This is a genomic window from Nocardia sp. NPDC051832, assembly GCF_040681285.1.
Taxonomy (GTDB): domain Bacteria; phylum Actinomycetota; class Actinomycetes; order Mycobacteriales; family Mycobacteriaceae; genus Nocardia.
The window spans coordinates 114,623-170,903 of sequence record NZ_JBFAYL010000001.1 but is presented as its reverse complement, the minus strand read 5'-3'; the positions used below and the strand labels follow the sequence as shown (position 1 = coordinate 170,903).

The following is a 56,281-nucleotide window of genomic DNA, read 5'->3' as shown; positions in this document are numbered from 1 at the left end:
GCACGCGATCTCGATGTGGTGCGCGCGGCGCTCGGCGACGAGAAGCTCACCTATTTCGGCGTCTCCTACGGCACCCGCCTGGGCTCCACCTATGCCGAGCTGTTCCCCACCCGGGTCCGTGCGATGGTGCTCGACGGCGGCATCGACCCGGCCCGCAATATCGACGACTCGGTCGTCGACGGCGCCGCGTTCCAGCGCGCCTTCGAGGCGTACAGCGCCGACTGCGCGAAGTCGCCGGACTGCCCGCTCGGCACCGATCCGGCGCGCGCCACCGAGGCGTTCCGCGCGCTGCTGAAGACGCTGCGCGAACCCGCGGTGCTGCTCGACCCCGACAAGCTGGGGTACTCCGACGTCCTGAGCATCACCATCAACGCGCTCTACCACCCGCGGTTCTGGCCCGAGCTGACCAAGGTGCTGGGGATCGTGCGGCGCGGCGAGTCGTTCCCGTTCGAGGAGGGCAGCTTCAGCCCGGGCGGCGAGAACGGCGACTACGTGCACAAAGCCGTGCTCTGCCTGGAGGACGCGCGCGTCACCGACCGCGCCGTCGCGACCGACCTGGAACGTCGCTACCGCGCCGCCGGGCCGATCTTCGATCCGGGCGAGCTGCCCGCGGAGATCCCGCTGGACGTCTGCGCCTTCTGGCCGGTACCGCCGAACACGCAGCCGCATCAGATCAGCGCGCCGGGGCTGCCGAAGACGGTGGTGGTGGCGACGACCGGCGATCCGGCGACGCACTATCAGGGCGGGGCGAATCTTGCCAAGGCCCTGGGCGCCGCGCTGCTCACCTACGAGGGCTTCCAGCACGGGGCGGTCTTCGACGGTGTGCCCTGTATCGACGAGCCGGTCATGAAGTACCTGAACGAGCTCGTCGCCCCACCGGACACCCGGTGCGTCAAACCGGGCTAGCCGTCGACCATGGCTCCCGAGTCCAGTGCCGGGAGCGGGCACAGTGCCGCCGAGGCGATGCGTTCCAGGTTGTGAAGTTGCCGCTCGTGCACCACGATTCGGCGCAGGGCCTCGTTCACGGTGGCGTTGGCCTCGGCGGTGCCCATGATGGCGGCCGCCGCGGCCAGCAGCTTCTGGTCGAGATCGATTCGAACGGTGTGCACTGGTGTCCTCCTTCAGCCACAGGACTTTCGCCATCTTGCGCTATGACCCCGCTCATATGCGGCAAATCGGTCGGTGAAGGTTGCGAAGACAAGTTGACCAGCTACCCTAGGGGGGTATAGTTCCCGGCATGGATCACGAGCACGGGACCCCTGCCGAGCCTGCCGCACACGCCGGACCCGGGCAGCACGGACACGCCGGATCGGACCATGCCGCGCACGCTACGCAGCATGGATCGGCGAGCTGGCAAATGGCGGCGCAAGCGACATTGCACTGTCTGACCGGCTGTGCCATCGGCGAGGTGCTCGGCATGGTGATCGGCACCGCGCTCCAGTGGAACAACGCCGCCACCATGGCCCTGGCCATCGTGCTGGCCTTCGTCTTCGGCTACGCGCTGACCATGCGCGGGGTCATGCAGGCCGGCGTCGCGTTCGGCGCGGCGCTGTCGATCGCGCTGGCCGCCGACACCGTCTCGATCACCGTCATGGAGATCGTCGACAACGCGATGCTGCTGATCATCCCCGGCGCGATGCACGCCGGTCTGGGCGATCTGCTGTTCTGGGGCGCGCTGGCGGTGGCCTTCGCGGTCGCGTTCGTCATCACCACGCCGGTCAACAAATGGCTGATCGGCCGCGGCAAGGGGCACGCGGTGGTGCACGCCTACCACTGACCACCACACGGACCATTTCCTAGGCAGTTTGCTCACCTGGACGGCCTTTCGTTGTCGCGGCGGCTGGGCGGTGCTTGCCTTGAGGCATGTTCACCGAAGCTCAGCTGTACTCCCCCGTAACCCGCAGCGGCGACGGCGATGTGACGGTGCACCTCAGCGACGAGCACCCCGGTGTCGGCGATCCCGACTACCGCACCCGTCGCAACGCCATCGCCGCGCTGGCGCTCGAGTACGCACCCGGAAAGCCGCTGCCCCGCATCGCCTACACCGAAGAAGAACAACAGGTGTGGCGGACGGTCTCCTACGAGCTCGCGCGCAAGCACGAGACCTACGCCTGTCAGGAGGTCCTCGACGCCGCCGCCCGGCTGGACCTGCCCGGCGATCACATCCCGCAACTGGACGAAGTCTCCGAGAAACTGTTCCCGCTCAGCGGTTTCCGCTATGTACCGGCCGCCGGCCTGGTGCCGCTGCGCGAGTTCTTCGGCTCCTTCGCCGACCGGATCTTCCACTCCACCCAGTACATCCGCCATCATTCCGCCCCGCTCTACACCCCGGAGCCGGACGCGATCCACGAGATCATCGGACACGCCAACCAAATCGCCAGCCCGCGCTTCGCGGCGATCTACCAAACCGTCGGCGAGGCCGTGAACCGGCTGGAAACCGACACCGCCCTCAAGTTCCTCGCCGACGTCTTCTGGTTCTCCATGGAATTCGGCGTGGTCCGCGAAGCCGGCGAAGTCCGCTGCTACGGCGCGGGCCTGCTCTCCTCCTTCGGCGAGATCACCGAATTCCGCGACGCCGACCTACGCCCCTTGGACGTGATCGAAATGGCCACCGCCACCTACGACATCACGCACTACCAGCCGATCCTGTACTGCGCGGAATCGATTTCGGAGATCGAGGACGTGGTCGGCGCGTTCTTCGCCACCATGGACGACGAAACCCCGCTGCGGGCGGCCCACGCCCGATCGAAAGTCGCGGGAGCACAATAGGCTCCGATGACGAAGGCCGCCACCATCTTTCGATGGTGGCGGCCTTCGTTTCCGGGACCGGGGGAGGTCAGCGCGTGAAGAGCAGGGCGCGCTTGACTTCCTGGATGGCCTTGGTGACCTCGATGCCGCGGGGGCAGGCGTCGGTGCAGTTGAAGGTGGTGCGGCAGCGCCAGACGCCCTCGACGTCGTTGAGGATGTCCAGGCGTTCGCGGGCGCCTTCGTCGCGGCTGTCGAAGATGAAGCGGTGCGCGTTGACGATCGCGGCCGGGCCGAAGTAGCTGCCGTCGCTCCAGTACACGGGGCAGGAGGTGGTGCAGCAGGCGCACAGGATGCACTTGGTGGTGTCGTCGAACCGGGCGCGGTCGGCCTGGCTCTGGATGCGCTCGCGGGTGGGCTCGTTACCCGAGGTCATCAGGTACGGCTTCACGGCGCGGAACGCGTCGAAGAACGGCTCCATGTTCACCACGAGGTCCTTCTCCACGGGCAGGCCGCGGATCGGCTCGACGGAGATGGTGAGCGGCTTGCCGTTCTTGGGCAGCATGTCCTTCATCAGGACCTTGCAGGCCAGCCGGTTCACACCGTTGATCCGCATCGCGTCGGAACCACAGACGCCGTGCGCGCAGGACCGGCGGAAGGTGAGCGTGCCGTCCAGGTAGGACTTGATGTAGATGAGCACGTTCAGGAAGCGGTCGGTCGACAGGACCGGCACCTGGAAGGACTCCCAGTGCGCGCCCTTGTCGTCCTCCGGGTTGAACCGAGCCACCTTGACGGTGACCATGACCGAGCCCTCGGGGACCGGAGCCGGCTTCTGCGGCGTCGACTTATCGAGTACGGCAGTCATCAGTACTTACGCTCCATCGGCTCGTAACGGGTCTGCACCACCGGCTTGTAGTCGAGGCGGATGTCGGAGATCAGCTCCGGACCGGTCTTGTAGGCCATGGTGTGGCGCATGTAGTTGGTGTCGTCGCGGTCCGGGTAGTCCTCGCGGGCGTGGCCGCCGCGCGACTCCTTGCGGTTGAGCGCGCCGACCACGGTGACCTCGGCCAGCTCCAGCAGGAAGCCCAGCTCCACGGCCTCCAGCAGATCGCTGTTGTAGCGCTTGCCCTTGTCCTGCACCGTGATCCGCGCGTAGCGCTCCTTGAGCGCGTGGATGTCGGTGAGCGCCTGCTTGAGGGTGTCCTCGGTGCGGAACACGGCGGCGTTCATGTCCATCGTGTACTGCAGCTCGGTGCGAATGTCGGCGACACGCTCGTTGCCGTGATCGGACAGGATCAGCGCCAGCCAGTCCTGCACCATCTGCGCCGGGTTCTCCGGCATGTCGACGAACTCGGTGCGCAGCGCGTACTCCGCGGCGGCGATGCCCGCGCGGCGGCCGAACACGTTGATGTCGAGCAGCGAGTTGGTGCCCAGGCGGTTCGAGCCGTGCACCGAGACGCACGCGCACTCGCCGGCGGCGTAGAGGCCGGGCACCACGTCGGTGTTGTTGCGCAGCACCTCGCCGCGGATGCGGGTCGGGATGCCGCCCATCACGTAGTGGCAGGTCGGCATGACCGGCACCAGCTCGTGCACCGGGTCCACGCCCAGGTAGGTGCGGGCGAACTCGGTGATATCGGGGAGCTTCTCCTCGAGCACGTCCTCGCCGAGGTGGGTCACGTCGATGTAGACGTAATCCTTGTTCGGACCGGCGCCCCGGCCTTCCAGCACCTCGAGCACCATCGAGCGGGCGACGATGTCGCGCGGCGCGAGGTCCTTGATGGTGGGGGCGTAGCGCTCCATGAAGCGCTCGCCGGAGGCGTTGCGCAGGATGCCGCCCTCGCCGCGGACCGCCTCGGAGATGAGGATGCCCAGGCCGGCGAGACCTGTCGGATGGAACTGGTGGAACTCCATGTCCTCCAGGGGCAGACCCTTGCGGAAGACGATGGCCATGCCGTCACCGGTGAGGGTGTGGGCATTGGAGGTGGTCTTGTACATGCGACCCGAGCCGCCGGTGGCGAACACGATCGACTTCGCGTGGAAGACGTGGATGTCGCCGGTGGCCAGCTCGTAGGCGACCACGCCGGTCGCGACGGGGCCCCGGTCGGAGTCGGTCATGACCAGGTCGAGCACGTAGAACTCGTTGTAGAACTCCACGTCGTGCTTGACGCAGTTCTGGTAGAGCGTCTGCAGGATCATGTGGCCGGTGCGGTCGGCGGCGTAACAGGCGCGGCGCACCGGAGCCTTACCGTGATCGCGAGTGTGACCACCGAAGCGACGCTGGTCGATCTTGCCTTCGGGGGTCCGGTTGAACGGCAGACCCATCTTCTCCAGGTCCATCACCGCGTCGATGGCCTCCTTGGCCATGATCTCCGCGGCATCCTGGTCGACCAGGTAGTCGCCACCCTTGACGGTGTCGAAGGTGTGCCATTCCCAGTTGTCTTCTTCGACGTTCGCCAGCGCGGCGCACATGCCGCCCTGGGCCGCGCCGGTGTGGCTGCGGGTCGGGTACAGCTTGGTCAGCACGGCAGTGCGCGCCCGGGGCCCGGCCTCGATCGCCGCGCGCATGCCGGCGCCACCGGCACCGACGATCACGACGTCGTAGCGATGCTCCTGAATCCGCGATTCACTCACGAGGGGTGCCTGTTCCTAACTGATGTTGGGGTCGAAGGTGAAGATGACGTAGGTGCCGACGCCCATGACCAGGATCATGGAGACGGCCAGCGCGGTCTTCAGCCAGAAGCGGGTGGAGTCCTTGCGCGAGTAATCGTCGATCACGGTGCGCAGGCCGTTGCCGCCGTGCAGCTGAGCCAGCCACAGCATGGTCAGATCCCAGATCTGCCAGAACGGGGAGGACCAGCGGCCCGCCACGAAGGCGAAGTTCAGGCGCTTCACGCCGCCGTCGAGCAGCAGCATGATCGTCATGTGGCCGAGCACGAGCACGATCAGCAACAGGCCGGAGAAGCGCATGAACAGCCACGCGTACTTCTCGAAGTTGTTGTTGGAGCGGGCGCGCGGCGAGCGCGGCAGATCCAGGGAGGCGGGCCGGTCGTAGGACTTACCGATAACTGGTGCGCTCATGATCAGTGCTCCGTGAAGAGGTAGAAGAACATGCGACCGATGGCGGGAATGCCCAGCAGGGCCACTACGCCGAGGACGACCCAGAGCATCACGGTCTGGTACTTCGGGCCCTTGGACCAGAAGTCGACCAGGATGACGCGAACGCCGTTGAACGCGTGGAACAGCACGCAGACAACGAGTCCCATCTCCATCAAGGCGACGATGGGGTTCTTGTAGGTCTCGATGGCCTGGTCATAGGTGTCGGGGCTGACCCGGACCAGCGCGGTGTCCAAGACGTGCACGAAGAGGAAGAAGAACAGCGTGACACCGGTGATCCGGTGCAGCGCCCACGACCACATACCCGGGTCGCCTCGATACAGCGTGAACTTCCGCTTCGGCGGGGCCGGAGCTTCTATCGTGGTCATAGAGTGCGGTGCCTCCAACGTCGTTGATGGACCCGGTCAAGGCCCTGTTTCCGACTGCGGGAGGGGGCTAATGCCCAGGTGGCCGCGCTTTGTTCCTGAAGCGCTGGCCCGCCGCCGGGAACCTGAACCGATCTGTTGTGGACTCTAATCCCCTGTTAATGCCGGAACTAATTCGGCGTGCCGTGCGTTGCGCTACATTGAGGCGAGTTAGGTTTACCTCATTCAATGCGTAAAGGGGTGCGCCGCAGCCTTCGCGCGGGCTCGCCCGGCTCGGTGAACGGAGGGTTTCCGATGCCGGAAATCGACTGGAATGTCCTGCGTGACAACGCAATTCAAGTCATGCGCAATGCCTATGCCCCGTACTCGCGGTTTCCGGTCGGAGCCGCTGCTCTCAGCTCCGATGGCCGAATTGTGAGCGGGTGCAATGTGGAAAATGTCTCATATGGATTGGGCCTCTGCGCCGAATGCGTACTCATCGGTAACTTGATTTCCGGCGGTGGGGGACGGTTGCTGGCTGTCTCCGTCACCGATTCCCGCGCCGAAATCCTGATGCCCTGCGGCCGCTGCCGCCAGCTGCTGTACGAGCACGGTGGCCCCGAACTCCTGATCGATCACAAAGCCGGGGCCAAGCCGCTACGCGAACTACTTCCTGATGCCTTCGGCCCGGATGACCTGGACGCGGGGCAGGTCTAGCTGATCAGCAGCCATCCTCGAGGGCGGCGTCGATCTCAGCCTCGGTCGCCAGGTGTACCTCGGGGATCGCGGCCGAGCGGACGCCGAGATGCTCCGCTATCAGCTGCAGGGTTTCGCCGACGCCATTCATGTGGGCGGTGGCGCGGGAGGCCCAGATCTCGAGCCCGGTGACTCGACGTGTCAGTTTGAGCTGGATCTCGCCGAAGCCTTCCTCGATTTCGGCAACACGAGTTTCGAGCTTGCCGACTCTGCTGTCCAGCTTTGCGTAGGTCATAACTCCCCCTATCTCCGAACCGAATGATGCAAGGAGGCTATCGAAGGGGGCCGACAAGAACCAGGGGTGCAGGCGCGGTTCGTGCCAGACTGGCGAATGTGACGGCACTGGACGCGGTTTCGATCATTACGACCAAGCGAGACGGCGGCGAGCTGTCGGACGCGCAGATCGATTGGGTGGTGGACGGGTTCACCAGGGGCGTCGTCGCCGACGAGCAGATGAGCGCGTTGGCGATGGCGATCGTGTGGCGGGGGATGACGCGGCGGGAGACGGCGCGGTGGACGGCCGCGATGATCGGTTCCGGGACCCGGATGGATTTCACCGATCTGCCGCGGCCGACGGTGGACAAGCATTCGACCGGTGGCGTGGGGGACAAGATCACGCTGCCGCTGGCGCCGCTGGTGGCGGCGTGCGGGGCCGCGGTGCCGCAGCTGTCGGGGCGCGGGCTCGGGCACACCGGGGGGACGCTGGACAAGCTGGAGTCGATTCCGGGCTGGCGGGCTGACGTTCCGGTCGCGCGGATGCGGGAGATCCTGGCGGATCCGGCGATCGGCGCGGTGGTGTGCGCGGCGGGGGCGGATCTGGCCCCGGCCGACAAGCGCCTCTACGCACTGCGGGATGTCACCGGGACCGTCGAGTCGATTCCGCTGATCGCCAGCTCGATCATGAGCAAGAAGATCGCCGAGGGCACCGCGGCGCTGGTGCTGGACGTGAAGGCCGGCACCGGCGCGTTCATGAAGTCGCCGGCGGACGCGCGCGAATTGGCTACCGCCATGGTCGAACTGGGCACCGACTCCGGCGTCCGGACCGTAGCCTTGCTGACCGCGATGGACACCCCGCTCGGCCGCACCGCGGGCAACGCCCTCGAGGTCGCCGAATCGGTGCAGGTGCTCGCGGGCGGCGGGCCCGCCGACATCGTCGAACTGACGATCGCGCTGGCCCGGGAGATGGTCGCGCTGGCCGGGCTGGACGTCGATCCCGCGGACGCCCTCGCCGACGGCCGCGCCATGGATCACTGGCGCGCGATGGTCCGCGCCCAGGGCGGCGACCCGGACGCGGCGCTGCCGACCGCCGCGCACACCGAAACCGTTCGCGCCGAACGCGCGGGCGTGCTCACCCGCCTGGACGCGATGGGCGTCGGCCTGGCCGCGTGGCGGCTGGGCGCGGGCCGCGCCCGGCAGGGCGACCCGGTCCAGTTCGGCGCGGGTATCGAAATGCATGCCAAGCCAGGCGATTCCGTCACCGCCGGGCAACCCTTGCTCACCCTGCACACCGACACCCCGGCTGCTTTCCCGGGCGCGCTGGCGGCGCTCGCCGGCGCGTACGACATCGGCTCGGCCGACGAGAAGCCCGCCACCCCGGTGCTGCTGGACCGGATCGCCCGCTGAGACGAGAGCACGATCACATGGCCCGATGATGTGACGACCTCCACGAACCAGGATGCCGGGAGCCCGGACTGGCGCTAGCGTGTGTACATGACAGGACCGATGCCTTTGACCCTTGCCTCGATCCGCCAAGCTCCCAAGGCGCTACTGCACGATCACCTCGACGGTGGTCTGCGGCCCGCGACCGTGCTGGAGCTCGCCGCCGATTGCGGATACGACCAACTACCCGCCGATGATGCCGTGGCCCTGGGCAATTGGTTCCGGGACGCCGCCGACAGCGGTTCGCTGGAACGGTATCTGGAAACCTTCGAGCACACCGTCGCGGTCATGCAGACGCCCGAGGGGCTGCGCCGCGTCGCCAGCGAATGCGCGCAGGACCTCGCCGCCGACGGTGTCGTCTACGCCGAAGTGCGCTTCGCCCCGGAACAGCATCTGGAGCAGGGCCTCTCGCTGGACGAGGTGGTCGAGCACACCCTCGCCGGTTTCCGCGAGGGCGAGAAGCTCGCCGCCGCCGACGGCCACCCGATCGTGGTGACCTGTCTGCTCACCGCCATGCGGCACGCGGCGCGCTCGCGCGAGATCGCCGAACTCACGGTGCGCTGGCGTGATCGCGGCGTCGGCGGTTTCGATATCGCCGGCGCGGAGGCCGGTTTTCCGCCCAGCCGGCACCTGGACGCCTTCGAGTACATGCGGGCCAACAGCGCCAACTTCACCATCCACGCAGGTGAGGCGTTCGGCCTGCCCTCGATCCACGAGGCGCTGGCGTTCTGCGGCTGCGACCGCCTGGGCCACGGCGTCCGGATCACCGACGACATCAAGGTGCCCGGCGCGATCGAGGACGCCCAGCTGGGCCTGGTCGCGAACTACGTGCGCAACAAGCGGATTCCGCTGGAGCTGTGCCCGTCGTCGAACGTGCAGACCGGCGCGGTGCCGTCGCTGGACAAGCACCCGTTCGACCTGCTGGCCCGGCTGCGCTTCCGCGTCACCGTGAACACCGACAACCGCCTGATGAGCGACACCAGTATGAGCCAGGAGATGCTGAAGCTGGTGGACACCTTCGGCTACGGCTGGTCGGATCTGGAGCGGTTCACCATCAACGCGATGAAGTCGGCGTTCATCCCGTTCCCGGAGCGTCTGCGGATCATCGACGACATCATCAAGCCGGGGTATGCGGTGCTGCTCGGTTAACGTCGCCGGGCCGCGGGGAGATTTTTCGCTGCGCTCGGATCGACGGCATTCGCGGTACCCACCCCCGTCATCGTGAGCGCGGCGAAGGATCTAGCGTGGATGAAATGACGGTGTTGCAGATTTCGCGTCGCTTCAACGGGCCGCCCGGCTCCGGAAACGGCGGCTACGTAGCCGGGCTGCTGGCCGAGCGGCACCCGGCCGCCATCGTCACCGTGCTGCTGCGGAACAAGCCGCCGTTGGAGACACCGCTGCACCTGCGGGACGGAAACCTGCTGGACGGCACGACCCTGATCGCGGAGTCGCGCGCCGGAGCGTTCGAACGCGATGTGCCGCAAGCGGTTTCCTTCGGCACGGCGGAGGCGGCGTCGAGCTCCTACCAGAGCAACGACATCTTCGCGGGCTGCTTCGTCTGCGGCAGCGGCCGGTCGGACGGGCTGCGGATCGAAGCCGGCGGGGTCGGTCCGGGACTGGTCGCCGCACCGTGGATTCCGGATGCCACGCTCCCGATCGGCAGCGCGCTGCTGTGGGCCGCCATGGACTGCCCCGGCGGCTGGTCCCTGGACGGCATGTTCGAACGCCCCGCCCTGCTCGGCTCGATGACCGCCACCGTGTTCGACCTACCCGCGGTCGGCGAGAAATGCGTCGTCGTCGGCCAGAACCACGGCGATCAGCGGCGCAAGTCCTTCGCCGCCACGGCCGTCTACGGCTCCGACGACCGCCTGCTCGGCCGTGCCGAACAGATCTGGATCCGCCTGAGCTGACGAAAAAGCCCGGCCCCGAATGTGATGGGGCCGGGCTCTTTCGGTTACGGACTACTTCTGCGGGTCGAGCCGCGACTCGAAGTTGCGCTCCAGCTCCCGCCAGGCCTTCGACTCCGCGCCGAACGGCGGATTCGGCGCCATCCGGGTCGGGTCCGGGTTGAGCAGGTAGGACACATACCAGCCCAGCGGCGTGGACACCGCGAGCGCCTGCTCGACCGCGTCGTCCTCGGCGTAGTCGGAGGCGTCGGTGAACAATTCCACCGCCAGCTCGAGCTGCTCGTAGTCCACCGCGTCCGGGCCCTCGGCCAGATCCTCGGTCAGGCCGGGCAGCACGTAGACGTTCTCGTCGGTCACCTCGACCTCCAGCGAACCGTCCACCGCCGCGGTCTGCACGTCGGTGTAGGTGCTGACCCGGGACAGATCGTGCTCGTGATCGTCGGCCAGGTAGCGGGCCAGGGCGCGCTCGGAACCGAACACCGAGATGGTGCCGTCCTTGCCGAGGAAGATCGGTTCGTCGTCGAGGTAGCAGCGCAGGGTGAAGAAGGTGCCCTCGGAGGTGACGATCTTGACCGGGTCGATGCCGACCTCGTGCCAGAACGAGTCGTCCTCGTCGTCTTCCTCGTCCTCGTCGTCCTTGGTCAGGTCGACGGTCTCGAACTCTTCTTCCTCTTCGCTGTCGGCCGCGTCGTCGGCGTCGACGACGTTCTCCTCGGCGGCCAGCAGCTCCGCCTCGGCGACCGCCACGGCGGCCTTGTCGACCTCGGGCACCGACACCACCGAGTCGACCGCGTCGAGGACGTTGTCCCAGTCCTTGACGATGGCGGCGCCGATCTGGTCCCAGATCTCCTCGCCCTCGCGGTCGGCGAAGAAGCTCGCACCGGCGGCCAGCGCGCCGAGCGCCGGATGCGAGCCGAAGAACTTGGTGACGACTTCCAGTTCGCACACCTCGCCGATGTTGCGCACCATCGACAGGGTGTCCTCGAGCTCGGCGACCGTGTCGACGTCGGGATCACCGGCGGCCAGCTCCGGCACCGCGACCAGATCGTAGGAGTGCGTGTCCTCGGGCTCCAGTTCGGCGGCTGACAGACCCGCGACGACCTTCCAGGCGGGATGGTCGACGAGGTCGTTGTCGGAGTCGGTCCGGATGAAGGCGGCCAGCTCCGCGACCGACTCGAATCCGTACAGCGAATCCTCGTGTCCGAGGAACGCCTCCCACTCGTCGTCACCGTCGCGCCAGCGCGGTGCCCACAGTGTGACGAGATCGCCGTCGGTCAGGCCGAGCTCGATCGGGACGATGTCTCCAGAAGCCATGAGCGGAAGCCTAACGACTCGCCGCGTCAGGCACTATCTCGACCGCCCCCAACGGCCTCCGCGGACCCCTCCGCGGCGGGTGCGAACGACTCGTTCAGTGCGGCAATGACGTTCGAGCGCTGCCCGCCCGCGTCCTCCGCGGCCTGCCGGCAGGCCCACACGATGAGCTGGCTGACGTCGGCCGGCGCCATCGAGGTGACCGTCTCCGACAACCGCAAGCCGATCAGCGCACCGTCACTGTCCACCTCGACGCTGACCGCGCCGTCCTCGGTGGTGAAGGCGCCGCGCACCTGCTTGAGGCCGTACAGCGCGGCCTCCAGGGCTTCCAGCTTCGCCGTCGCGTTGGCGACCAACGCGTCCATCTCAGCACTCATCAGACCGGCCTCATCCAGCTCGTCGGACCCGTGTCCTCGTCATCCATCCGGTCCAGTTCGTCGACCGCCTGCTGCCGGGTGGGCAAGCCGAGCTTGTCCAGTACCTCCGGCGACATGCCCGATTCGGCCAGCACCTCGCGGCGGCGGGCCCGGGCGGCGATCGCGGAGCGCTTCGTCAGGCGCAGGATCTCGGCCGCGAGAGCCTCTGCGCCATAACGGTATTCGCTGCGCTCGAACTTGATTTCGACCGGCATGCCCTGGTCGGTGGCGCGCACCGCGATGGTGCCGGACCGGTTCTGGCTGGCCGCCACGGTGACATTCGGAATCTGCTGCGGTTGACTCATTCGGTAGGCCTATAGAAGCCGTAGAACTCCATACCCACGTTCTCCGTTCGAATGGAACTGACTGCGACCGGGTTACCGGCCTCGACTAGTTGCCCGTTGCCGATGACCATGGCGACATGGCCGTCCCAAACGGCCAAGTCGCCAGGCTGCAGATCGCCGGGCGAGATCTGCTGTTTGCCGATGTGCTGCTCTTGGGCGAGGCGCGGCAACTCGACGCCGGCCTCGCTGTAGGCCCACTTGGTCAGGCCGGAGCAGTCGATGCCGTTCTTGGGGTCGTTGCCGCCCCACAGGTACGGCGTGCCGACCGCGGACAACGCCGAGGTGACCGCCTTGGCGGCCTTCTCGTTCGGCGCCTCCACCACGCTGCCGTCCGGCAGCGTGATCTTCACGCCGCCGTTTTCCGTCTTCTCGGTCTTCACCTCGCCGGTGTTCTGCTTGGCGGAGGAAGTGTTCGAGGCGCTCGGGGTCGAGGTCGCGGTCTTGCTGGTCGTGGCCTTGGTGGCGCTGGTCAGCAGGGAGGTGCCCGTGCTCAGCGCGCTGCTGGCCAGGCCGCTGGTGCCGCTGGTCAGGCTGTCCAGCGCGGACTTGGCGGTGCTGAGCAGGTTGGTGTTGGTGGACGCGGGCGAGGTGGACGGCGCCGGCGTCAGCTCCTTCATGCTCGCGGTCGAGGTGCTCAGCTCGGTCTGCGTCTTGTTGACCACCGAGATGCCCTGATTGAGGTGATCGATCGCGGTGCTCACCAGCGCCGTCAGGCCGACCGGGGTGGTAAGGGTGGGCAGCAGGCTGGTCGCGTTGCTGACGAAGGATTGGACGACGGTGTCGAGTTCTTTCTGCCCGGTCTCGACCTGTGCGGCAGCCTGATTGACCACCGTGGCCATCTCGGTCAGCAGGTCCGAGGTCTGGGCGGAGGAGGCCTGCACGCGCAGCGCCTTGGACGTCGCGGAGTCGGCGGTGGCGCCGTCCAGCGCGGTGTTCAGCTGGTTGATGCTGTTCTTGCCCAGTAGGTGCAGCTGCTCGAGTGCGGAGGAGGCGGAGGTCAGCGAATCGGACGCGCCACCGGACGGGATGACGCCGGAGCCGAAGCTGGTCAGCAGGCTGATCAGCGGCTGGGCCAGCAGATTGATGTCGATCACCGGATCATCCGTCCAGTTCGGCGGTCTTGAAACCGGCCGCGGCGCTGAGGTCCTGCTCGGTGAGGGCGGCGGCCGCGCTCCCGGTGGCGAGGCCCATGCTGGACAGCACGGCCGAGAGCTGCGCGATGGTGGCGACCTGCCCGGCGTGCGCCGCGGAATACGCGGCCATGAAATCACCGCCGATCAACCCCATGATCGGACCGAGGAGCGCCGGGTTCCCGCCGGCCGCGCTCGCGGCCGCCGCGGCCATCTCGGTGGCCATCACCTCGGCGGTCGCGCTGTAGGTGGCGATGCCCTCGGCGTCGGCCGAGAAATTATTGGCCATTAGTGCTTCCCCCATCCGTTTCTTCCCAGGCAGAGTACGTCATCCACTTAGTTCGACGCGCGGCCTTGTGATTCGGTTCCAGCCCGTCGAAAAAACTTTCCCGATGACCCCACCCGATGAACGCTCGCGTCGAGCTCGGCTACGACCTTATCGTTTCGGCATGCGTACGCACACCGTGGAGCACCCACTTGCCGCCGCCTTGCTGACCACCATGCGCGACGCGCGGACCCCGAACGCGGCCTTCCGGGCCGCGCTGCGCGATCTGACCCGGGTCCTGATCTACGAGGCGCTGCGGGAAGCCCCGGTCACCCGCTTCGAGATCGCCACCCCGGTGGCGCTCACCGAGGGCGTGCGGCTGGCGCAGCCGCCGCTGCTGGTGCCGGTGCTGCGCGCCGGGCTGGGCATGATCGACGCGGCCGTGGAGATGATTCCCGACGCCCGGGTCGGGTTCGTCGGCATCGCCCGCGACGAGGACACCCACCAGCCGGTTCCCTACATGCAGTCGCTGCCCGAGGACCTGGCGGGCCTGCCGGTCTACGTGCTCGATCCGATGCTGGCGACCGGGGGCTCGATGCGGCACACGCTGGAGCTGCTCGCGGCGCGCGGCGCCACCGACATCACGGCCGTCTGCGTCGTCGCGGCGCCGGAGGGCGTCGCCGCGCTCGCGGATTCGGGTCTGCCGGTGCGTTTGGTTACCGCCGTGATCGACGAGGGATTGAACGAGAACGCCTACATCGTCCCCGGTTTGGGTGACGCGGGCGACCGCCAGTTCGGTCCGCGCTGAGCGGTTCCGCTGGCGCACAGGGGATCGGGCTGATCCGATCTACAGCTGGCGGCAGTACTCAGCGATCTGGGCCAGCCGCTGGGCGGCAGTCTCTTTCGCTGTGGCGAGGGCGGCGCGCTCGGCGACCGGTTCGACTACCTCCAGGTAGCACTTGAGCTTCGGCTCGGTGCCGGACGGCCGGATCACCAGGCGCAGGCCGGCGCCTTCGAACACCAGTGCGTCGGTGTGCATTCGGCCCCGGGCCTGGAGCAGGTCGGTGTATTTCACCGGCTCGCCCGCGATCTCATCGGGTGGGCTGGTGCGCAGCCGGGCCACGACGTCGGCGGCGGCGCTCGCGTCGGCCAGGCGCAGTGACACCTGTGCGCCCGCGTGCAGGCCGAATTCCAGTGCGTAGTCGTCGAGTTCGTCCTGGAGCGTGCGGCCCCGGGCCTTCAGGCGCGCGACCAGGTCGGCGGCGACCACGGCGGCCGAGATGCCGTCCTTGTCCCGCACCGCGGCCGGGTCGACGCAGTGCCCGATCGCTTCCTCGTAGGCGTAGACGAGGCGATCGCCCGCGCGCGCCAGCCATTTGAAGCCGGTGAGGGTCTCGGCGTAACGGGCGCCGCGGGCGGGCGCCAGCTTCGACAGCAGCCGGGAAGAGACGATGGTGGTGGCCACCAAGGGATCACCACCCACGGAATCGCTGCGCGAGGCGGTGCTGAGGACGCAATCGGCAAGCAGCACACCGGTTTCGTCGCCGCGCAGCATCCGCCAGCCGGCGGGGCCGCGGATCCCCACCGCGCAGCGGTCGGCATCCGGATCGAGCGCGATCGCCACCTCGGCCTGAACCCGCTCGGCCAGCGCCAGCAGCAGGTCGGTGGCGCCGGGCTCCTCCGGATTCGGGAACGCGACGGTGGGGAAGTCCGGGTCCGGTGCGAACTGCTCGGGCACCACGTGCACATCGGTGAACCCGGCTGCCGCCAGCGCTCGTACCGCGATCGCACCGCCGACGCCGTGCAGCGCGGTCAGGGCGATGCGCACATCGGCGCGGGTTCCGGGCCCGCCGATCAGCTCGCGCAGCCGCCCCACCCGATCCAGGTATCGCCGCACCAGATCGTCGTCGGCGGCGGCGACCGGCAGCCGCTCGATCGGTCCGGTGATCGCTTCGATGCAGCGTTCGATCTCGGTGTCGGCGGGTGCGATCAGCTGGGAACCGCCGTCGAGATAGACCTTGTAGCCGTTGTCGGCGGGCGGATTGTGCGACGCGGTGATCTGCACCCCGCACACCGCGCCCAGCTCCCGCACTGCGTACGCGACCACCGGCGTCGGCACCGGCTCCGGCAGCAACAGCACCGGAAAACCGGCCGCCGCGAAGATTTCCGCGGTCGCGGCGGCGAATTCGGCGGAGCCGTGCCGGGCGTCGCGGCCCACCACCACGGTGCCGCCGCCCAGGCAGCGTCCGCGCAGCCACACGCACAGCCCCGCGGTGGCCCGCGACACCGTTTCCACGTTCATGCCGTCCGGGCCGTCCTGTAGCGGGCCGCGCAGACCGGCCGTGCCGAACCGCAGCATCTACAGCCGCTCCAGCACGCCGCGCAGCAGTTTGCCCAGGCGTGGTGCGGCGGCCTGGCCCTCGGCCAGCACCTCGGCATGCGACAGGTGCGCGCCGGAGATGCCCGCGGCCAGATTGGTGACCAGCGAGATGCCCAGCACCCGCGCGCCCAGCGCCCGGCAGGCGATGGCTTCCAGCACCGTCGACATGCCGACCAGGTCGGCGCCCATGGTGCGCAGCATCCGGATCTCGGCCGGGGTCTCGTACTGCGGTCCGGTCAGGCCCGCGTAGACGCCGTCGGTCAGGCTGGGGTCGACTTCCCGTGCCAGCGCCCGCAATTCGGGATCCCACGCGTCCACCAGGTCGACGAAGCTGGCCCCGGTCAGCGGCGTGCGACCGGTGAGATTCAGGTGATCGCTGATCAGCACCGGTTCACCGACATCCAGGCCCGCGCGGATTCCGCCGGCGGCATTGGTGAGCAGCACGATCTCCGCGCCCGCCGCGATCGCGGCCGCCACCGGGTGCACCACCTCGGCGGGCTGATAGCCCTCGTACAAATGCTGACGCCCCATCAGCAGCAGCACGGATTTGTCGTGCATGGGCACCGAATGCACCATCCCGACATGGCCTTGCGCGCTGGGCGTGCCGAATCCGGGCAGCTCCGGCATCGGCACCGACGCGGCCGGTACGCCGATTTCCGCGGCGGCCTCCTGCCAGCCCGATCCGAGCACCACCGCGACCCGGTGACGTTGGACTCCAGTACGTTCGGCGATCGCCTGAGCGGCCTCTTCGGCAAGCATGAAAGTCACGATAGTCGGGTCGTATCACCCGTGCCGGGTCTGGTCCGTCGCCAGTTCCGAAATAACTTCCTACCCGCGAGTAGGGGAGCGGCGCGAGCCGGGATACGCTGCACCCATGCCGTACCTGGAACGTGAAGGTGATGTGTTCGTCCTGTACCTCGGAACCGAGGGCCAGACAGACAACGAGAACCGCTTCCACCCGGACTGGATCGATCGGGTGCACGCGCTGCTCGACGAGGTCGAGGCGTCGGAAGGTCCCGCCGCGCTGGTCACCACCGCGACCGGCAAGTTCTTCAGCAATGGCCTGGACACCGATTGGCTGTTCGGCAACCTGGACCAGATGCACTGGTACCTGGATCGCGTGCACTCGATCTACACCCGGCTGCTGACCTTCCCGATGCCGACCGTCGCCGCGCTCAACGGCCACGCCTTCGGCGCCGGCGCGATGCTGGCCACCTCCTGCGACTTCCGCGTGATGCGCGCCGATCGCGGTTTCTGGTGCCTGCCCGAGGTGAACCTGGGCATGCCCTTCACCATCGGCATGAACGCGCTGCTGACCGAGCGCCTGACCAACCAGGTGTGTGTGCTGGCCATGACGACCGGGCACCGTTTCCCGGCGGATCAGGCCATCGCCGCGGGCATCGTGGACGACTCGGCCGATGCCGAGACGTTGCTGAGCACCGCCGTCGCGCGCGCCGCGGCACTGGCGGGCAACCGCAAGCCGAACCTGCCGATCATCAAGCGGGCGCTGCACGCCCAGGCCCTCGACGGCCTCGCGGTCAAGACCACTCCGGAGAACCTGGCGTTCGCCGCCGGATAACTCCGCGCTGGAGCCGGGCCCGGGCCGCAACCCGTGCCCGATTTGCACACCAGTGCGACACTGTGTTCCATGCCATCACCGCGCAGCGGTCAACATGAGACGCCCGGCGAGCTTCATGCCGGGTGTGTGTCGGTGGACGGCACCCGGTCGGATGTGGCTATCAAGGCCGCCGCGGCGCGGCTGATCGAGCTCTCGCACAGTATTCACGCCGAACCGGAGCTGGCGTTCGAAGAGCACCGCAGCGCCGCCAAGACCATCGAGCCCTTGGCCGAACGCGGCTTCCACATCGAAACCGGCGTCGCCGACCTGCCCACCGCCTTCCGCGCCAGCTACGGCAGCGGCGAGCTGACCGTCGCGCTCTGCGCCGAATACGACGCGCTGCCCGGCATGGGACATGCCTGCGGGCACAACATCATCGCCGCCGCCTCGGTCGGCGCGGCCCTGGGTCTGGCCGAACTCGCGGACGACCTGGGCCTGACCGTTCTGGTGCTCGGCACCCCGGCCGAGGAGAGCGGCGGCGGCAAGGTCCTGATGCTCGACCGCGGCGTCTTCGACGATGTCGCGATGGCGATGATGGTGCACCCCGGGCCCCGGGATATCGCGGGCGCGCACTCGCTGGCGCTGGCCGATCTCGAGGTGGTGTTCCACGGGGTGGAGGCGCATGCCAGCGCGGCCCCCGAACTGGGCCGAAACGCCGGGGACGCGATCACCGTCGCGCAGGTTGCGATTGGTTTGCTGCGGCAACATATCCGGCCAGGTCAGCAACTTCACGGTATAGTCGGCGACGGTGGCGTAGCCCCCAACATCGTGCCCGGACGTGCGGAACTGCTGTATTACCTACGCGCAGTCGACTCCGCATCCCTCGAAGAGCTGATGCGACGCGCATCGGATTGTTTCGAGGCGGGCGCCCTCGCGACCGGCTGCACCCACGAAATCCGGACGCTCGCACCGACATATACCGAGCTGACGCCCGATCCGGCACTACTGTGTGCCTATCGCGAGCAGATCGCCGACCTGGGCCGGGTGCCGATCGCACCGGAAATCGAGGCGCAGCGACCGCTCGGCAGCACGGATATGGGCAATGTCACCAACGTCATCCCGGGCATTCACCCGGTTATCGGCATCGATGCCGGTGGTGCGGTGACGCATCAGCCCGGTTTCGCCGCGGCAAGCATCACTGCCTCGGCGGATCGCGCCGTCGTCGACGGCGCGGTCGCGCTCGCGCGTACCGCTGTGGCGATAGCTCGCGATGACGTACAGAGAGACAGGTTGTTGCAACGGCTGGTTCAACGACAGGAGGAAATTCGGTGAGTAGTACCGGCGGTTCGGGCCCGGTGACGGGGACCGCGGCGGACCACGAGGCAATGGTGGCCGGCGTGGACGCCGCGGAGGCGTTGCTACGCACGAAGGGGCGGCGCGCTGTCATCGACACCGTGCCCGCGGGCCGTGCCGTCGTGGACGCCTGGCTGGCCGAGCACGCGGTCGACCTGGTCGGGTGGCGCCGGCACATTCACGCCAACCCGGAACTGTCGCGCACCGAATTCGGCACCACCGAGTTCATTTCCTCCTGGCTCACCAAGGCCGGGCTCAACCCCCAGAAGATGCCCGGCGGTACCGGTCTGATCTGCGATATCGGCCCGTCCGACGGCCCGCGCATCGGCTTGCGCGCCGATATGGACGCGCTCCCGCTGCAGGAGTTCACCGGCCTGTCCTTCGCCTCGACGGTCCCGGGCGTCTCGCACGCCTGCGGCCACGACGCGCACACCACCATCCTGCTCGGCACCGCGCTCGCGCTGTCGGAGATGAACCTGCCGGTCGGCGTGCGGTTCGTCTTCCAGCCCGCCGAGGAGGTCATGCCGGGCGGCGCGATCGACATGGTCGCCGCCGGCGCGATGGAGGGCGTGGACCGGATCTTCGCGCTGCACTGCGATCCGCGCCTGGAAGTCGGCCGGGTCGGCATCCGCGTCGGCGCGATCACCTCCGCCGCCGACACCGTCGAGCTGGTGCTGGATTCGCCGGGCGGGCACACCTCGCGTCCGCACCTGACCAGCGATCTGGTCTACGCGATCGGCACCGTCATCACCGGCCTGCCCGGTCTGCTCAGCCGCCGCATCGACCCGCGCACCAGCACGGTGATGGTGTGGGGTGCGGTCTCGGCGGGCAAGGCGCCCAACGCGATTCCACAGACCGGCATGCTCACCGGCACGGTCCGCACCGGCGACCACGCGACCTGGTCGCTGCTGGAGCCGATGGTGCACGAGATCGTCGACGGCCTGCTCGCCCCGACGGGCGTGCGGTACCAGCTGAACTACCGGCGCGGCGTGCCGCCGGTGGTCAACGACGAGCAGTCGACCCGGATGTTCGAGTCCGCGATCCGCGCCCTGGGCCCGGACGCGCTGGCCGACACCATGCAGTCCGGTGGCGGCGAGGACTTCTCCTGGTATCTGGAGGAGGTGCCGGGCGCGATGGCGCGCCTGGGCGTCTGGTCCGGTCGCGGCGAGCAACTGGATCTGCACCAGCCGACCTTCGATATCGATGAGCGCGCGCTCTCGGTCGGCGTGCGAGTGCTCAGCAACATCATCTTGCAGGCCGGCTAGCCCCTCTTTACAGACGAAGGCCGCCCTCCTGATCCAGGAAGGGCGGCCTTCGTGCTTTCCAGTTATCTGCCAGTTTTCGGAATTATTCAGCCGAAGGTGCCGGGCCCGACATTCTTGCTGTTGCGAGTGCGCAGGGCGTGTACGTAATCCTCGGGCGCTCCCGCCTTTTCGGCGGCGTCGGCGATCACCCCGAGGTAGCGGGCGGAGGGCAACCCGCCCTCGTAGGCGTCCAGCACGTACAGCCAGGCCAGCGTGGTCTCGGCGTTGTTGTTGGGATTGCGGGTCACGCGCAGCCGGATCTTCTTGTGGATCCCGAAATCCGAGCCCTCCCAGCGATCGAGGCTTTGCTCGTCTTCCGGGGACACGTCGTAGAGCACGACGAACACCCGGGACCCCGGGTCCTCGACGACCGTGGCCAGCGGCCCTTCCCAGCCGATATCGTCGCCGGCGAAGGTGAGTCGCCAGCCCTCCAACCAGCCCGTTCCGGACATGGGGGAGTGCGGACAGCGCTCGAGCATCTGGGACGAGTCCATGTTCGACCCGTAAGCGGCGTAGATCGGCACGTAGCAAAGGGTAGCCAATAATGGACCCTTACCGCCCGTATCCGGCCCAGACTGTGTTTTTTCCCGCGCGAGGCACGGCGTGTTGGGGCCTATAGGGTTGCCCGCCGCTCGCCGGATTAACGTTGTAGGGGTCAGCGCCGGAGATCCCGGTCGACAGCTCGAGCGGAGGTACCCATGACCCGCATTGCCATCATCGGCGGCGGCCCGGCCGGCTACGAGGCAGCGCTGGTGGCGTCGGCGCACGGCGCGACGGTGACAGTGATCGACTGTGACGGTATCGGCGGCGCGTGCGTGCTCTGGGACTGTGTGCCCTCCAAGACTTTCATCGCCTCCACCGGCGTGCGCACGTCGCTGCGCCGCGCCAAGGATCTGGGCATCACGCTGGACCCGGAGGCGGCCACCGTGGACATGCCCGAGGTGAACGCCCGCGTGAAGGCGCTGGCGCTGGCCCAATCCGCCGATATCCGTTCGAAGTTGCAGGCCGCCGGGGTGTCGGTGCTGCAGGGCGGCGGCGAGATCCTGGAGGCGGGCGGGCCGCTGTCCGCGCACCGGGTGCTCGCGAAGCTCGCCACCGGCACCGAGCAGATCATCGAGGCCGAGGTGGTGCTGATCGCCACCGGCGCCAGCCCGCGCGTGCTCCCGGGCGCCGAACCCGACGGCGAGCGCATCCTGAACTGGCGTCAGCTCTACGACCTGCAGGAGCTGCCGGAGACGCTGGTGGTGGTCGGTTCCGGTGTCACCGGCGCCGAATTCGTCTCGGCCTACACCGAAATGGGTGTGGAGGTGAAGCTGGTCTCCAGCCGCGACCGGGTGCTGCCGGGCGAGGACGCCGACGCGGCGCTGGTGCTGGAGGACGCGCTCGCCGAGCGCGGCGTCGAGCTGGTCAAGCACGCGCGCGCCGACGCGGTGGAGCGCACCGCCGACGGCATCGTGGTGAAGCTCTCGGACGGGCGCACGGTCACCGGCTCGCACGCGCTGATGACGGTCGGGTCCACCCCCAATACCGACGGCCTGGGCCTGGAACGGGTGGGGATCGAACTGGACCGCGGCGGTTACCTTCGCGTGGACCGGGTTTCGCGTACCACCGTGCCGGGCATCTACGCGGCCGGCGACTGCACCGGCCTGCTCCCGCTGGCCTCGGTGGCCGCCATGCAGGGCCGCATCGCGATGTACCACGCACTCGGCGAGGGCGTGCAGCCGATCCGCCTGAAAACCGTTGCCTCCGCGGTGTTCACCCGCCCGGAGATCGCCACCGTCGGCGTCAGCCAGACCGCCATCGACAACGGCGAGGTGCCGGCGCGCACGGTGATGCTGCCGTTGAACACCAATCCGCGGGCCAAGATGTCGGGACTGCGGCGAGGTTTCGTCAAAATCTTCTGCCGCCCCGCGACCGGCGTGGTCATCGGCGGCGTGGTGGTCGCGCCCATCGCCTCGGAGCTGATCCTGCCGATCGCCCTTGCCGTGCAGAACAATCTGACCGTCAACGACCTGGCCCAGACCTTCTCGGTCTACCCCTCGCTGACCGGCTCGGTCACCGAGGCCGCCCGCCAGCTCATGCGCCACGACGACCTGGATTAACACTCTCTTGAGGTGACCCGCGGCACTTCGGCCAGTGTGGTTGGCGCGGCGGCTTTTTCGTCGCGTTGCCTATACCACGATCTTATGGTTGACTCCGGGCAGAGATGCGATCGGCGGGCGGTCGCGTGGTTGCTGTTGCGGGGGAGCAAGTCCTTTCACCACAGGAACGGCGGATGGCCCACGGGTCGTCGGGGATCGTGTGCGAAAGGGATTGCGAAAAGTGAAACACCGTAAGCCGAACGGGGCGCAGCGGGCGGTGGCGGGCACTTCGATGCCGCTGGCGGCTGCCGCTGTCGTGGCTACTCTTCTCGCAGCTCCGGCCGGGGCTGTTCCGAACGAACCGACCACGCCCACCACGCCCGCACCCGCACCGGCCCAGCCCGGCAATCCGACAACCCCGGAGACGCCGGAGACCCCCGCGCCCGAGCCTGGTGCGCCCACCGACCAGGAAGAGCCGGGCCAGCCCACGCCGAGCCAGCCGGGCATCACCAATCCGAATCCCGATGAGGTGAAGCCGGATCCGAAGAAGGATCCGAAACTGGCCCCGAGCCAGCCGGGCGTGACCGCCCCGCGTATCGCGCCGCTGCCGGTGCCGGGCCAGTCCGCCGAGGATCGGCCGGCCGCGGCCGGCGATCAGTCCGCGCCGGCTACGCCTACGCAGCCCGGTATCGTCCCGCCGAACCCCAATCCGAGCCCGAAGCCGGAATCGGATGTTCCCGCGGCACAGCCGGAGTCGCAGGAAAACCTGGTGCAGGAGCCGCCGCGCTGGCAGGCCCCGCGACTACAGGCCGCGCCCGCCGCGCCGGTGGTCGAGATGGAGGGCCCGCGCTCCGAGGTTTCGGCGAACGTGGACGGCGGCGCGCTGCTGCCCGGTTTCGTGGCCAACACGCACCACTTCAACAACGAAGCCGGATACGTCGGCACCATCGGCTACCGCACCCCCACCGGCGCCGGTGAAGCCGGTGTCTCGGTGGAGTACCTGGACGCCAACAGCATCAAGATCACCAGCTACACCGGTGGCGAAGGTCTGGCCGACAACAAGAACTCCTTCGTGCTCGACACCACTCAGGCCAACGCCGCCAAGGCCGCGGTCGAGGGGTGGATCGCGGCGCAGCCGGGCGGCGCCGCTGCCCTGGAGGCCGCCGCGCGGGTTACACTGCCGTCAATAATCCCGGCGGGCGACATCGCGCCGCAGACGGTCAACGTCGGTGGTGTCACCACTCAGTGGGGTGGTTCGGTCCAGTACTGAACCGAGCTTTTTCAACGGGTGGGGCGGTCGTTCGCGACCGCCCCATACGTGTGTCCTGGGGAAAGGATTGGCTGTGGGCTCCGAAGGCGACGCGAAAGACAACGAAGCGGACCGGTCCGGGTCGGAGTCTGCGCAGGGTGAATTCGGCCGACCCGTGGGCGATTTCGGCCCGCCGGTGGGCGACTTCGGACCACCGGTGGGTGACTTCGGGGCCCCCGTGCATGATTTCGGCGCTCCGGTGGGCGATTTCGGGCCTCCCGTAGACGATTTCGGTGGTCCGCCGTTAGACCAGACCGGTCCACGCTGGACCACGCCGTCTGCCCCCGATCGGCCGGGTCTGGGCTGGCGGCCGGCGAGCGATGCGGTCACGTCGCCCGCCACTCCGGCGACTCCGTCCGCGCCTTCCGCCCCGTCCACGCCTTCCGCCCCGTCCGCACCTTCCACTCCGCCCGCCCCGCCCGCCGATTTCGGGTCCGAGGCCGCCACGACGCGTTACCAAGCCGCACCCGCACCCGCACCCGGTGCCGATGCCAAGCAGCAGCCACCCGAGCGCGATCAGTGGTGGAGCACCCCCTCCGATTACAACCTCGAGGACGACGACGAACCGTCGGCGTACCGTCGCGGCTCCGCCTCCGGTCTTTCCTGGGCCGACGACCCGATCGCGCAGCGCCTCGCGCCGAGCACACCGGCTACCAAGCCCGACGAACCGAGTTCCAAAGGCCGCTGGCTCGTCCTCGGCATCGCGGGCGCGCTGGCCGTGGTGATCGGCTTGGTGGTGATCATCATCGCCATGAACCGCAACCCGGGCGGCGAGCCGGAGCAGACTGCCGCCCCGGCTCCGACCCCGGCGGCCACGACCTCGCAGGCCAACAGCTGCCAGTCCGCGGTCGAGGGCAATGTCACCACCGGCAACGGTCCGGGCGACACCTCCAGCGGCGAGAAGGCGATCCTCGGCTTCCAGCATGCGTACTACACCGATCGCAACGGCGCGCTGGCGCGCAGCTTCGTGGCGCCGGGCGCGAATGTCGAGCCGCCCGAGGATCTGCAGCGGACGATCGACCAGCAGATCCCGAAGGGCACGACCTATTGCCTGCGGATCACGTCGATGGCGCCCGATCGCTTCAATGTCGTGGTCACCGAGCATCATCCCAGTGGCAACAGGCAGTACTTCTACATCATCAGCACCGTGAACGTCGAGGGGCGGCACCTCATTCAGGTCATCGGGTCCATCTGAACGCGTTTCCAACGAATGATGAACTGCGGCAGTGCATTTCGGTCTAGGCGAAGTTGAAAATCTCCTTGACTGTCGGATGACTTCTTTGTAGCGTCCTTCATGTCAATCAAGGAGGGGAGTTCAACATGTTCAAGAAATTGTTTGCCGGCGCGGTGATCGCGGTCGGCCTGGTTGCGATCGTTCCGGGTGTTGCCACCGCGGGGCCTTGTCAGCCCGGTGTGTCCACGAACTGCAAGGACACTCCGCCGCCGCCGAAGTGCCAGCCGGGCGTATCGACGAATTGCCCGAGGCGCTGATAGTCGGTACCTGCTAGACCGAGTCGGCCGATGCCGGTGGTGGTTCATACCCCCACCCGCATCGGCCGATTTGCGTTGAAGCCGGTTCGTGTCACACCCGAGCATCTCGAATATTGAGAAAGCTATTTCACATATTGGTAGGTCTGTGCGAGTCTGGTGCCGCATACTTCGGCGTCACCAGGGAGGATTTCGCATGTCATCGACCACTCCACCGCTGGCGGGCAAACTCGGCGGCCTCCAGAGTTCGGTAATCCGCGACCTGCTGAAGCTGACCTCCCGCGCCGACGTGATCAGCCTCGCGGGCGGCCTGCCCGACGCGGGCCTGATGCCCCGCGAGCGCATCGCCAAGGCCGCCGAGGCGGCGCTCTCGACCGCGGCCTGCCTGCAATACACCGAGTCGCCGGGCTGGGCTCCGTTGCGCGCGGTCCTGGCCGAACGCGAATCGGCCCGGCTCGGTCGCCCCGTCGGCATCGACGAGGTCTTCGTGACGCACGGCTCGCAGCAGGCGCTGTCGCTGCTGGCCGAGGTGCTGCTCGACCCCGGGGCGCTGGTCATCGTCGAAGATCCCGCGTATGTCGGTGCGCTGCAGGTCTTCCGGGCGGCGGGCGCCCGAATCATCGCCCTGCCCATGGATTCCGAGGGCATGCGCGTCGAACTCCTGGCCGAGCTCCTCGCGACCGGCGAACGGCCCGCGGTCGTCCACACGGTCAGCAACTTCCATAATCCGGGCGGCGTCACCATGAGCCCGGCGCGCCGCCAGGCCCTCGCCGAACTCGCCGACGCACACGGTTTCTGGGTGATCGAGGATGATCCCTACGGCGAACTCTGGTTCGATCGCCCCGCCCCGGCGCCCGTCGCGACCTACTCCCGCAAGGTGATCCGGCTCTCCAGCTCCTCGAAGATCATCGCCCCCACCCTGCGGGTCGGCTGGATGATCGCCCCGCCCAGCGTCTTCGGCGGCGTCGAACTGCTGAAGCAGGGCGCCGATCTCTGCGGCTCGGCCCTCACTCAGCAGATCGCCGCCGATCTGCTGTCCGACGAGGCCTGGCTGACTGCCCACGTCGACACCGTGCGCACCGCCTACGGCACCCGCGCCAAGGCGCTGGTGCACGCCCTGCGCGCGAGTTTCGGTGACCGTCTCGTCTGCACCGACGCCACCGGCGGCATGTTCGTCTGGGCCGATTTCACCGACGGCACCGACACCAAAGCCCTACTGCCGCAGGCTCTCGACGCCGGCGTCGCCTATGTGCCGGGCTATGCCTTCGCGGCCACCACGGGTTACGCGAACTCGCTGCGCCTGTGCTTCACCACCTCCGACCCGGTGACCCTGTCCGAGGCGGTGCACCGGTTGGCGCGGGCCGCCGCCTAGTCGACCCAGTCGTAGGTGCGTTCGACCGCCTTGTTCCATTCCTTCAAGCGCTCTTCGCGATCCGCTTCGGACATGGCCGGTTCCCAGGTCTTGTCGGCGGCCCAGTTCGCGCGGATATCGTCGGTGTTCGCCCAGAATTCGACGGCGAGCCCGGCCGCGTAGGCGGCGCCGAGGGCGGTGGTCTCCTTGACCACCGGGCGCACCACGGGGACGTCGAGGATGTCGGATTGGAACTGCATCAGCAGGTCGTTGTCGGTCATGCCGCCGTCGACCTTCAGCGTGGTGAGTTCCAGGTCCAGGTGCTCGGATTCGGCGTCGGCGCGCATCGCGTCGACCACCTCGCGGGTTTGGAACGCGGTGGATTCCAGGATGGCGCGAGCCAGGTGCGCCTTGTTGACGAAGCGGGTGAGACCGGCGATGACGCCGCGGGCGTCGGGACGCCAGCGCGGTGCGAACAGGCCGGAGAAGGCGGGCACGAAGTAGGCGCCGCCGTTGTCCTCGACGCTGCGGGCGAGCGGTTCGATGTCGTCGGCGGATTCGATGATGCCGAGGTTGTCGCGGAACCACTGGACCAGCGAGCCGGTGACGGCGATGGAGCCTTCCAGGGCATAGACGGCGGGCTGGTCGCCGAGCTGGTAGCAGACCGTGGTGAGCAGGCCGTGCTTGCTGACGATCGGCGTGGTTCCGGTGTTCAGGAGCATGAAATTGCCGGTGCCGTAGGTGTTCTTGGCTTCGCCGGGCGACAGGCAGGCCTGGCCGAAGGTGGCGGCCTGCTGGTCGCCGAGAATGCCCGCCACCGGAGTACCTTGCAGTGCACCGGATTTGATCTCACCGTAGACCTCGGAGGAGCTGCGGATCTCCGGCAGCATCGCCTCGGGCACACCGAACTCCGCGCAGATCTTCGAATCCCATTGCAGGGTACGAAGATCCATCAACATGGTGCGGGAGGCATTGGTGACATCGGTGATGTGCAGGCCGGTGAGGTGCCACAGCACCCAGCTGTCCATGGTGCCGAAGCACAGCTCGCCCGCCTCGGCGCGTTCCTTCGCGCCCTCGACGTGGTCGAGGATCCAGCGCAGCTTCGGCCCGGCGAAGTAGGTGGACAGCGGCAGGCCGGTGCGCTCGGCGTACCGCGTCGGCCCCTCGTCGCCGCCGAGTTCGGTGACGAGTTTGCCGGTGCGGGTGTCCTGCCAGACGATGGCGTTGTGGATCGGCTTGCCGGTAGCGCGCTCCCACACCACGGTGGTCTCGCGCTGGTTGGTCACGCCGACCGCGGCGATGTCCGCGGCGGTCAGATCGTGCTTCTTCAGCACCTCGCCGATGACATGGTCGGTGTTGCGCCAGACCTCCTCCGGGTCGTGTTCGACCCAGCCCGCGCGCGGGAAGATCTGCTCGTGCTCCTTCTGGGCCACCCCGACGACGCGGCCCTGCCGGTCGAAGACGATGCACCTGCAGGAAGTCGTGCCCTGATCGATGGCGGCCACATAGCGACGCATTGCTGCAGGTTACTAAACGTTCCGGAGTCCGCGCGTCAAGATCGTGACGACACGGGTTCCTCGCATAGCCTGTAGCCGGAGCTCGATCTTGTGCAGTGGACCCCAGAACGAGGAGTCGAGCATGACCAAGAAACCGGAAACGCAGTTCCTCGGCCCGCAGCAGCGTCGTGAGGCGTGGGAGCGGTTCGGTAAGGAACACTTCGACGTGGTCGTGGTGGGCGGTGGTGTGGTCGGCTCGGGCATCGCGCTGGACGCGGCGACCCGCGGGCTGCGGGTGGCGCTGGTCGAGGCGCGGGATCTGGCCTCGGGAACCTCGAGCCGGTCCTCGAAGATGTTCCACGGCGGCCTGCGCTATCTGGAGCAGATGGAGTTCGGGCTGGTGCGCGAGGCGCTCAAGGAGCGCGAACTCGCGCTCTCCTCGCTGGCGCCGCACCTGGTGAAGCCGCTGCGGTTCCTCTATCCGCTCACCCACCGGGTCTGGGAGCGGCCCTACGTGGCCGCCGGTCTGTTGCTCTACGACCGCATGGGCGGCGCGAAATCCGTTCCGGGACAGCATCACCTATCCCGTTCGGCCGCACTGCGCCTGGCCCCCGGCATGCGCCGCGACGCGCTGATCGGCGGGCTCACCTACTACGACACCGTGGTCGACGACGCGCGCCACACCATGACCGTGGCCCGCACCGCCGCGCACTACGGCGCGGTCATCCGGACCTCCACCCAGGTGGTCGGCTTCCTGCGGGAGGCGGATCGGGTGGTCGGGGTGAAGATCCGCGACAGCGACGACGCCACCACCGGCGAGATCCACGCCCACGTGGTGATCAACGCGACCGGCGTCTGGACCGACGAACTGCAAGCGCTCGCGCACGCCCGGGGGCATTTCCATGTGCGCGCGTCCAAGGGCGTGCACATCGTGGTGCCGCGCGACCGGATCATCAGCGACGCCGCGATCATTCTGCGCACGCCCACCTCGGTGCTGTTCGTGATTCCCTGGGACGCGCACTGGATCATCGGAACCACCGACACCGACTGGAATCTGGATCTCGCGCACCCGGCGGCGACCAAGGCCGATATCGACTATCTGCTCGACCACGTGAACCAGGTGCTGGTCACCCCGCTCACCCATCAGGACATCGACGGCGTCTACGCCGGGCTGCGGCCGTTGCTGGCGGGCGAAAGCGATTCCACCTCCAAGCTCTCCCGTGAACACGCGGTCGCACGCATCGCGCCGGGTCTGGTCGCCATCGCGGGCGGCAAGTACACCACCTATCGGGTGATGGCCTACGACGCGGTAGACGAAGCGGCACAGGATATTCCGGACAAGGTGGCGCCGTCGATCACGGAGAAGGTGCCGCTGCTCGGCGCCGACGGCTATCACGCGCTGGTCAACCAGACGGTGCAGCTGGGTGAGGAGTACGGCCTGCACCCGTACCGGATCAAGCATCTGCTGAACCGCTACGGCTCGCTCATCGACGAGGTGATCGCGCTGGCCGACGGCTATCCCGAACTGCTGCAACCGATTACCGACGCGCCGTCGTATCTGCGGGTGGAGGCGGTCTACGCCGCCGCGGCCGAGGGCGCGCTGCACCTGGACGACATCCTGGCCCGGCGCACCCGCATCTCCATCGAGTACCCGCATCGCGGTCGCGACTGTGCCGAGGAGGTGGCGCAACTGGTCGCGCCGATGCTCGGCTGGGACGAGGCCGACATCGATCGGGAGATTCGCACCTATCTGGCCCGGGTCGAGGCCGAGATCCAGTCCCAGACCCAGCCCGACGACGCCGCGGCCGACGCGTTGCGGGTCGCCGCGCCCGAGCCGCGCCCGCAGATCTTGGAGCCCGTGCCCGCGGACGGCTGAGCATTGACATGCAAGCATTTACTTGCCTATCGTTGCCCGTGTGGGTGACGTGTACAAGGCTTTGGCGGACCCGACCCGGCGGGCGATTCTCGACGAATTGGCCGACCGGGACGGGCAGACCCTGTTCGAGCTCTGTTCCCGGCTGACCATGAAGCACGGGCTGAGCTCCTCGCGACAGGCCATCTCCCAGCATCTCGAGCTGCTGGAGTCGGCGGGCCTGGTCCGCACCACCCGTGACGGCCGTTCCAAATTCCATTACCTCGAGACGGCGCCGCTGCGCGGACTCGCCGACCGCTGGCTCGAGCCACACGCAAAGGAGTGATGACATGCGCATCGCAGTGACCAGCGTCTTCGTCGACGACCAGGACAAAGCCCTGAAGTTCTACACCGAGGTGCTCGGCTTCCAGAAGAAGCACGACGTCCCGGTCGGGGACGCCAAGTGGCTGACGGTGGTGTCCCCGCAAGACGTCGACGGCATCGAGCTGCTGCTCGAACCGGACGGGCACCCCGTCGCCGCGGCCTACAAGAAGGGGCTGCGCGAGGACGGCATCCCGTGCATCCAGTTCGGTGTCGACGACGTCCAGGCCGAGTTCGAGCGGTTGCGCGATCTCGGCGTGCGGTTCACCCAGGAGCCGCTGAAGATGGGCGAGGTGACCACGGCGGTCTTCGACGACACCTGTGGCAACCTCATCCAGATCGCCGTCTGAGGTCAGGCCGAGATCGGCGGTGGCGGCAGGGTGAGGGTGGCGATGGTGCCGCCGCCGGCCGCGGGCTCCATAGTGGCCGTGCCGCCGTGCAATTCGGCGATCCAGGCGACCAGCGCCAGCCCGATCCCGCTGCCCCGGCCGGCGGTGACGCCGCGCTCGAAGGGGTTGCTCGACAGCTGAGGGTTCAGACCCGGCCCGTGGTCGCGAACGCTGACCCGTCCGTCGGCGACGTGGACCTCCACCGGGGAGCCGCGATTGACCGCGCCATGGGTGATGGCGTTCTCCAGCAGGTTGCGGATGGCCAGGCCGAGCAGGCCCGGGTCGCCGACGACGACGCTCGGGAAGGTCTGGACATGGACCTTGGCCTGCGGGAATTCCTCGATCACCGATTCGGTCAGCTGATCCAGCAGCAGCTGCACGCGTTCCATGCTCGCCAGGCCGGACTGCATGCGGGCGCGGGCCAGCAGGCCGGAGACAATCCGCTCCATCCGGTCGCCGAGCCCGCGCGCTTCGACCAGGGCCCGTTCGATCTCGTGCGGATTCCGGCGGCGCGGTTCGGTGACCAGACGCAGCGTCGACAAGGGGGTGCGGAGTTCGTGGGCCGCGTCGCCGAGAAACTTCTCCTGCTCCTCGACCATGACGGTGACCTGACGCATGCTGCGCCCGGACAGCCAGTGTGCGGCGACCGCCGCGCAGAGCACCAGCAGCAGGCCGCCGATCACCAGGCCCCACACCAGCAGTGCCCGATCCCGGTCGAAGGTATTGGGATTGGTGCCCGCGAACACCACCGCCTCGACCTCGGAGTCCTCCCAGAACAATGGCTGGGCTACCAAGCGGACCGCCCGCCCTTGACTGTCTACGCCGTCGCGGAAGATGGTGTCGTCGGCCAGGATCGCGTCGTCGACGATCCCGGACGCGACGTCTTCCCGGGGCAGCCAGGACCGCAGGTGCCCGTAGAGTTCGCTCCACTTCCCGTCGGCGTCCTTGCCGATCACGAGCACGGCGGTCTCACCGTTGGCCAGATCGTAGGACTTCACGTCGCTGATATCGAGGACGTCGTCGGTGCCGAGCCCGATGCTACGGCTCACGCCGGTGGCGACCCGGTTGATCGCGTCGTCCACGGACTGGTCGCGAGACCGCGCGTCGATGACCGCGGCGACGACGCCGAGCACGATCAGGCAGACGGTGGTCACCGCGGTGATCAGCCCGGTCAGCTGCCAGCGGGTCCGTCGCATCCGCGCCACGGTCGGGCGCACCGTGGCGCTGGAGATCTGCTGCGCCGCGGTGCGGTTCAACGTGCGAATGATTCACTTCCGATCATGAAGCCGGCGCCGCGCACGGTCTCGATCACCGGCGGCGCACCCAGTTTGCGGCGCAGTTGCGCGATGACCGCGTCGACCACGTTCGAGGCGGGTTCGGCCATTTCGTCCCAACAGCATTCGATGAGCTCGCCGCGGGAGACGACGCTGCCCGCGCGGGTGGCGAGCAGTTCCAGGACCGCGAACTCCTTGGGGCTGAGCGAGCGCAGGATGCCGGCGCGCTGCACCCGGCGGCGCGGCAGGTCGATGTCGATGTCACCCAGCATGATCCGGGCGGGCGCGGGTTGTTCGCGGCGGCGGCACAGGGCGCGCACCCGGGCCACGAGCTCGGCCAGGGCGAACGGCTTCACCAGATAGTCGTCGGCGCCGTGCTCGAAGCCGGCGACCCGGTCGGCGATGCCGTCGCGGGCGGTGAGCATGAGCACCGGCACCCGCATGCCCCGGTTGCGTTGCGCCGCCACCAGGTAGAGGCCGTCGCCGTCGGGCAGCCCGCGGTCCACGACCAGGCAGTCGTAGCTGTTGACCGAGATCTTGAAGTCCGCGTCGGCGAGGTGGCCCGCGAGATCGACGGCGAATCCGGCCGATCGCAGCCCCGCCGCGATTTCGAGCCCCAGACCTTCGTCGTCCTCCACTACCAAAACACGCACGAGGTCAGAGAATAGGACATTTCAGATCCGCGGACCGAGTGGCTCGACCCCCGTGAGCCACTCGGCGTGCCGGATCAGTAGGTGTGCAGGTCCCAGCCGTCGTTGTAGGCGAGGCACTCCCACTGGGTGCCGCCGGTGTACCAGGACTGGCCGTCCGCCGCGCAGGCCTCGTAGGTGGCGTAGGTGCCGATGTAGGTCGCGTTGGCGACGCCGGCGCCGGCGGCCACCGCCCCGAGGGCGAACAGTCCGGCGGCGATCGCGGTCTTGATCTTCATGGGATTTCCTCTCGTCCGGCGCGGGTCGTCCGCGCTGGGGAAAGAAAACCAAGTCGACCGTGAGAATTTCATGATGGTCGCGAAAGGGCAGGTCAGCGACCGGTTTCCACGGAAATCGCCCAGCCGGTGAGGGTCCGGATATAAGCCAGGAACAGCTCGTCGGGGTAGCGCTGCGGGTCGGCCAGGTGCAGGCGGGCGAGTTCCTCGATCGCGCACAGCATGATGCGCTCGGTGGCGCCGTCGGGGTCGACGGTGACGCCGGCGAAACGGGACAGGTGCCGGGCGCCGATCTCGCGGGCGTAGGCGCGGCCCAGCTCCAGGCGTTCCCGCAGGCCCGGCGGGCCGCCGTCGGGCGGGCTGAGCATGATCTGCCAGCTGGTCGGGGCGGCGTGCAGGTAGCTGAGCATGCCGCGGGCCAGCGCGTCCGGGGCGTCGATGTCGAGGTCGACGCTGCTGACGCCCGCGAGCGCGATGCCCATCTCGCGGTCCAGCAGGGCGGTGAGCAGGCCCGACAGATCGGTGAACTGCTGGTAGACCAGGGCGCGTGCGACATCGGATTCGCGGGCCACCCGTTCGATGGTGACCGCCGCGAATCCGTCCGCGGCGGCGATGTCCCGTGCCACATCCAGTAATTGGGCGCGCCGTTCGGCCGCCGGCATCCGGCGCTTGCCGGTCTTCTTGACGGGCGCTGCCGCGGCGCGCTGCGTGGTCACGGCACAGACGGTAACTCATCGGGGACCGCAGCCGACGGAGTCGGCGGGGTGGGTAAGCGCAGCAGGTGATCCACCGCCCGCGCAGCGCTCTGCACGGCGCTTTCCATCGTCGCCGACCAGTCGGTGGCGGTCCAGTCGCCGGCCAGCACCAGGGTGGGGACAGAGGTGCGCTGGTCCGGGCGCAGCCCGTGCGTGCCGACGACCTGGGAGAAAGTCGCCTTCGGCATCGGAACCACCTGTGCCTGAACGATTTTCGCTTCGGCCGCGGCGGGGTAGTAGCGGCGCAGCAGCGCCATCTGCTCGGCGACCACCTCGTCGTGGCTCTTGTGGATCTGGTCGTAGGCGCCACTGGTGGTCAGGCAGTACAGCCAGGCCTTGTCGGTGCTGCGGCCGGTCATGCGCTGGCGGTCGAAGACCTCGTCGATGATGCCGGTGCCGCCGATCAGCGCTTCGAACTCGGCCTCGGTGCCGAGCGGGCGGTCCAGGTAGAGGTTGGTGCTGACGATCGGGGTGTAGCCGAGTTTCTGTGCGGCGGCGTAGATCTCGGCGTGTTCGGGCAGATCGTCGAGCAGGCCGCCGATATTGGAGTTGGGCACGGCGCAGACCACCGCGTCGGCGGGCACGACCGAGCCGTCGGCCAGCGTCACCCCGGTGACGCGGCCGTCGGCGATGTGTACCTGCCGGGCCACCGCGCGGTAGCGGACCTCGACGCCGTGGCGCGCGAAGACCTCCTTCGCGCCGGTGATGTAGAGCGTGTCCAGGTCGGTGGTGGGGTAGCCGATGGTGACCGGACGGCGGTGCTTCATGCCGAGCCGGATGCCGGTGGCGAGCACGTCGGCCAGGACCTTCGCCGATTCCTGCTGCACCGGTTCGGCGGCGACGCCGAGGGCGAGCCAATCCCACAGCGCCTCACGGGCTTTGGCGGGCATGCCGATGCGCTGGAACCACTGCTCGGAGCTGATGTCGGCGAGGTCGGCGGGCTGGTTGAGGCACTGCCAGCCCAGGCGGGTGGTGGCGACGGCGGCGCGCAGGCGGTCCAGCAGGGTGGAGTCGGGGTGCGCGCCGGTGAAGGTGCGCCAGGCGCTGAGGCCGTTGGTGCGCATGGCGACCTTGCGGCCGTCCGGCCAGCGCAGCGTGGCCGCGTGCGGGAACGCGACGTACTGGCGGGTGCCGACGCTCTCCAGATACCGGAACAGGTGGTCGTAGCCGCTGGCGATGACGTGCTGGCCGTTGTCGGGTAGATCGTCGACGGCCTCGGCTTTCATCGCGTGCGTGCGGCCGCCCAGTCTGCCGCGGCGTTCCAGCAGCGTGACCTGCTTGCCTGCTTCCGCGAGCCAGACCGCGGACGCGAGTCCGGCCAGTCCGCCGCCGATGACCACATATCGCCTTGGATCGCCCATGGCGTCACTCCCTCGTCGTAACTGACGAGATGTAAGTTATGGGTATTCGGTTGCCCCGTCAAGGGTTTCACATTCCGCGGTGGGTATGTCCGTTGGTGATCGCAGGGCGCGGTGTCTCCGGCGTGCCGGGCGGCGGCGCGGTGTGCAACAGGAGGTAGATGAAGACCACCGTGGCGGCGATCGCGAGTACGGCGACGACGACCTGTGCGGTGATCGCGAGACGACGGCTCACCGTCGGGTGCCGCACCATGTCGTCCTGCTCCTGCGCTGTTGAATTCCGATCTCACAGATGCTGTCGGGATGCGGGGGCGCAGTGTTAGCAATGCGGTGGCAAATTACATCGCACGCGAGGGATTTACTCGGGTGGCTCGGGCTGGCAGCGGGGGCAGAAATAGATGCCACGCTCGCGCTGGGTGATCCGATCGCCGGGGTCGGAGTCGCCGAGCATGCGGACGACAATGGTGGCGCCGCAGCGCGGGCAGGGGCGGCGCTGCTTGCCGTAGACCAGCGGCCGCCGGGGCGGCTCGTGCGCGGCTTTGCCCAGAATCCGATGCGCCTCGTTGACCAGCGCGACCAGATCGGGCACCGCGGCCACCGGTGTCGCCGGGTGCACTTTCCGCAGGAAACAGACCTCGCTGCGGAAGATATTGCCGATGCCCGCCAGATTCCGCTGATCCAGCAGCGCCACCCCGATCGGCTGCTCCGGATGCGCCGCCAGCCGTCGCACCGCCTCGGTGACATCCCAGTTCGGCCCGAGCAGATCCGGACCCAGATGGTCGATCGCGGTGTGCTCCTCGGACCGGCGCAGCACCTCCACCTTGCCGAGGTCGAAGCCGACGGCCTCGGTGTCGTCGGTGGTGAGCACGACCCGGGCCTGCACGCGCGGGCGTGTCCAGCGCTCGCCGATGCAGTAGGTGCGCCAGATCCCCTCCATCTTCAGATGGGTGTGGATGCTGACCTGCGGCGTGCGGATGAACAGATGCTTGCCGTAGCTGCCGACCTCCTCGATCAGCTCACCGGCCAGATCCACCGTGGCGTACCGGGGCACCCGGAAATCGCTGCGCACCAGCGTTTTCCCGACCAGCGCCAGCCGCAGCCGGTGCGCGGCCAGGAAGATGGTGTCGCCTTCAGGCATGAGACAACCGTACCGAGCCGGTCACGGTTGGCTCCGCAGCCGCAGACCGCGCGGGGTCGCGGAGAAGCCCACTTCGGTGAGGAAGGTGGCGAAAGTGTTGCCGTGCACGCTCTCCCCGTCGACCTTGTCGATGACGAGGGAGTCGACGCGCCGGGTGCGGACCAGCCCGGCGAGTGCGGCGGAGGCGGCCTGGCGGGCGACCGGGTCCTCGGTGAAGGTGAGCAGGGTCTTGCCGCCGCGTTCCAGATAAAGCACCAGATCGCCGTCGACGAGGACGACCAGCGCGCCGGCCTTGCGCCCCGGGCGGTGCCCGCTGTCGCCGTCCCCCTTGGGCCATGGCAGGGCCGCGCCGTACGGGTTGGCGGGGTCGCACGAGGCCAGCGCCAAAGCCTGTGGCGGGCGGTGCTTTCCGTCGGCGGGACGGATGCGGTCGGAATCGAAGGACCGCAGCCGGTCCACCACGTCGGTGGTGGAGAACTGCGCACCGCCGAGCGAGTCGATGAAATACCCACGGCGGCACCGGCCGCGGTCCTCGAATTCGGTGAGCACCCGATACATCAACGCGAACCCGCCGGGCACGCCTTCGTTCTGCACGGAGCCGCGAGTCAGCACGCCATAGCGCTCCAGCAACATGTCAGCAGTGGCGTGTGCGCGAACAGTGTTGTCCGACACCCGATCCGGCAGCAGCGACCAGCGCCCGGCGACGGCGGGCGGGCCGGAGCGGGTCGGCATGGTCTGCCGCGGCAGATACGCGCGTCCGCGAGGAGCGCGGCGCGGAGTGCGGTGCGCGGTGGTGGTGCGAGTGGTCCCGGACAGCAACGCGCGGACCGGGGCGAAAGTATCGCCCGCCACAACGCCCGCCCACGCGAGTTCCCACAGCGCCGCCGCCACCGCGGTGTCGTCGAGCAGTCCGGTGGCGTCGGATAGCTGACGGAAGAAATAGGCTCCGCCGCCTTGCAGCATCGGCGGCAAGCTCAGGGCCCCGCCTGAGCTGTCGCGGGCCGGCTCTGGTGTATCCAAGGCGACCGGAGTGGGAGTTGCGGTATTCGGGATCTCGGTGAGCGGCGTCCAGGCGGGAATCGATGCGCCGAGCGCGGTCAATAGGCGCAGATGGATTTCGGTGAGCTCGATGTCATCTGGAGGTGCGAGGGTGAAGGGGGCCTGATCGGTCAGATGCAGGGCGATCCAGCCGTCCTTGGCGGTGATCGAGCCATGCCCGGACCACATCACCTCACCGGTTGCCATGAGCTCATCGAGCATCGCTGGGGAGTAATCACGCACTCGGGCGGGCAGGATCAGCGATTCCCACGCCGAAGCTGGAATCGGCACTCCTGCAAGTTGCTCCACCACAGTCGCGACACCGTCCACGCCGCGCAGTTCACCGCTGCCGATGTGCTGCCATGCGGGCAGGAAGCGCCCGAACGCCATAGTGGCGACGGGCTCGACCTCATGGCGAGCGGCAGCCAGCGAGCGGCGGCGGAGACGGCGCAGGACTTGGGTGTCGCACCACTCCGAGCCGGTGGCGGCAGGCGTGAATTCGCCTTCCACCACCCGCTTTTCGGCGACCAGCCGATGCAATGCGGTAGCCGCTACGGCAGCGCCGAGGCCGAAGCGCTGCGCCACCGCCTCGGTGGCGAACGGCGCATGGGTGCGCGCATAACGGCCGACAAGGTCGCCCAGCGGATCCGGGACGGGTTCGATGAACGCGGCCGGAGTACCGATCGGCAGCGGAACACCCAGCGCATCCCGCAACCGCGCGGCGTCCTCGACAGCCACCCACCACGTCCGACCCGCGAACGAAACCTCCAGCGCCCGCTTGGCTTTCAACAATTCCGCGAACCATTCGTGGTGCGCTCCAGAAGTGCCGAAATCCTCGCGTCCAGTCGCCGGGGCGCTTTCGTTGTCGTCGCTGCGGAGACCCTCGCGGGCAGCCGCCCCAGTCGTTTCGGTGTCGTCGCGAGCAGGGCCCAGCGCGCAGCGGGCTCCGGCTTCTGCTGGGGTAAGGGGGCCCAGTAGTCGCAGCAGGTCGGCCAGGCCCTCGGCGTCGCGGGCGTGGCGTTCGGGGGTGAGGCGCTGTAGTTCGCGCTCGACCTGGTCGATGATGGTGGCGTCGAGCAGTTCTCGGAGTTCGACCCGGCCGAGGAGTTCGGCGAGCAGGCTGGAGTCGAGGGAGAGGGCGGCGGCGCGGCGTTCGGCGAGGGGGCTGTCGCCGTCGTACATGAACTGGCCGATGTAGTCGAACAGCAGGGCGTTGGCGAAGGGGGACGGGGTGGCGGTCTCGACCTCGACCAGGCGGAGCTGGCGGCGGGCGACGCGGCCGAGTAGTTCGCGGAGGGCGGGGAGGTCGTAGACGTCGCGGAGGCATTCGCGCACCGTCTCGAGCAGGATGGGGAAGTCCGGGAACTTGCGGGCCACGTCCAGTAGCTGCGCCGAGCGCTGGCGCTGCTGCCAGAGCGGTGCGCGCTTGCCGGGATCGCGGCGCGGCAGCAAGAGGGCGCGGGCCGCGCATTCGCGGAAGCGGGAGGCGAAAAGGGCGGAGCCGCCGACCTGTTCGGTGACGATGTCGTCGATCTCATCGGGTTCGAAGACGAACAGTTCGGCGCCGGGCGGATCGTCGGTGGTGTCGGGGAGTCGCACCACGATGCCGTCGTCGGAGGCGTTCGGCGTGGCGTCGACCCCGAACCGCTCCTGCAACCGCGCACCGATCGCCAGCGCCCACGGCGCGTGCACGGTCAGCCCATAAGGCGAGTGCAGCACCAGCCGCCAATCGCCGAGCTCGTCCCGGAACCGCTCCACCACCAGCGTCTTGTCGGTCGGTAAATGGCCTGTCGCCGTGCGCTGTTCGTCGAGCAGGGCGAACAGGTTCGCGATCGCGTTGTCGTTCAAGCCGGCCGTGCGCACGAGCTCGTCGGCGGGTCCGGTGTCACCGGATTTTCCGGCCTTGCGGATGAATTCGCCCAGGGCAGCGCCGAGTTCGGCCGGGCGGCCGAGGCCGTCGCCGTGCCAGAACGGCAGCCGCCCCGGCTGTCCGAACGCCGGCGTCACCAGCACGCGGTCGAAGGTGATCTCCTCGATCCGCCAGCTGGTCGCACCGAGCGCGAAGACGTCGCCGACCCGGGATTCGTAGACCATCTCCTCGTCGAGTTCGCCGACGCGCGAATTCTTCTCGCCCACCATGTACACCGCGAACATGCCGCGGTCGGGGATCGCGCCGCCGGAGGTGACCGCGAGCCGTTGCGCACCGGGCCGGCCGGTGAGGGTGCCCGCGTCGCGGTCCCAGACCAATCGTGGCCGCAATTCGGCGAATTCGTCGGAGGGATACCGGCCGGACAACAAGTCCAGGACGGATTCGTAGGCCGAACGGGGGAGCGTGGCATAGCTGCCGGTCCCGCGCACGGTCTCGAACCAGGCGTCGACATCGATCGGCTCCAGCGCGCAGGCGGCGACCGTCTGCTGGGCCAGGATGTCGAGCGGATGCGCGGGGATCTGCAACGCTTCGATCTGCCCGGTGAGCATGCGCTGGGCCGCGACGGCGCAGTGGATGACATCGGTGCGGTGCTTGGGAAACAGCACACCGCGCGAGATCTCGCCGACCTGGTGCCCGGCCCGCCCGACCCGCTGCAGCCCGCTCGCCACCGAAGGCGGCGCCTCCACCTGAACGACGAGATCGACCGCGCCCATGTCGATGCCGAGTTCCAGGCTGGAGGTGGCGACCACACAGCGCAGCCGCCCGCTCTTGAGATCGTCTTCGATCAGCGCGCGCTGTTCCTTGCTCACCGACCCGTGGTGGGCGCGCGCGAGCAGCGTGCCGGCGCCGTGCGTGACCTCGGTGGTCGGACCGATCAGCGCGGGCGCGGCGTGGTCGGTGGCCACCGGTTCGCCGAGCCGCTCGGCATAGGCCTCGTTCAGGCGGGCGGTCAATCGCTCGGCCAGCCGCCGCGAGTTCGCGAACACGATCGAGGACTGATGCTCGAGCACCAGGTCGACGATCGATTCGTCGACATGCGGCCAGATCGATCCGGGCTGGTCGGAATCCCCGAGGTCGGTCATGTCCGGCACCGGCACCCGCACCGAGAGGTCGAAAGTCTTGGGCGCGGGCGGATTCACGATGGTGATCGGCGCGTTGCCGACCAGGAACCGCCCGACCTCCTCCGGCGGCCGCACCGTCGCCGACAGCCCGATCCGCTGCGCGGGTCGTTCGGTGAGTTGATCCAGCCGGGCCAATGACAACGCCAGATGCGCGCCGCGTTTACCGCCCGCGATGGCGTGCACCTCGTCCACGATCACGGTGCTCACCGTGCGCAGCGTCTCCCGTGCCGCCGAGGTGAGCATGAGGAACAGGGACTCCGGCGTGGTGATCAGGATGTCGGGCGGCGTGCGCTGCATGGACCGGCGATCCGCGGCGCTGGTGTCGCCCGAGCGCACCCCGACGGTGATCGCGGGCGGCTCCGCGCCCAGCCGCTTCGCGGTCTGGGTGACCCCGACCAGCGGCGCCCGCAGATTCCGCTCCACATCCACGGCCAGCGCTTTCAGCGGCGAGATATACAACACCGAGGTGCCCGCGACCGGTTCCGGCCGCCCGGCCAGCTGATCGATCGCCCACAGGAATGCCGACAGCGTCTTGCCGGAACCGGTGGGTGCGACAACGAGCGTGTGCTCCCCACCGGCGATGGCCTGCCACGCGCCGAGCTGAGCGGACGTCGGCGCCGGGAACGCACCGTCGAACCACTCTCGAGTCGCCTGTGAGAACCCGGCAGTCGACAGCTTGGCCATGCCCCTCAGTTTGCCCTACCCCACCGACAGGTTCCGCTCCTCGAGTCGCAGCTCAGCAGGGCTGTATTGCGGCAAGACGGGAAGCTGCGCGGAACCGGGGAAGCGAAGCGCCCCCGGTTCCAAAGGGAAAACCGGCGGGACGAAAGCCGAGCGAAGCGAGGTTTCGTCCCGGCGTACGCTTCCAGGCGTGCAAAAGGTGCTCAGACTCGACCTGGTCAGCCATGGCATGACCGAGGCGATGCGAAAGGCACGTTTTCCAGTCGACGAATCGCTGACCGAGGCCGGCCGCCGCGCCATGGCCGCCGTCACGCGATTGACCGCGGCGCGCGTGCTCACCGGACCGGAACGACGAACCGTGGAAACTGCCGCCCTGATGGGCCTACCCGGCGAGGAAGACGACCGCCTCCGCGATCTGGACGCGGGCGCCTGGCGCGGTGGGGAACTCATGTCGGTCCCGCAGGACGAGCTCTACGCCTGGCTCACCAACCCGATGTTCAAAGGTCATGGCGGCGAATCGGTCTGCGATGTCATCCAGCGGACCCGGTATTGGATGGCCGAGATCGCCTCGGAGGGCATGTCCACCGTCGCGGTCACCCACCCCGCGGTGATCCGGGCCGCGCTCCTGGTCACCCTGGACGCGCCGCCGAAATCGTTCTGGCGCATCGATATTCCGCCGGGCCATGTCACCCGCCTGCATTACCGCGGCGAGTGGACAGTGCATTTCTCCAGCTAGGCCCGGGTGCGGTCGCCGAGGCTGACCAGCAGTCGCACGGCGTCGGTGATGAGCCGCGCCGAGATCGTCGGATCGATCGCGCGCTGAATGCCGAGCCCCAGCCCCATGCTCAGCACCGAGGTGGCCGCGTCCGCCGCGGGCATCGGCAAGTCGATCTCCAGTGAATCGGCCAGGGTCTGTAGCTGCGCGGCAACGGCGCCGCGCACCGCCCCGAGACTGGAGACCAGCGCCGCCTGCAGCTCGGGATCATCCCGGGCGACGGTCGCGAACTCGAATTCGAGCATGGTCCAGCCGACGTCGCCGAGCGTGCGTTCGGCCCATTCCTGCAGCTTGGCCAGGCGGCTCTCCAGGCTGTCGGAGGTGGAGACCAGCTCGGTCACCTCGCCGAACTTGGTGGCGTGGATGAGGTCGAGCACTTCCAGGCAGAGCTGTTTCTTGGTGCGGAAGTTGGAGTACACCGCGCCCTTGGAATAGCCGGCGGCCTCGGCCACCCGCTCCAGGCTGGTTCGCGCGTATCCCTCGGTCAGGAACAGGTCGCGCGCCGTCGCAACCAGATCGGCGCGGGTGCGCGCCTGGCTTTCGGTGCGGGTCAGTCGGGCCATGGCAGCGATTCTACGTACTCCTAGATTCCGGATACCGCTGGTATTTGAATTCTGTTAGTCTCGGAACCATGGGTAACAATAACGGGCCACAGCGACGTGGCCTGGCCATCGGCTGCGGCGGCACGGTCGGCGCGGCCTGGATCGTCGGGGCGCTGGCCGCGGTGCGCGACGTGCTGGCGTGGGATCCGCGCACGGCCGACCTGCTGATCGGCACCTCGGCGGGCGCGGAATACGTGACCATGCTGGGCAGCGGAATAGCCGTCGACGAACTCGTCGCGATGCAGGAGGGGCACAGCGCGAATCCGATCCTGACCGAGCACCTGCGCTCGGGGCCGGGCAAGTTCCCGCCGCTGCCGAAGCCGCGGCTGGGCGCGCCGCGGCTGGCGCTGCGCGCGCCGTCGGGTCAGCGTTTGCTCACCGCGGGGAGTGGCCTGTTGCCGGTCGGCGGCGGCGACGCGAGCTGGTTGCAGCGCCTGGCCGAGCGGCTCAATCCCGGCCGCACCTGGGTGCCGCATCCGGCGACCTGGCTGGTGAGCATGGATTACGCCACCGGGCAACGGGTTCCGTTCGGATCTCCGGACGCCCCCGCGGCCACGCTCGGCGAGGCGCTGCGTGCCTCCTGGGCGGTGCCCGGCTGGCTGCCGCCGGTACCGATCGCGGGCCGGCGCTTCATCGACGGCGGCGCCGGATCGACCGCGTCGGTGGATCTGCTCGCGGGGCAGGGTCTCGACGAGCTGGTGGTGATCGCCCCGATGGCCTCGGCCGATCGCGTGCCGGCCGGCAGCGCGGGACACCTGCTGGAGCGTCAGATGCGAAACCGGATGAGCGCCAAGCTCGCCGGTGAGATCGCCGATCTGCGCGCAGCGGGCACCAAGGTGCTGCTGCTCGGCGCCACCGCCGAGGATCTCGCGGTGATGGGCCCCAACTTCATGGACGGCAGCCGTCGTCTGGACACGTTCCGCCACAGCCTGCGCAGCACTCGCGCGGCGCTCGAAGAAGGAGTATTCGCATGAGGATCCTCGGCCACGGCTACCCCGCCATCGATCTGCAGCACGCGCGCGTGCTGATCACCGGCGCCGGGCGCGGCATCGGGCAGTCCACCGCGCGACTGTTCGCCGACCGGGGCGCGGATGTCGTCATCGCCGACGTGGATACCGCCGCCGCCGACGCCGCGGCCGCCGAAATCGGCGCGCGCGCGGTCGAACTCGACGTGCGGGCCCGCGATCAGTGGGACAAGGCGGTCGCCGAACTCGGACGCGTCGACATCCTGGTCAACAATGCCGGCGTCATGCCCGCGGGCGCGTTCCTGGACGAAGCCGACGCGGTCGGCCACGCCACCATGGACATCAACGTCTGGGGTCTCATCCACGGCATGCGCGCGGTGGTGCCCGGCATGATCGAGCGCGGCCACGGGCACGTGGTCAACGTCGCCTCGCTGGCCGGCAAGCTGCCGGTGCCCGGACTGGCGGTCTACAACGCGAGCAAGTTCGCCGCGGTCGGCCTGTCCGCCGCCACGCGTTTGGAGTTCGCCGAGCACGGCGTCAGCGTCAGCACGGTGCTGCCGTCCGCTGTGCGCACCCGGCTGTCCTCGGGGATGGCGCTCGGCAAGGGTATGCCGACCGTCGATCCGGAGGATGTGGCCGAGGCCATCGTCGGCACCTGCGACACGCGCAAAGCCGAAGTGGCCGTGCCGAATTACCTGGGCGCGCTGGACGTGGCGCTGGCCGCCACCCCGGAACGAGCGGTGCAGCTGGTGCGCAAGCTCTTCAACGGCGACCGCGCGCTGCACCCCGCCGACGCCGAGACCCGGGCCAAGTACGAGGAACAGGTCCGTTCGATCGTCAAGTGAAGAATAAGTAAGGCTGAAATCAACGCTGCGACTCAGCTTTACGGCGTTAACAACCCAGAGTAGGGTCCCTAATCGGCGGCTATATGTGAGCCGGGATTCTGGATTTGGGAAGAGACGCCATGGAAGTTACGGCACGCCAGCGCGCGGCGCTGGAATTGATCTGCGAAACGTTCGCTCCCGGTGACGGGTCGGGCTTACCCGGCGCCGGTGAGCGAGCGGTCGCCGACGCCGTGCTGGAGATGATCGCCCGTAACCCGCGCCCAGAAGACGGCAAGCAGTTAGCCACCCTACTCGGACTGTGGGATTCGCCGCTGTTCGGCGTGCTGGCGGGCATGAGCCCGCGCCGCTTCTCCGCGCGCTCCGCGGCCGATCGGGAACGCATGTTGCTGCGCCTGAGCGAGTCGCCGATCGCCCCGCTGCGCGCGGTGTTCCAGGCGCTCAAAGCCTCGGCGCTGCTGCCGTACTGGGCCATGGCCGACGCGGACGGCGACAGCCCGCTGTGGCGGGCGATGGGCTATCCGGCCCCGGCCGGTGCGCTCGACTCCGCACCGCAGCCGACGCTGAACCCGGTGCGCCCCACCGAGAACACCACGCTGGAGTGCGATGTGGTGATCGTCGGTTCGGGTGCGGGCGGCGGCACCGCGGCCGCGGTGCTGGCCGAGGCCGGGCTCGACGTGGTGGTCCTGGAACGCGGAGATTACTACGACGACAAAGACTTCGGCCGTGGCGATTACGACGCGCTGGCCAAGCTGTACGCGCCCGGCCCCCTGGCCACCGCGAACGGTCAGCTGTCCCTCGGCGCGGGCACTTGCCTGGGCGGCGGCACCGTCGTCAACTGGACCACCTCGGTGCGCGTCCCCGATGACGTGCGCGCCGAATGGGCGAGCCTGGGCGCCAAGCAGTTCGACACCGACGAGTTCGGCGACGCGTTGAGCGCGGTGGAGCGCCGCCTCGGCGTCAACACCGACCGTTCGCCGCTCTCCGGGCGCGAAAGCGTGCTCGAACGCGGCCTGCAAAAGCTCGGCTGGGATGTCGGCACGTTGCCGCGCAACGTATCCGATGCCTGCGACGCCGGAATCGAGTGCGGTCGTTGTGGTTCCGGCTGCCGGCTGGGCGCCAAGCGCTCGGTGACGAAAACCTGGCTGTCCGACGCCGCGGAGCGGGGCGCGCGGCTGGTGGTCGGGGCGAATGTCCGCAAGATCGAGGTCGACGGCGGCAAAGCCCAAGGTGTACAGGCGATCACCGCGGATGGCCATGAGCTGAAGGTCAAGGCCCGCGCGGTGGTGGTCGCCGCGGGCGCCATCCAGACGCCCGCGCTGCTGAAGCGTTCCGGCCTGCGCAACAAGGCCATCGGCAACTACTTGCGCCTGCATCCCGCGACCGCGGTGTTCGGCACCTTCGACGAGGAGATCCGCCCCTGGGAGGGCGGCCTGCAGACCAGGATCTCGCGCGAGCGCCGGGACCTGGACGGCAACGGCTACGGCGTCATCTTCGAAACCATGCCGGTGCCGCCGGGACCGGTGGTGGGCCTGATGAATTGGCGCGGCGCCGCCGAGAACCGCGCGACCATGCTGAATCTCGCGCACACCGCCGCCGTCGCGGTGATCACCCGCGATCGCGACCACGGCACCGTGACCGTCGACAAAGCGGGCGAGCCCATCGTGAATTACGTGGTCTCCAAACGGGACAGCGCGCACATCCACGCCGGCGTGAGCGGCGCGGCACAAATTCTCGAGGCCGCCGGGGCGAAGACGATCACGTCCGCGCACCAGGCCGGCGTGTCCTATCAGCCCGGCGTGCGCGGATCGCATGCCGAATTCGAGGCCGCGGCCCTGGCCGCCGGGTATGCGCCCGGGCGCTGCGGCATGGGCGTGCTGCACATCATGGGCTCGGCCCGGATGGGCGGCTCGGCGGCGGATTCCGCGGCCGATCCGGACGGCGCCACCTGGGAAGTCCCCAATATCGTTGTCGCGGACGGCTCGTGCTTCCCGACCGCGTCCGGGGTGAACCCCATGGTGACGATCGAGGCCATCGCCTATATGAACGCGAAACGCCTGGCCGCACGGCTGAGCTGACTCGAGGGGCCGGGACGAGAATGCTCGTTCCGGCCCCCGTTACAGCGCCTGAATACCCTTCAGCAGCGCCCGCAGCATGGTGATATCGCTTGTGCCGGTGCCGTTCTCGGGCGTCGCGACCGGTGCGCGGAAGTCCAGCACGCCGTCGCCGATCAAATCGCCCACCAGGATCTTGGTGGTCGTCATCGGCAGGTGCAGGTGGGCGGCGATCTCCGCCACCGACTGCGGCGTCCGCGCCAGGTGCTGGATCGCCGCGTACTCCGGTTCGTGCCGGCGCAGCCGCCCCATCGGCGAGGTGACCACCAGCGTCAGCATATTGACGTCGGTGCGCGCGCTGCCGGATCGGCCACGGGTCAGCGCGAACAATCGGACGACCGGCCCGGCGTCGTCGTCGTACCACGATTCGCGCGGATCATTCATGTGTTACAGCGTTCATGAGGTTCCAGGATGGTTGTCGGTAGTGCGTTGACGCCGCGGCAAACCGGGACGCTGGGTCAGGGCCGCGGGCTGTTCGGGTGCGGCGGAGATCCCGGCGGGCTGCGCGTAGGCGCCCGGGTAGTTGCCCAGACCCTGGAAGCCCCGCGGCTGCTCGGCGATCGGCTCCGGGGTGGTGAGCTCGGCCGGGATCAGCACGATCGCCTTGATGCCGCCGTAGTCGGATTCCGAAAGCCGCACCGAGATGCCGTGCCGGACAGCCAGTTTGGCGACCACGAAGAGACCGAGCCGGGCGTCGCCGGACAGCGCCGCGACACTGAAGTCCGGCGGATCGGACAGCACCGCGTTGCGCTGCGCCAGTTCCTCGGCCGACATGCCGAGGCCCTGATCGGAGATCTCCAGGGCCGCGCCCCGGCCCACCAGATTGCCGGTGATCTCGACCCGGGACTCCGGCGGCGAGTATGCCGTGGCGTTGTCCGCGAGCTCGGCGAGCAGGTGGATGACGTCGGCCACCGCGGCGCCGGTGACCTGGGTGTCGGGCAGGCGGCCGATGTGAATGCGGGTGTAGTCCTGGCTCTCGGCGACCGCGCCGCGGATCACGTCGACCAGCGGCACAGGGTTGCGCCAGCGGCGGCCGGGCTGTTCGCCGCCCAGGATGATCAGGTTCTCGGCGTTGCGCCGGGCGCGGGTGGCCAGGTGGTCCAGCTCGAAGAGCAGGTCCAGGCGCTCGGGGGACTCTTCCTCGCGCTCGGCCTTGTCGAGCAGGCCGAGCTGGCGGTGCACCACGACCTGGCTGCGGTGCGCGATATTGAGGAACACCGCGTTGACGCCGGCCCGAGTCTGGGATTCGGCGACCGCCGCCGCGACGGCGGCGCCGTGCGCACGGTTGAAAGCGTCGGCGACCTGGCCGATTTCGTCGGTGCCGTAATCCAGCCTGGCGATCTCGCCGTCCCCGACCGTCTTGCCGCCGCTGAGCTGGCGGATGGTTTCGGGCAGCCGCTCGTCGGCGAGCTCGAGGGTGTCGCGGCGCAGCCGCTTCATCCGGCCGATGAACCGGTTGGCCAGCAGCAACGCTCCGAGGAAGGCGAGCAGGGCGAGCGAGAAGACCGCGGCGCCACCGAGAATCGAGTTCCGCGAGATCTCGTTGCCCGAGTTCGTCGCGGTGACGTGCGCGTCCGCGCTCTGGTCCTCCCAGAGCTGGAGCAGGTCGGTGCGCACCTTGCCCGCGGCGGTCTGCCATTCGGTGACATCCATCGGCAGTTCGATGTCGGAGGCCTTGCGGTCGACGGCGGGGATGGGTCCGCGCTGCAAGACCGCGTCCTCCATCGCGACCACGCGCTGCCATTCCGGGCCGCTGGTGATCCGCTTCCACTGTTCGAGCCGGACGCCGGTCAACACCGCGCCGACGTAGGCGATTTCACCGCGGCCGTCGCCGATGTAGCCGCTCAGCTCGGCCAGGGTCTCCGGCGCCAGCTCGTCGGTGAGGACCGCGACCGAGCCCAGGCTGCTGGTCCGCGACACGGCCTCGGCGGCGCGCAGGGCGTGCACCGCCTTGTAGAGCTCCACCGCGACGCCGGCGTCGGGGGCGACCTCGGCGGCGAGCAGCGAGGCGAGGGTGATGACCTGGATGATCTGGCTGTACACCGCGAAGACCTGCGGCGCCGGGAGCACCCGGGCATCGATGCCGGCCCGCAGCCCCGGAAGTTGTTTGTAGAGCTCGTTGTAGCCGTCGATATTGCTGGCGAGGTCGGGCCGCAGCTCCGAGACCGCTTCGCCCTGGGCCGCGACCGCCGCCAGCGCCAGGTCCGATTGCTTGCGCGAGGCGGGCAGGTTCGGCGCCGCGCTGTTGTCACCGGCCAGGTGCAGCAAGGAGATCCGGCGTTCCTCCTGGAACGCCTCGACCATCAGGATGGCCGGAGCCGTTGTGCCGCTGGCCAATTCCGCGAACCGGTTGGCCTTGCGGCCGTCCTGGACCAGGTAGGTGGCGCCGCCGATGCCGGTGGCCAGCAACGCCAGGCTCGGGATGAGCACGATGGCGAGCAGGCGGGCGCGGACGCCGACCGTGCGCGGGACGCTGATGCGGGGGAATTTACTGCCGATCACCGATGTACTTGCCTACTTCTGGGCACGGTGGCCCCCTCGCTAGTGAGTCGAGAACACCTAATCACTGAAAGTGCACCCGCGCAACATTTTCCACGCCGGTTTGCTTGGCCGAATGGCCAGGTAACGGCAATTTCCCGGGTCGAAACCTTAGGAGAATGTTAAGTAACTTGGATTGGTGAGCTAGAGCGCCCGGATGCCCTCCAGCAGCGCCCGCAGCATGCCGATATCGGTGCTGCCCGCGCCGTTTTCGGCGGCGGCGACCGGAGCCCGGAAGTCCAGCACGCCGTCGCCGATCAGGTCGCCCACCAGGATCTTGGTGGTCGTCATCGGCAGCCGCAGCTGCGCGGCGAGCTCGGCCACCGACTGCGGCGCCTGGGCCAGGCGCACGATCGCGGCGTATTCGGGTTCGTGGCGGCGCAAGGCCCCGTACGGCGAGGTGACCACCAGCGTGAGCATGTCGATATCGGTACGGCGGGTGTCGGAGCGACCGCGGGTGACCGCGAACAGCCGGACTACCGGCCCGGCTTCGTCGTCGTACCAGGACTCACGCGGACTGTTCATGACTGCCTCTAACCCACTTGATCGAGAGCTTGGGGTCGTGGGTCCACCGAGAGGTGGCTGCCGACCCGCTGCACGGTCTGGTTCATCTCGTAAGCAACCATACCGAGATTCGCGGTCTCCGAGGTCAGCACCGCGAGGCAGGCGTTCGCGCCGGCGGCGGTGATGAACAGCACGGCCCGGTCCAGCTCCACCACGGTCTGGCATACCCCGCCCGCGTTGAAATGTGTTCCGGCGCTGCGGGCTACGCCGTGCAGCGTGGACGCCATCGCGCAGAAACGCTCGGCGTCCGAGCGGTCCATCGGGCTGCTCTTGCCGAGCAGCAGCCCGTCGGTGGACAGCACAACGGCATCGCGGACATCGGGCAGCCGCTGTAGGAGATCATCGAGCAACCAGTCGAGATTACGTGACACGGACATCGTCACCACCGCCCTTCCGGGGAATCGGGATTGCTGGGAGTCTGGTCGGAATCGACCCGGTTCAAGCGGCCCTGCCTGGTGCCGTTCTCGATGGCCGACATCAGGTTTCGCGCTTCGTCGGCCGAGCGCTGGCGGGGCGCCGGCGCGGGCTCGGGCAGGGACGGGGTGGCCGCCGCGGCGGGGCCGGTGGTGCGCCGCCGCCGCGGCAGATCCGGCTTCTGGTGGCGTCCGGTGGTTTCCGCGGGATTGGCGACGGCGGGCAGATCCAGTCCGGTGTCGGTGCGCTCGGAGCGGCCGAAACTTTGGGACTGCCCGAAACTTTGGGACTGCCCGGAGCTTTCGGAATGCCGGGCGCTCTCGGACTGTCCGAACCCGGAGGGGAGGGACTGCCCGCTGCTCGGATTGTCGCCGAAACTCGGCGGCTGTCCGAAAGCCGGGGACTGGCTCCGGTTTTCGGGCTGCTCGAACGCGGCATTCTGGCCGTAAGCCTCGGAACGGGTGAGCCCACTGGTGCGGACCGGGATCTCGCCGCCGCCGATCACCCCGCCGGCGCCGAAGGCGTCGAAGCTGCCGGACTTGCCGACCGCCGCGACCTGGCCGGTGAGCGCGAACTCGGCGCCACCGGTCAGCGCCGGACGGCTCGCGCTGCGTTCACCCACCCCGTCGGCTGCGCCTCCTGCCATCCCCCTGGGTCCGGGCTCCAGCTCGCTGGTGGTCAGCGCCACCGGGATCAGCACGATGGCCTTCACGCCGCCGAAATCGGATTCCGCGAGGCGCACCGAAATACCGTGCCGCACGGCCAGTTTCGCGACCACGAACAGGCCGAGGCGGGCATCGCTGGACAGCGCCGCGACGCTGAAGTCGGGCGGGCTGGCCAGCAGCGTATTGCGCTCGCCGAACTCCTCGACCGACATACCCAGGCCCTGGTCGGAGATCTCGACCGCCACGCCCTTGCCGACCAGGTTGCCGGTGATCTCCACCTTGGCCTCCGGCGGCGAGTACGCGGTGGCGTTGTCCGCGAGCTCGGCGAGCAGGTGGATCATGTCGGCCACGGCGCTGCCGGTGATCTGCGTCGGCGGCAGCTGCCCGATCGTGATCCGGGTGTAGTCCAGGCTTTCCGCGACCGCGCCGCGGATCACGTCGACCAGCGGCACCGGGTTGCGCCACTTCCGGCCCGGCTGTTCGCCGCCCAGGATGATCAGGTTCTCGGCGTTGCGCCGGGCCCGGGTGGCCAGGTGATCGAGCTGGAACAGCAGATCCAGGCGCTCCGGGTTCTCTTCCTCGCGCTCGGCCTTGTCCAGCAGCACCAGCTGGCGGTGCACCACGACCTGGCTGCGGTGCGCGATATTGAGGAACACCGCGTTCACGCCCGCGCGGGTCTTGGATTCGGCGACCGCGGCGGCGATGGCGGAGTGGTGCGCGCGATTGAAAGCGTCGGCGACCTGGCCGATTTCGTCGGCGCCGAACTCCAGCTTGGTGACCTCCTCGGCGGGCTCGAGCTCCTTGCCGGTGCTGAGCTGGCGGATGGTCTCGGGCAGGCGCTCGTCGGCCAGGATCAGAGTGTCGCGGCGTAGTCGCTTCATCCGGCTGATGAACCGGTTGGCCAGTACCAGGGCCGCGATGAACGCGATCAACGTGACGGCGAGGACCACCGCGCCGCCGAGCAGGGACCGCTTGGCGAGCCGGTCACCGAGCGTCTTGGCGCCGGCATGGGCGTCGGTCGTCTGGTCGACCCAGACCTTCAACAGTCCGGCGCGCACCTGGCCTGCCACCTGCTGCCATTCGGCGACGTCCATCGGCAATGGCGTCGGCTCGGCGTTGCCGGTGCGGCTGGTGCGTGCGGTGGTCTGGTCCTTCGGCGTCACGGGACCGCGCTGCACCAGCGCGTTCTCCATCGCGACGTTGCGCTGCCACGCCGGGCTGGCGACGATCTGCTTCAGCTCCGCTTGCCGCGCGCCGGTGAGGACCGAACTCAGATAGTCGATCTCACCGCGCGCATCGCCGATGTAGCGGGCCAGTTCGGGGATCTGCGCGGCCGGCAGCTGCCCGGTGAGCAGAGCCACCGAACCGAGGCTGGTGATCCGGGAGAGGGATTCGGCAGCGCGTAACAGATGTGTCGATTTGTACAGCTCCACCGCGACTTTCGCGTCCGGCGCGATGTCCGCGGCGAGCAGTACCACCAGCGAGACGACGTCGATGACCTTGTTGAAAGCGTTGAAGGCCACGGCAGTGGGGACCATCCGCGCGTCGATGCCGCCACGCAGTTGCGTCAGCTGGTCGAACAGTTTGCGGAAGTCGTCGAGCTCGTCCTTGGTGTCGGGACGCAGCTTGCGCGCCGCGACCGCGCCTTCGTGCACAGCCGCCAGCGCCACATCGGACTGCTTGCGTGCGGCCGGCAGATGAGCCGCCGCGGTGCCGTCTCCGGCCAAATGCAACAGCGAGATTCGGCGCTCTTCCTGGAAGCCCTGCACCATCAGCGCCACCGGCTTGCCCGTCGCGTCCGCCAATTCGGCCCATTCGTTGGCATCCTGGCCGCTGCGCACCAGATAGATGGCGCCGCCGACACCCGTGGCCAGCAGCGCGATGCTCGGAATCAGCACGATGGCCAGGAGCCGGGTGCGGACACCGACGGTCCGGCTCAGGTGCGCCGGGGATATGCGGGGGAATCTACTGCCGATCACCGAATGTCTTGCCTACTCCCGGGCATACGTTGCCCCCTCACCAGTGGTTCCAGCAAACTTAAGCATTGAAAGATCGCAGCTGCAACATCTTCCGGATTGAAACAACCGCTGGACGGCCGGCATCGTCCGAGGTCACGCGGTGCGCCCCGGGGCGTCGAATCGGCCGGTGGCGAGGGCGCCGTCACGGTGCCGGTCCGGGAAGCCGGGGCCCAGGCGGGCTGACATCTCGGCGTGCCGCAGGGGTTCCCGGCAGTGCGCGCAGACCACCTCGGCGTGCGTGTCGTGATCGCAGGTCTCGTGGTGCAGCACGACCGGGGGACCGTCGGGGGCCAGCCAGCGGTCGCCCCAGCGCATCATGGCCGCGATGACCGGGAAGAAATCGCGGCCCTTGTCGGTCAGGTGGTACTCGTGGCGGGGCGGCCGGTCCTGGTAGCGGACGCGCTCCAGCAGCCCTTCCTCGGTGAGCCGGGTCAGGCGCTGGGTCAGCACGTTCCGGCTCAGCCCCAGTACGCGCTCGAACTGGTCGAAGCGGCGCGCCCCGTAGTAGGCCTCACGCAGCACCAGCGGCGTCCACCAATCGCCGATGAGGTCCACCGTGCGCGCCACGGTGCACGGCCAGTCGGCGAAAGTCGTGCGTTTCATGCCCCAACGGTATCCAGGCGGGCGGGCACGTACTTGTGCCACGGGGTGCCGACCCATTCGTCACGGGAGTCGAATTCGGTCAGTTCGTTGGGTGCGACGCCGGTGGTCACGGCGGCGCCGTCGGGATCGGTGACGGTGAGGCCGAAACCGTTCGGCAGCGACAGGTGACCCGGGCGCATGCGATCGGTGGGTTCCACGGGGACCTCGGTACTGCCGCGGCGGGTGGTGACGCGGACCAGGTCGCCCGGGCCCAAACCCAGACGCTCGGCATCGGCACTGCTCATGCGCAGTGTGCCGGCGCTGTCGCGCTTGCGCCAGGCCGGATCTCGGACGATGGTGTTGGCGGTGAAGGCGCGGCGTTCGCCCGCCGAGAGCACGAACGGCCACTCGCCGTTCGCCTCCGCCGGTTCGGGCAGGGTCGCCACGACCTGGAGCAGGTCGTCGAGATGCAGCTGAACCTTGTTGCCGCGCAACCTGCTCCAGGTCACCTCGTGCTCGTCCTCGGTGATCACGATGCCGTGCTTACCGGTCAGGATGGCGTCGAACAGGCGCTCACCCGCCGCCAGTCCGGTGCCGTACCCGGCTCGTTCGACGCTGTCGGGGAACTTGCGGACACAGTTGTAAGCCGCCGCCCACAGCAGTGCGGCCGCGTCGGCGCCGTCCGGCAGCGTCGGGCCCAGTGTCCGATACAGCAGCACCGGAACGAGTTTCGCCTTGCTCGGGTCGGCGAGGATGCCGAGGAAGGCCATGGCGAACGCTTCCCGGCCCTCGGCCAGCGCGGCCCGCAACGGTGCGTAGTCGGCTTCGCCGAGGAAGCCGGCGGCCTCGACCAGGCGGGCGTGGATCTCCGGCTCCGGGAGCACGCCCTCGGGTGCGGGCAGGATCGGGTGCCGGAGATGGAAGATATTGCGCGGGAAGTCGAAATTGAAGAACGTGGCCTCGTACTTCTCGAACTGCGTGGGTACCGGAAGCACGTAGTCGGCCAGCCGGGCGGTCTCGGTCATCGCGACGTCGACGACCACCACCAGTTCCAGGGACTCCAGCGCCGCACGCATGCGGGCCGAATCCGCCAGGGAGTGCGCGGGATTGCTGCTCTCGACGAACATCGCCCGGTAGCGGGAGGGGTGATCGGTGAGGATTTCCTCGGTGATCACGTTGCACGGCACCAGGCCGCTGATGATCGGCGCGCCGCTGACCGGGCTGCGCGGGCCCTCGCCCGCCGGGTGCCCGCGGTCGTGGCCGAGCGCGGCCAACCCGGTGAACGCGTACTGGGTACCGGGTTTGCCCAGGTTCCCGGTCAGCAGCCACACCAGCTTCTCGACATAGCTGACCACGGTGGAGTAGCGGTTCATCTGCACGCCGAGATCTTCGAGCGCGGCCACGGACTTCGCACTCGCCAGCCGGTGGGTCGCTGCCGTCACCAGCTCCAGGTCGACATCGGCTATGGCGCAGTACTTTTCGATCGGCACCACGCGCAGGACCGTCAGCACCTCCGCCACGCCCTCGGCATGCTCGGCCAGCCATGGTTCGTCGATCAGGTTGTCGCGCACCAGGATCGCGGCCATCGCCGACAGCAGATACACATCGGTTCCGGGCTGGAGTTGCAGGTGGAAGTCGGCGAGTTCGGCCGTCTCGGTCCGCACCGGATCCAGCACGATCATCGATCGGTCCGGATCGCGCCCGATCTCCTTCAACACCGTCCGGGCCCGCGGGAACCCGTGCGACTGATAGGGATTCTTGCCGATGAAGAACGCCACCTCGGCGTGCTCGACATCGGCCCGGATCGGATGCCCCGCCATCCGCGCCCCCACCCAGAAGTCGCCGGTCTTCTCCTGCGCCAGCGCACTGGACCGATACCGCATCCCGAACGCCGCCATCGTCGCCGGCGCATACGCCCCACCCAGATGATTCCCCTGGCCGCCACCGCCGTAGTAGAAGATCGACTCACCCCCGTACCGCAGCCCGATCTCCTGCATCCGGGCGGTGATCTCGGAAATCGCGGTCTCCCAATCGATCTCCTCGAATGCACCGTCCGCCCGCCGCCGCAACGGCGCCGTCACCCGCCCCGTCCGCCCGTTCTGATAGTGATCGAGCCGCAACGCCTTGTTGCAGGTGTATCCCGCGGAGGCCGGATGCAGCTTGTCTCCCCGAATCTTCTCGAAGGACCGCCCATCCGGCCCGAGCAGCACCTGGATGCCGCAATTGCACTCACACAGGATGCACGCCGTAGGCCGCCACTCCGTCATACGAGCACCCTAGAACAAGTAAGTTCACTTGCGCTACTAACTCGTCAGGGCTGAGTGAGAAAGTTCGCGATGAGACTGCTTGCCATTTCCGGCATTCCATTGTTCTGGCGTTCGGCCGCGGTCACCACGTCGTAGTGCCGGTAGCCGGGGATGATCTTGGCATTGGCGGGCAGCAGGCCCGCGTAACCCGCGTTCTGTAGCGGCGAATCGCCTGCCAGCAGAGTGAGGTTGCGGGCGCCGGCGGGGGTGCTCTGCCAGCGGTCGCCGTGCAGCAGGAATTTCAGGATGCCGCCGGAGCGGTTCTGGAGCTGCTGGAGTTCGCCGTCGCGTCCGAGCCCCATCGCGAAGATCGTGTCGGTGATCAGCTTCAGCGGGGTGTACTGCTCGAAGAAGTCCACCGGCTGCCCGCCCGGGTTCATCGAACGGGCGAAGGCGCGGATATCGGTGACCTCGTGGTCCCGATCGGTCGGCTGGCCGCGGACCGGGTCGAGGCCGTCGATGGTGGCGGCGGGCATCTGATCGTAGTTCTTCCAGCCGCACAGCTGGTGGTGATCGACCGGGGTGTAGTTCTGCCCGTAGCCCACCCGCAGCGGGATGATGAATAGCGTCGGACCCAGAATCGGCACGGAGGCAAGCCCGTTGGGAACCGGGTAGGTCTTGCCCACCGTCGCGCAGTCGTAGTATCCGAGCCCGGCCTGCAAGACGTATTCGGCCGAGTTCTGATCGAACAGCATCGCGAACGCGGCGGTATTGGTGAGCCGGTAGTCCCGCGGCAGGTTCCG

The 56,281-nt window shown here is 68.5% G+C and carries 55 protein-coding genes (2 of these 55 cut by a window edge); 23 read left to right on the top strand and 32 right to left on the bottom strand.

All coding sequences use genetic code 11. The annotated features are described in order from the left end of the window. Window positions 1-906, top strand: partial view of an alpha/beta fold hydrolase gene (locus AB0M14_RS00785; protein ID WP_364986671.1) — the 3' portion only. The gene continues 582 nt to the left of window position 1, outside the view; 906 of the gene's 1,488 nt are visible here — the last part of the coding sequence; its start codon lies off the left edge, out of view; the stop codon is at window positions 904-906. On the opposite strand, the gene AB0M14_RS00780 is transcribed toward AB0M14_RS00785, so the two are convergent. Beyond that, entirely contained in the window at window positions 903-1,109 is a 207-nt protein-coding gene (locus AB0M14_RS00780; RefSeq protein ID WP_364986668.1) for a type II toxin-antitoxin system VapB family antitoxin, read from the bottom strand. The genes AB0M14_RS00785 and AB0M14_RS00780 overlap by 4 nt on opposite strands. A gap of 128 nt (window positions 1,110-1,237) precedes the next feature. On the opposite strand from AB0M14_RS00780, the gene AB0M14_RS00775 reads away from it, so the two are divergent. Both AB0M14_RS00775 and AB0M14_RS00770 read left to right on the top strand, forming a co-directional pair. Further along, window positions 1,238-1,777 (top strand): DUF4396 domain-containing protein, encoded by a 540-nt coding sequence (locus AB0M14_RS00775; RefSeq protein ID WP_364986664.1) that lies wholly within the window; start codon window positions 1,238-1,240, stop codon window positions 1,775-1,777. Window positions 1,778-1,863: 86 nt separating this feature from the next. Further along, the gene (locus AB0M14_RS00770; protein WP_364986661.1) at window positions 1,864-2,769 is read left to right on the top strand and encodes a phenylalanine 4-monooxygenase; all 906 of its coding nucleotides are present in this window, start codon (window positions 1,864-1,866) and stop codon (window positions 2,767-2,769) included. Between the two features lie 67 nt (window positions 2,770-2,836). Here the strand turns inward: AB0M14_RS00770 and AB0M14_RS00765 are convergent, their stop codons facing one another. Genes AB0M14_RS00765 through sdhC form a run of 4 tightly spaced genes read right to left on the bottom strand, consistent with a single transcriptional unit; the run spans window position 2,837 to window position 6,227 of the window. Next, window positions 2,837-3,610: a succinate dehydrogenase iron-sulfur subunit gene (locus tag AB0M14_RS00765; protein ID WP_364986656.1), complete on the bottom strand. Its 774-nt coding sequence runs from the start codon at window positions 3,608-3,610 to the stop codon at window positions 2,837-2,839. Continuing rightward, on the bottom strand, window positions 3,610-5,361 hold the full coding sequence (gene sdhA / locus AB0M14_RS00760; protein WP_364991174.1) for a succinate dehydrogenase flavoprotein subunit: 1,752 nt from the start codon (window positions 5,359-5,361) through the stop codon (window positions 3,610-3,612). The genes AB0M14_RS00765 and sdhA overlap by 1 nt, the downstream gene beginning before the upstream one ends. Window positions 5,362-5,391: 30 nt before the next feature. After that, the gene (locus AB0M14_RS00755) at window positions 5,392-5,823 is read right to left on the bottom strand and encodes a succinate dehydrogenase hydrophobic membrane anchor subunit (RefSeq protein ID WP_364986651.1); all 432 of its coding nucleotides are present in this window, start codon (window positions 5,821-5,823) and stop codon (window positions 5,392-5,394) included. Window positions 5,824-5,825: 2 nt separating this feature from the next. Beyond that, window positions 5,826-6,227 carry a succinate dehydrogenase, cytochrome b556 subunit gene (gene sdhC, locus AB0M14_RS00750; protein ID WP_364986647.1) on the bottom strand — a complete coding sequence of 134 codons (402 nt, stop codon included), beginning with the start codon at window positions 6,225-6,227 and terminating at the stop codon, window positions 5,826-5,828. A gap of 291 nt (window positions 6,228-6,518) precedes the next feature. Here sdhC and AB0M14_RS00745 point away from each other — a divergent pair, with 291 nt between their 5' ends. Continuing rightward, window positions 6,519-6,920, top strand: coding sequence for a cytidine deaminase (locus AB0M14_RS00745; protein WP_364986644.1), 402 nt, complete (start codon window positions 6,519-6,521; stop codon window positions 6,918-6,920). 4 nt (window positions 6,921-6,924) lie between these two features. On the opposite strand, the gene AB0M14_RS00740 is transcribed toward AB0M14_RS00745, so the two are convergent. Further along, on the bottom strand, window positions 6,925-7,194 hold the full coding sequence (locus tag AB0M14_RS00740) for a hypothetical protein (RefSeq protein WP_364986641.1): 270 nt from the start codon (window positions 7,192-7,194) through the stop codon (window positions 6,925-6,927). Window positions 7,195-7,292: 98 nt separating this feature from the next. Here AB0M14_RS00740 and AB0M14_RS00735 point away from each other — a divergent pair, with 98 nt between their 5' ends. The 3 genes from AB0M14_RS00735 (at window position 7,293) to AB0M14_RS00725 (ending at window position 10,528) form a co-directional block, all read left to right on the top strand. After that, window positions 7,293-8,582, top strand: a complete 1,290-nt coding sequence (locus AB0M14_RS00735) for a thymidine phosphorylase (RefSeq protein WP_364986638.1) — start codon at window positions 7,293-7,295, stop codon at window positions 8,580-8,582. A gap of 87 nt (window positions 8,583-8,669) precedes the next feature. Then, complete coding sequence (locus AB0M14_RS00730; RefSeq protein WP_364986634.1) at window positions 8,670-9,767, top strand: adenosine deaminase; 1,098 nt, start codon at window positions 8,670-8,672, stop codon at window positions 9,765-9,767. 104 nt (window positions 9,768-9,871) lie between these two features. Then, window positions 9,872-10,528, top strand: coding sequence for a hypothetical protein (locus AB0M14_RS00725; protein WP_364991170.1), 657 nt, complete (start codon window positions 9,872-9,874; stop codon window positions 10,526-10,528). Between the two features lie 51 nt (window positions 10,529-10,579). On the opposite strand, the gene AB0M14_RS00720 is transcribed toward AB0M14_RS00725, so the two are convergent. Genes AB0M14_RS00720 through AB0M14_RS00700 form a run of 5 tightly spaced genes read right to left on the bottom strand, consistent with a single transcriptional unit; the run spans window position 10,580 to window position 14,030 of the window. After that, window positions 10,580-11,839, bottom strand: coding sequence for a primosomal protein (locus tag AB0M14_RS00720; RefSeq protein ID WP_364986631.1), 1,260 nt, complete (start codon window positions 11,837-11,839; stop codon window positions 10,580-10,582). A gap of 26 nt (window positions 11,840-11,865) precedes the next feature. Next, entirely contained in the window at window positions 11,866-12,213 is a 348-nt protein-coding gene (locus AB0M14_RS00715; protein WP_364986626.1) for a YbaB/EbfC family nucleoid-associated protein, read from the bottom strand. Next, window positions 12,213-12,557, bottom strand: a complete 345-nt coding sequence (locus tag AB0M14_RS00710; RefSeq protein ID WP_364986622.1) for a hypothetical protein — start codon at window positions 12,555-12,557, stop codon at window positions 12,213-12,215. Before AB0M14_RS00710 ends, AB0M14_RS00715 begins: the two co-directional genes overlap by 1 nt. Beyond that, window positions 12,554-13,690, bottom strand: a complete 1,137-nt coding sequence (locus AB0M14_RS00705; protein ID WP_364986618.1) for an NlpC/P60 family protein — start codon at window positions 13,688-13,690, stop codon at window positions 12,554-12,556. The genes AB0M14_RS00710 and AB0M14_RS00705 overlap by 4 nt, the downstream gene beginning before the upstream one ends. A 4-nt stretch (window positions 13,691-13,694) precedes the next feature. Continuing rightward, complete coding sequence (locus AB0M14_RS00700; RefSeq protein WP_364986615.1) at window positions 13,695-14,030, bottom strand: hypothetical protein; 336 nt, start codon at window positions 14,028-14,030, stop codon at window positions 13,695-13,697. Window positions 14,031-14,175: 145 nt separating this feature from the next. Here AB0M14_RS00700 and upp point away from each other — a divergent pair, with 145 nt between their 5' ends. Beyond that, on the top strand, window positions 14,176-14,799 hold the full coding sequence (upp, locus tag AB0M14_RS00695) for a uracil phosphoribosyltransferase (RefSeq protein WP_364986612.1): 624 nt from the start codon (window positions 14,176-14,178) through the stop codon (window positions 14,797-14,799). A gap of 39 nt (window positions 14,800-14,838) precedes the next feature. Here the strand turns inward: upp and AB0M14_RS00690 are convergent, their stop codons facing one another. Together AB0M14_RS00690 and AB0M14_RS00685 are read right to left on the bottom strand one after the other, a co-directional pair. Continuing rightward, complete coding sequence (locus AB0M14_RS00690; RefSeq protein WP_364986609.1) at window positions 14,839-16,350, bottom strand: phospho-sugar mutase; 1,512 nt, start codon at window positions 16,348-16,350, stop codon at window positions 14,839-14,841. Beyond that, window positions 16,351-17,130: a purine-nucleoside phosphorylase gene (locus AB0M14_RS00685; protein WP_364986606.1), complete on the bottom strand. Its 780-nt coding sequence runs from the start codon at window positions 17,128-17,130 to the stop codon at window positions 16,351-16,353. 115 nt (window positions 17,131-17,245) lie between these two features. Between AB0M14_RS00685 and AB0M14_RS00680 the strand changes: the two genes are divergently transcribed. The 3 genes from AB0M14_RS00680 (at window position 17,246) to AB0M14_RS00670 (ending at window position 20,547) form a co-directional block, all read left to right on the top strand. Then, window positions 17,246-17,950, top strand: a complete 705-nt coding sequence (locus AB0M14_RS00680; RefSeq protein WP_364986603.1) for an enoyl-CoA hydratase-related protein — start codon at window positions 17,246-17,248, stop codon at window positions 17,948-17,950. 132 nt (window positions 17,951-18,082) lie between these two features. Further along, window positions 18,083-19,261, top strand: a complete 1,179-nt coding sequence (locus tag AB0M14_RS00675) for a M20 family metallopeptidase (RefSeq protein ID WP_364986600.1) — start codon at window positions 18,083-18,085, stop codon at window positions 19,259-19,261. After that, entirely contained in the window at window positions 19,258-20,547 is a 1,290-nt protein-coding gene (locus AB0M14_RS00670; protein ID WP_364986597.1) for a M20 family metallopeptidase, read from the top strand. The genes AB0M14_RS00675 and AB0M14_RS00670 overlap by 4 nt, the downstream gene beginning before the upstream one ends. 86 nt (window positions 20,548-20,633) lie before the next feature. Here AB0M14_RS00670 and AB0M14_RS00665 read toward each other — a convergent pair whose 3' ends face one another. Next, a complete protein-coding gene (locus AB0M14_RS00665; RefSeq protein WP_364986594.1) occupies window positions 20,634-21,110 on the bottom strand; it encodes a gamma-glutamylcyclotransferase in 477 nt (158 codons plus the stop codon). 174 nt (window positions 21,111-21,284) lie between these two features. On the opposite strand from AB0M14_RS00665, the gene AB0M14_RS00660 reads away from it, so the two are divergent. The 5 genes from AB0M14_RS00660 to AB0M14_RS00640 all read left to right on the top strand — a co-directional run bounded on the left by AB0M14_RS00660 (window position 21,285) and on the right by AB0M14_RS00640 (window position 26,836). Continuing rightward, window positions 21,285-22,688, top strand: coding sequence for an NAD(P)H-quinone dehydrogenase (locus AB0M14_RS00660; RefSeq protein WP_364986591.1), 1,404 nt, complete (start codon window positions 21,285-21,287; stop codon window positions 22,686-22,688). A 220-nt stretch (window positions 22,689-22,908) separates the two neighbouring features. Next, window positions 22,909-23,937, top strand: coding sequence for a hypothetical protein (locus AB0M14_RS00655; RefSeq protein WP_364986587.1), 1,029 nt, complete (start codon window positions 22,909-22,911; stop codon window positions 23,935-23,937). 73 nt (window positions 23,938-24,010) lie between these two features. Then, window positions 24,011-25,171: a hypothetical protein gene (locus AB0M14_RS00650; protein ID WP_364986584.1), complete on the top strand. Its 1,161-nt coding sequence runs from the start codon at window positions 24,011-24,013 to the stop codon at window positions 25,169-25,171. A gap of 125 nt (window positions 25,172-25,296) precedes the next feature. Then, on the top strand, window positions 25,297-25,467 hold the full coding sequence (locus tag AB0M14_RS00645; RefSeq protein WP_364986581.1) for a hypothetical protein: 171 nt from the start codon (window positions 25,297-25,299) through the stop codon (window positions 25,465-25,467). Between the two features lie 193 nt (window positions 25,468-25,660). Further along, on the top strand, window positions 25,661-26,836 hold the full coding sequence (locus AB0M14_RS00640; RefSeq protein WP_364986578.1) for a PLP-dependent aminotransferase family protein: 1,176 nt from the start codon (window positions 25,661-25,663) through the stop codon (window positions 26,834-26,836). On the opposite strand, the gene glpK is transcribed toward AB0M14_RS00640, so the two are convergent. Continuing rightward, a complete protein-coding gene (glpK, locus tag AB0M14_RS00635) occupies window positions 26,833-28,332 on the bottom strand; it encodes a glycerol kinase GlpK (protein WP_364986574.1) in 1,500 nt (499 codons plus the stop codon). The two genes, AB0M14_RS00640 and glpK, sit on opposite strands and share 4 nt — an antisense overlap. A gap of 121 nt (window positions 28,333-28,453) precedes the next feature. Between glpK and glpD the strand changes: the two genes are divergently transcribed. The 3 genes from glpD to AB0M14_RS00620 are packed head-to-tail and all read left to right on the top strand — an operon-like array spanning window position 28,454 to window position 30,894. Next, complete coding sequence (gene glpD / locus AB0M14_RS00630; RefSeq protein WP_364986570.1) at window positions 28,454-30,187, top strand: glycerol-3-phosphate dehydrogenase; 1,734 nt, start codon at window positions 28,454-28,456, stop codon at window positions 30,185-30,187. Window positions 30,188-30,227: 40 nt separating this feature from the next. Then, window positions 30,228-30,509: a metalloregulator ArsR/SmtB family transcription factor gene (locus AB0M14_RS00625; protein WP_364986566.1), complete on the top strand. Its 282-nt coding sequence runs from the start codon at window positions 30,228-30,230 to the stop codon at window positions 30,507-30,509. Window positions 30,510-30,513: 4 nt separating this feature from the next. Next, complete coding sequence (locus AB0M14_RS00620; RefSeq protein WP_364986562.1) at window positions 30,514-30,894, top strand: VOC family protein; 381 nt, start codon at window positions 30,514-30,516, stop codon at window positions 30,892-30,894. Window positions 30,895-30,896: 2 nt separating this feature from the next. Here the strand turns inward: AB0M14_RS00620 and AB0M14_RS00615 are convergent, their stop codons facing one another. The 8 genes from AB0M14_RS00615 to AB0M14_RS00580 form a co-directional block, all read right to left on the bottom strand. Next, window positions 30,897-32,189, bottom strand: coding sequence for a HAMP domain-containing sensor histidine kinase (locus AB0M14_RS00615; protein ID WP_364986559.1), 1,293 nt, complete (start codon window positions 32,187-32,189; stop codon window positions 30,897-30,899). Beyond that, entirely contained in the window at window positions 32,186-32,860 is a 675-nt protein-coding gene (locus tag AB0M14_RS00610) for a response regulator transcription factor (protein ID WP_364986556.1), read from the bottom strand. Before AB0M14_RS00610 ends, AB0M14_RS00615 begins: the two co-directional genes overlap by 4 nt. Before the next feature lie 74 nt (window positions 32,861-32,934). Beyond that, window positions 32,935-33,135, bottom strand: coding sequence for a hypothetical protein (locus AB0M14_RS00605; protein WP_364986553.1), 201 nt, complete (start codon window positions 33,133-33,135; stop codon window positions 32,935-32,937). A gap of 92 nt (window positions 33,136-33,227) precedes the next feature. Continuing rightward, entirely contained in the window at window positions 33,228-33,848 is a 621-nt protein-coding gene (locus tag AB0M14_RS00600; RefSeq protein WP_364986550.1) for a TetR family transcriptional regulator, read from the bottom strand. Beyond that, window positions 33,845-35,248, bottom strand: a complete 1,404-nt coding sequence (gene hpnE, locus AB0M14_RS00595) for a hydroxysqualene dehydroxylase HpnE (protein ID WP_364986547.1) — start codon at window positions 35,246-35,248, stop codon at window positions 33,845-33,847. Before hpnE ends, AB0M14_RS00600 begins: the two co-directional genes overlap by 4 nt. A gap of 67 nt (window positions 35,249-35,315) precedes the next feature. Beyond that, complete coding sequence (locus AB0M14_RS00590; RefSeq protein ID WP_364986544.1) at window positions 35,316-35,498, bottom strand: hypothetical protein; 183 nt, start codon at window positions 35,496-35,498, stop codon at window positions 35,316-35,318. 105 nt (window positions 35,499-35,603) lie between these two features. After that, on the bottom strand, window positions 35,604-36,383 hold the full coding sequence (locus AB0M14_RS00585; protein WP_364986541.1) for a DNA-formamidopyrimidine glycosylase family protein: 780 nt from the start codon (window positions 36,381-36,383) through the stop codon (window positions 35,604-35,606). A gap of 21 nt (window positions 36,384-36,404) precedes the next feature. Beyond that, window positions 36,405-41,156 carry a DEAD/DEAH box helicase gene (locus AB0M14_RS00580; RefSeq protein ID WP_364986537.1) on the bottom strand — a complete coding sequence of 1,584 codons (4,752 nt, stop codon included), beginning with the start codon at window positions 41,154-41,156 and terminating at the stop codon, window positions 36,405-36,407. Window positions 41,157-41,343: 187 nt separating this feature from the next. Here AB0M14_RS00580 and AB0M14_RS00575 point away from each other — a divergent pair, with 187 nt between their 5' ends. Then, a complete protein-coding gene (locus AB0M14_RS00575; protein ID WP_364986534.1) occupies window positions 41,344-41,889 on the top strand; it encodes a histidine phosphatase family protein in 546 nt (181 codons plus the stop codon). Here AB0M14_RS00575 and AB0M14_RS00570 read toward each other — a convergent pair. Next, window positions 41,886-42,491, bottom strand: coding sequence for a TetR/AcrR family transcriptional regulator (locus tag AB0M14_RS00570; RefSeq protein WP_364986531.1), 606 nt, complete (start codon window positions 42,489-42,491; stop codon window positions 41,886-41,888). The two genes, AB0M14_RS00575 and AB0M14_RS00570, sit on opposite strands and share 4 nt — an antisense overlap. Window positions 42,492-42,559: 68 nt before the next feature. Between AB0M14_RS00570 and AB0M14_RS00565 the strand changes: the two genes are divergently transcribed. The 3 genes from AB0M14_RS00565 (at window position 42,560) to AB0M14_RS00555 (ending at window position 46,415) form a co-directional block, all read left to right on the top strand. After that, window positions 42,560-43,504, top strand: coding sequence for a patatin-like phospholipase family protein (locus AB0M14_RS00565; protein WP_364986528.1), 945 nt, complete (start codon window positions 42,560-42,562; stop codon window positions 43,502-43,504). Beyond that, on the top strand, window positions 43,501-44,340 hold the full coding sequence (locus AB0M14_RS00560) for an SDR family oxidoreductase (protein ID WP_364986525.1): 840 nt from the start codon (window positions 43,501-43,503) through the stop codon (window positions 44,338-44,340). The genes AB0M14_RS00565 and AB0M14_RS00560 overlap by 4 nt, the downstream gene beginning before the upstream one ends. Before the next feature lie 119 nt (window positions 44,341-44,459). After that, window positions 44,460-46,415 carry an FAD-dependent oxidoreductase gene (locus AB0M14_RS00555; RefSeq protein WP_364986521.1) on the top strand — a complete coding sequence of 652 codons (1,956 nt, stop codon included), beginning with the start codon at window positions 44,460-44,462 and terminating at the stop codon, window positions 46,413-46,415. A gap of 39 nt (window positions 46,416-46,454) precedes the next feature. On the opposite strand, the gene AB0M14_RS00550 is transcribed toward AB0M14_RS00555, so the two are convergent. The 8 genes from AB0M14_RS00550 to AB0M14_RS00515 form a co-directional block, all read right to left on the bottom strand. Next, window positions 46,455-46,835 carry a DUF742 domain-containing protein gene (locus tag AB0M14_RS00550; protein WP_364986518.1) on the bottom strand — a complete coding sequence of 127 codons (381 nt, stop codon included), beginning with the start codon at window positions 46,833-46,835 and terminating at the stop codon, window positions 46,455-46,457. A gap of 12 nt (window positions 46,836-46,847) precedes the next feature. Next, window positions 46,848-48,953, bottom strand: a complete 2,106-nt coding sequence (locus tag AB0M14_RS00545; protein ID WP_364986514.1) for an ATP-binding protein — start codon at window positions 48,951-48,953, stop codon at window positions 46,848-46,850. A gap of 180 nt (window positions 48,954-49,133) precedes the next feature. Continuing rightward, window positions 49,134-49,514 (bottom strand): DUF742 domain-containing protein, encoded by a 381-nt coding sequence (locus AB0M14_RS00540; protein ID WP_364986511.1) that lies wholly within the window; start codon window positions 49,512-49,514, stop codon window positions 49,134-49,136. 8 nt (window positions 49,515-49,522) lie between these two features. Further along, on the bottom strand, window positions 49,523-49,936 hold the full coding sequence (locus tag AB0M14_RS00535; RefSeq protein ID WP_364991167.1) for a roadblock/LC7 domain-containing protein: 414 nt from the start codon (window positions 49,934-49,936) through the stop codon (window positions 49,523-49,525). After that, entirely contained in the window at window positions 49,933-52,611 is a 2,679-nt protein-coding gene (locus AB0M14_RS00530; RefSeq protein WP_364986508.1) for a nitrate- and nitrite sensing domain-containing protein, read from the bottom strand. Before AB0M14_RS00530 ends, AB0M14_RS00535 begins: the two co-directional genes overlap by 4 nt. A 132-nt stretch (window positions 52,612-52,743) precedes the next feature. Further along, window positions 52,744-53,253, bottom strand: coding sequence for a helix-turn-helix domain-containing protein (locus tag AB0M14_RS00525; RefSeq protein WP_364986504.1), 510 nt, complete (start codon window positions 53,251-53,253; stop codon window positions 52,744-52,746). Further along, on the bottom strand, window positions 53,250-55,499 hold the full coding sequence (locus AB0M14_RS00520; RefSeq protein ID WP_364986501.1) for a molybdopterin-dependent oxidoreductase: 2,250 nt from the start codon (window positions 55,497-55,499) through the stop codon (window positions 53,250-53,252). The genes AB0M14_RS00525 and AB0M14_RS00520 overlap by 4 nt, the downstream gene beginning before the upstream one ends. A gap of 44 nt (window positions 55,500-55,543) precedes the next feature. Next, window positions 55,544-56,281, bottom strand: the final stretch of a protein-coding gene (locus tag AB0M14_RS00515) for a hypothetical protein (RefSeq protein WP_364986498.1). It continues 1,101 nt past the right edge of the window; only the last 738 of its 1,839 coding nucleotides appear in the window; its start codon lies beyond the right edge, outside the window — the gene reads right to left on this strand; it ends in the stop codon at window positions 55,544-55,546.

Excerpts from the sequence above, each read along its gene's own strand:
- AB0M14_RS00680 (WP_364986603.1), top strand. The coding sequence starts at position 17,246 with ATGCCGTACCTGGAACGTGAAGGTGATGTGTTCGTCCTGTACCTCGGA.
- AB0M14_RS00745 (WP_364986644.1), top strand. The coding sequence starts at position 6,519 with ATGCCGGAAATCGACTGGAATGTCCTGCGTGACAACGCAATTCAAGTC.
- hpnE (WP_364986547.1), bottom strand. The coding sequence starts at position 35,248 with ATGGGCGATCCAAGGCGATATGTGGTCATCGGCGGCGGACTGGCCGGA.
- glpD (WP_364986570.1), top strand. The coding sequence starts at position 28,454 with ATGACCAAGAAACCGGAAACGCAGTTCCTCGGCCCGCAGCAGCGTCGT.
- AB0M14_RS00590 (WP_364986544.1), bottom strand. The coding sequence starts at position 35,498 with ATGGTGCGGCACCCGACGGTGAGCCGTCGTCTCGCGATCACCGCACAG.
- AB0M14_RS00720 (WP_364986631.1), bottom strand. The coding sequence starts at position 11,839 with ATGGCTTCTGGAGACATCGTCCCGATCGAGCTCGGCCTGACCGACGGC.
- AB0M14_RS00620 (WP_364986562.1), top strand. The coding sequence starts at position 30,514 with ATGCGCATCGCAGTGACCAGCGTCTTCGTCGACGACCAGGACAAAGCC.
- AB0M14_RS00555 (WP_364986521.1), top strand. The coding sequence starts at position 44,460 with ATGGAAGTTACGGCACGCCAGCGCGCGGCGCTGGAATTGATCTGCGAA.
- AB0M14_RS00710 (WP_364986622.1), bottom strand. The coding sequence starts at position 12,557 with ATGAGTCAACCGCAGCAGATTCCGAATGTCACCGTGGCGGCCAGCCAG.
- AB0M14_RS00640 (WP_364986578.1), top strand. The coding sequence starts at position 25,661 with ATGTCATCGACCACTCCACCGCTGGCGGGCAAACTCGGCGGCCTCCAG.
- AB0M14_RS00775 (WP_364986664.1), top strand. The coding sequence starts at position 1,238 with ATGGATCACGAGCACGGGACCCCTGCCGAGCCTGCCGCACACGCCGGA.
- AB0M14_RS00560 (WP_364986525.1), top strand. The coding sequence starts at position 43,501 with ATGAGGATCCTCGGCCACGGCTACCCCGCCATCGATCTGCAGCACGCG.
- AB0M14_RS00520 (WP_364986501.1), bottom strand. The coding sequence starts at position 55,499 with ATGACGGAGTGGCGGCCTACGGCGTGCATCCTGTGTGAGTGCAATTGC.
- AB0M14_RS00725 (WP_364991170.1), top strand. The coding sequence starts at position 9,872 with ATGACGGTGTTGCAGATTTCGCGTCGCTTCAACGGGCCGCCCGGCTCC.
- sdhC (WP_364986647.1), bottom strand. The coding sequence starts at position 6,227 with ATGACCACGATAGAAGCTCCGGCCCCGCCGAAGCGGAAGTTCACGCTG.
- glpK (WP_364986574.1), bottom strand. The coding sequence starts at position 28,332 with ATGCGTCGCTATGTGGCCGCCATCGATCAGGGCACGACTTCCTGCAGG.
- AB0M14_RS00565 (WP_364986528.1), top strand. The coding sequence starts at position 42,560 with ATGGGTAACAATAACGGGCCACAGCGACGTGGCCTGGCCATCGGCTGC.
- AB0M14_RS00730 (WP_364986634.1), top strand. The coding sequence starts at position 8,670 with ATGACAGGACCGATGCCTTTGACCCTTGCCTCGATCCGCCAAGCTCCC.
- AB0M14_RS00685 (WP_364986606.1), bottom strand. The coding sequence starts at position 17,130 with ATGCTTGCCGAAGAGGCCGCTCAGGCGATCGCCGAACGTACTGGAGTC.
- AB0M14_RS00525 (WP_364986504.1), bottom strand. The coding sequence starts at position 53,253 with ATGAAACGCACGACTTTCGCCGACTGGCCGTGCACCGTGGCGCGCACG.
- AB0M14_RS00645 (WP_364986581.1), top strand. The coding sequence starts at position 25,297 with ATGTTCAAGAAATTGTTTGCCGGCGCGGTGATCGCGGTCGGCCTGGTT.
- AB0M14_RS00765 (WP_364986656.1), bottom strand. The coding sequence starts at position 3,610 with ATGACTGCCGTACTCGATAAGTCGACGCCGCAGAAGCCGGCTCCGGTC.
- AB0M14_RS00580 (WP_364986537.1), bottom strand. The coding sequence starts at position 41,156 with ATGGCCAAGCTGTCGACTGCCGGGTTCTCACAGGCGACTCGAGAGTGG.
- AB0M14_RS00690 (WP_364986609.1), bottom strand. The coding sequence starts at position 16,350 with ATGCTGCGGTTCGGCACGGCCGGTCTGCGCGGCCCGCTACAGGACGGC.
- AB0M14_RS00660 (WP_364986591.1), top strand. The coding sequence starts at position 21,285 with ATGACCCGCATTGCCATCATCGGCGGCGGCCCGGCCGGCTACGAGGCA.
- AB0M14_RS00605 (WP_364986553.1), bottom strand. The coding sequence starts at position 33,135 with ATGAAGATCAAGACCGCGATCGCCGCCGGACTGTTCGCCCTCGGGGCG.
- AB0M14_RS00700 (WP_364986615.1), bottom strand. The coding sequence starts at position 14,030 with ATGGGGGAAGCACTAATGGCCAATAATTTCTCGGCCGACGCCGAGGGC.
- AB0M14_RS00740 (WP_364986641.1), bottom strand. The coding sequence starts at position 7,194 with ATGACCTACGCAAAGCTGGACAGCAGAGTCGGCAAGCTCGAAACTCGT.
- AB0M14_RS00585 (WP_364986541.1), bottom strand. The coding sequence starts at position 36,383 with ATGCCTGAAGGCGACACCATCTTCCTGGCCGCGCACCGGCTGCGGCTG.
- AB0M14_RS00550 (WP_364986518.1), bottom strand. The coding sequence starts at position 46,835 with ATGAATGATCCGCGCGAATCGTGGTACGACGACGACGCCGGGCCGGTC.
- AB0M14_RS00570 (WP_364986531.1), bottom strand. The coding sequence starts at position 42,491 with ATGGCCCGACTGACCCGCACCGAAAGCCAGGCGCGCACCCGCGCCGAT.
- upp (WP_364986612.1), top strand. The coding sequence starts at position 14,176 with ATGCGTACGCACACCGTGGAGCACCCACTTGCCGCCGCCTTGCTGACC.
- AB0M14_RS00770 (WP_364986661.1), top strand. The coding sequence starts at position 1,864 with ATGTTCACCGAAGCTCAGCTGTACTCCCCCGTAACCCGCAGCGGCGAC.
- AB0M14_RS00755 (WP_364986651.1), bottom strand. The coding sequence starts at position 5,823 with ATGAGCGCACCAGTTATCGGTAAGTCCTACGACCGGCCCGCCTCCCTG.
- AB0M14_RS00540 (WP_364986511.1), bottom strand. The coding sequence starts at position 49,514 with ATGAACAGTCCGCGTGAGTCCTGGTACGACGACGAAGCCGGGCCGGTA.
- AB0M14_RS00715 (WP_364986626.1), bottom strand. The coding sequence starts at position 12,213 with ATGAGTGCTGAGATGGACGCGTTGGTCGCCAACGCGACGGCGAAGCTG.